General features: G+C 53.4%; 45 protein-coding genes, 15 tRNA genes, 2 pseudogenes and 1 riboswitch (2 of these 63 running past the window's edge). Of the genes and pseudogenes, 39 read left to right on the top strand and 23 right to left on the bottom strand.

Annotated features, from left to right (window positions below; all coding sequences use genetic code 11):
* The 15 genes from LOS79_RS29310 to LOS79_RS29380 form a co-directional block, all read left to right on the top strand.
* Positions 1-8: transfer RNA gene (locus tag LOS79_RS29310), tRNA-Ser, on the top strand (it extends 82 nt beyond the left edge of the window).
* 28 nt (positions 9-36) lie between these two features.
* Positions 37-111: transfer RNA gene (locus LOS79_RS29315), tRNA-Glu, on the top strand.
* Positions 112-134: 23 nt separating this feature from the next.
* Positions 135-210, top strand: a tRNA-Val gene (locus LOS79_RS29320).
* A gap of 86 nt (positions 211-296) precedes the next feature.
* Positions 297-370: transfer RNA gene (locus LOS79_RS29325), tRNA-Met, on the top strand.
* A gap of 30 nt (positions 371-400) precedes the next feature.
* Positions 401-478: transfer RNA gene (locus LOS79_RS29330), tRNA-Asp, on the top strand.
* 139 nt (positions 479-617) lie between these two features.
* A tRNA-Phe gene (locus LOS79_RS29335) sits at positions 618-693 on the top strand.
* A 20-nt stretch (positions 694-713) separates the two neighbouring features.
* A tRNA-Thr gene (locus tag LOS79_RS29340) sits at positions 714-789 on the top strand.
* Between the two features lie 5 nt (positions 790-794).
* Positions 795-880, top strand: a tRNA-Tyr gene (locus LOS79_RS29345).
* A gap of 5 nt (positions 881-885) precedes the next feature.
* Positions 886-959, top strand: a tRNA-Trp gene (locus LOS79_RS29350).
* Positions 960-986: 27 nt separating this feature from the next.
* Positions 987-1,062 (top strand) — tRNA-His (locus LOS79_RS29355).
* A 48-nt stretch (positions 1,063-1,110) separates the two neighbouring features.
* Positions 1,111-1,186: transfer RNA gene (locus tag LOS79_RS29360), tRNA-His, on the top strand.
* A 21-nt stretch (positions 1,187-1,207) separates the two neighbouring features.
* Positions 1,208-1,282 (top strand) — tRNA-Gln (locus tag LOS79_RS29365).
* A gap of 7 nt (positions 1,283-1,289) precedes the next feature.
* Positions 1,290-1,364, top strand: a tRNA-Gly gene (locus tag LOS79_RS29370).
* Positions 1,365-1,372: 8 nt separating this feature from the next.
* Positions 1,373-1,446, top strand: a tRNA-Cys gene (locus LOS79_RS29375).
* Positions 1,447-1,475: 29 nt separating this feature from the next.
* A tRNA-Leu gene (locus LOS79_RS29380) sits at positions 1,476-1,554 on the top strand.
* Positions 1,555-1,684: 130 nt separating this feature from the next.
* Here the strand turns inward: LOS79_RS29380 and LOS79_RS29385 are convergent.
* The 3 genes from LOS79_RS29385 to LOS79_RS29395 form a co-directional block, all read right to left on the bottom strand.
* Positions 1,685-2,365, bottom strand: a complete 681-nt coding sequence (locus tag LOS79_RS29385; protein WP_315414362.1) for an amino acid ABC transporter permease — start codon at positions 2,363-2,365, stop codon at positions 1,685-1,687.
* Positions 2,365-3,201, bottom strand: a complete 837-nt coding sequence (locus LOS79_RS29390) for a transporter substrate-binding domain-containing protein (RefSeq protein ID WP_315414364.1) — start codon at positions 3,199-3,201, stop codon at positions 2,365-2,367. Before LOS79_RS29390 ends, LOS79_RS29385 begins: the two co-directional genes overlap by 1 nt.
* Positions 3,202-3,508: 307 nt before the next feature.
* Positions 3,509-4,429, bottom strand: a complete 921-nt coding sequence (locus LOS79_RS29395; RefSeq protein WP_315414365.1) for an aldo/keto reductase — start codon at positions 4,427-4,429, stop codon at positions 3,509-3,511.
* A gap of 161 nt (positions 4,430-4,590) precedes the next feature.
* On the opposite strand from LOS79_RS29395, the gene LOS79_RS29400 reads away from it, so the two are divergent.
* The 4 genes from LOS79_RS29400 (at position 4,591) to LOS79_RS29415 (ending at position 11,105) form a co-directional block, all read left to right on the top strand.
* Positions 4,591-4,974 (top strand): MerR family transcriptional regulator, encoded by a 384-nt coding sequence (locus tag LOS79_RS29400; RefSeq protein ID WP_315414367.1) that lies wholly within the window; start codon positions 4,591-4,593, stop codon positions 4,972-4,974.
* 427 nt (positions 4,975-5,401) lie between these two features.
* Positions 5,402-5,505: riboswitch (purine riboswitch) on the top strand.
* Positions 5,506-5,674: 169 nt separating this feature from the next.
* Complete coding sequence (gene allB / locus LOS79_RS29405) at positions 5,675-7,087, top strand: allantoinase AllB (RefSeq protein WP_315414368.1); 1,413 nt, start codon at positions 5,675-5,677, stop codon at positions 7,085-7,087.
* Positions 7,088-7,102: 15 nt separating this feature from the next.
* The gene (locus LOS79_RS29410) at positions 7,103-7,663 is read left to right on the top strand and encodes a cysteine hydrolase family protein (protein ID WP_315414370.1); all 561 of its coding nucleotides are present in this window, start codon (positions 7,103-7,105) and stop codon (positions 7,661-7,663) included.
* Positions 7,664-8,036: 373 nt separating this feature from the next.
* The gene (locus LOS79_RS29415) at positions 8,037-11,105 is read left to right on the top strand and encodes a beta-galactosidase, LacZ type (RefSeq protein ID WP_315414372.1); all 3,069 of its coding nucleotides are present in this window, start codon (positions 8,037-8,039) and stop codon (positions 11,103-11,105) included.
* Positions 11,106-11,719: 614 nt separating this feature from the next.
* On the opposite strand, the gene LOS79_RS29420 is transcribed toward LOS79_RS29415, so the two are convergent.
* Positions 11,720-12,601 carry a helix-turn-helix transcriptional regulator gene (locus LOS79_RS29420; protein WP_315414374.1) on the bottom strand — a complete coding sequence of 294 codons (882 nt, stop codon included), beginning with the start codon at positions 12,599-12,601 and terminating at the stop codon, positions 11,720-11,722.
* A 171-nt stretch (positions 12,602-12,772) separates the two neighbouring features.
* Here LOS79_RS29420 and LOS79_RS29425 point away from each other — a divergent pair, with 171 nt between their 5' ends.
* The 4 genes from LOS79_RS29425 (at position 12,773) to LOS79_RS29440 (ending at position 18,130) form a co-directional block, all read left to right on the top strand.
* Positions 12,773-14,161 (top strand): MATE family efflux transporter, encoded by a 1,389-nt coding sequence (locus LOS79_RS29425; RefSeq protein WP_315422502.1) that lies wholly within the window; start codon positions 12,773-12,775, stop codon positions 14,159-14,161.
* Positions 14,162-14,581: 420 nt separating this feature from the next.
* Complete coding sequence (locus LOS79_RS29430) at positions 14,582-15,448, top strand: ABC transporter permease (protein WP_397386819.1); 867 nt, start codon at positions 14,582-14,584, stop codon at positions 15,446-15,448.
* A gap of 15 nt (positions 15,449-15,463) precedes the next feature.
* Positions 15,464-16,357 (top strand): carbohydrate ABC transporter permease, encoded by an 894-nt coding sequence (locus LOS79_RS29435; protein WP_315414375.1) that lies wholly within the window; start codon positions 15,464-15,466, stop codon positions 16,355-16,357.
* 177 nt (positions 16,358-16,534) lie between these two features.
* Complete coding sequence (locus LOS79_RS29440; protein ID WP_315414377.1) at positions 16,535-18,130, top strand: extracellular solute-binding protein; 1,596 nt, start codon at positions 16,535-16,537, stop codon at positions 18,128-18,130.
* A gap of 479 nt (positions 18,131-18,609) precedes the next feature.
* Here LOS79_RS29440 and LOS79_RS29445 read toward each other — a convergent pair whose 3' ends face one another.
* The 12 genes and pseudogenes from LOS79_RS29445 to LOS79_RS29500 all read right to left on the bottom strand — a co-directional run bounded on the left by LOS79_RS29445 (position 18,610) and on the right by LOS79_RS29500 (position 31,225).
* Positions 18,610-20,847: a helix-turn-helix domain-containing protein gene (locus LOS79_RS29445; protein WP_315414378.1), complete on the bottom strand. Its 2,238-nt coding sequence runs from the start codon at positions 20,845-20,847 to the stop codon at positions 18,610-18,612.
* Between the two features lie 211 nt (positions 20,848-21,058).
* The gene (locus tag LOS79_RS29450) at positions 21,059-21,685 is read right to left on the bottom strand and encodes an urea carboxylase-associated family protein (RefSeq protein WP_315414380.1); all 627 of its coding nucleotides are present in this window, start codon (positions 21,683-21,685) and stop codon (positions 21,059-21,061) included.
* 25 nt (positions 21,686-21,710) lie between these two features.
* A complete protein-coding gene (locus LOS79_RS29455; RefSeq protein ID WP_315414382.1) occupies positions 21,711-22,394 on the bottom strand; it encodes a cyclase family protein in 684 nt (227 codons plus the stop codon).
* 40 nt (positions 22,395-22,434) lie between these two features.
* Positions 22,435-24,249, bottom strand: coding sequence for an adenine deaminase (locus LOS79_RS29460; RefSeq protein ID WP_315414383.1), 1,815 nt, complete (start codon positions 24,247-24,249; stop codon positions 22,435-22,437).
* Positions 24,250-24,252: 3 nt separating this feature from the next.
* Positions 24,253-24,534 (bottom strand): EutN/CcmL family microcompartment protein, encoded by a 282-nt coding sequence (locus tag LOS79_RS29465; protein ID WP_315414384.1) that lies wholly within the window; start codon positions 24,532-24,534, stop codon positions 24,253-24,255.
* A gap of 16 nt (positions 24,535-24,550) precedes the next feature.
* Entirely contained in the window at positions 24,551-25,309 is a 759-nt protein-coding gene (locus tag LOS79_RS29470) for a hypothetical protein (protein WP_315414385.1), read from the bottom strand.
* An 8-nt stretch (positions 25,310-25,317) separates the two neighbouring features.
* Positions 25,318-25,599, bottom strand: coding sequence for a BMC domain-containing protein (locus LOS79_RS29475; RefSeq protein ID WP_019908484.1), 282 nt, complete (start codon positions 25,597-25,599; stop codon positions 25,318-25,320).
* Between the two features lie 323 nt (positions 25,600-25,922).
* Positions 25,923-26,195 (bottom strand): annotated as a pseudogene (locus LOS79_RS33130) (BMC domain-containing protein); the annotation flags it as partial.
* Between the two features lie 179 nt (positions 26,196-26,374).
* The gene (locus LOS79_RS29485; RefSeq protein WP_315414391.1) at positions 26,375-27,433 is read right to left on the bottom strand and encodes a hypothetical protein; all 1,059 of its coding nucleotides are present in this window, start codon (positions 27,431-27,433) and stop codon (positions 26,375-26,377) included.
* Between the two features lie 980 nt (positions 27,434-28,413).
* A complete protein-coding gene (locus LOS79_RS29490) occupies positions 28,414-28,680 on the bottom strand; it encodes a BMC domain-containing protein (protein WP_315414392.1) in 267 nt (88 codons plus the stop codon).
* A 150-nt stretch (positions 28,681-28,830) separates the two neighbouring features.
* A complete protein-coding gene (locus LOS79_RS29495; RefSeq protein WP_315414393.1) occupies positions 28,831-30,174 on the bottom strand; it encodes a UbiD family decarboxylase in 1,344 nt (447 codons plus the stop codon).
* A 295-nt stretch (positions 30,175-30,469) separates the two neighbouring features.
* Entirely contained in the window at positions 30,470-31,225 is a 756-nt protein-coding gene (locus LOS79_RS29500) for an AraC family transcriptional regulator (RefSeq protein WP_315414394.1), read from the bottom strand.
* A 326-nt stretch (positions 31,226-31,551) separates the two neighbouring features.
* Between LOS79_RS29500 and LOS79_RS29505 the strand changes: the two genes are divergently transcribed.
* From LOS79_RS29505 to LOS79_RS29530, 6 genes are all read left to right on the top strand, one after another.
* The gene (locus LOS79_RS29505) at positions 31,552-32,688 is read left to right on the top strand and encodes a BMP family ABC transporter substrate-binding protein (RefSeq protein WP_315414396.1); all 1,137 of its coding nucleotides are present in this window, start codon (positions 31,552-31,554) and stop codon (positions 32,686-32,688) included.
* Positions 32,689-32,818: 130 nt separating this feature from the next.
* Entirely contained in the window at positions 32,819-34,381 is a 1,563-nt protein-coding gene (locus LOS79_RS29510) for an ABC transporter ATP-binding protein (protein ID WP_315414397.1), read from the top strand.
* Positions 34,374-35,420 carry an ABC transporter permease gene (locus LOS79_RS29515; RefSeq protein WP_315414399.1) on the top strand — a complete coding sequence of 349 codons (1,047 nt, stop codon included), beginning with the start codon at positions 34,374-34,376 and terminating at the stop codon, positions 35,418-35,420. Before LOS79_RS29510 ends, LOS79_RS29515 begins: the two co-directional genes overlap by 8 nt.
* Positions 35,417-36,352: an ABC transporter permease gene (locus LOS79_RS29520; RefSeq protein WP_315414400.1), complete on the top strand. Its 936-nt coding sequence runs from the start codon at positions 35,417-35,419 to the stop codon at positions 36,350-36,352. The genes LOS79_RS29515 and LOS79_RS29520 overlap by 4 nt, the downstream gene beginning before the upstream one ends.
* Positions 36,353-36,397: 45 nt before the next feature.
* Positions 36,398-37,354 carry a nucleoside hydrolase gene (locus tag LOS79_RS29525; protein WP_315414401.1) on the top strand — a complete coding sequence of 319 codons (957 nt, stop codon included), beginning with the start codon at positions 36,398-36,400 and terminating at the stop codon, positions 37,352-37,354.
* Between the two features lie 2 nt (positions 37,355-37,356).
* Positions 37,357-38,757: an ADP-ribosylglycohydrolase family protein gene (locus LOS79_RS29530; RefSeq protein ID WP_315414402.1), complete on the top strand. Its 1,401-nt coding sequence runs from the start codon at positions 37,357-37,359 to the stop codon at positions 38,755-38,757.
* A gap of 860 nt (positions 38,758-39,617) precedes the next feature.
* Here LOS79_RS29530 and LOS79_RS29535 read toward each other — a convergent pair.
* Entirely contained in the window at positions 39,618-40,172 is a 555-nt protein-coding gene (locus tag LOS79_RS29535; RefSeq protein WP_315414404.1) for a UbiX family flavin prenyltransferase, read from the bottom strand.
* Between the two features lie 192 nt (positions 40,173-40,364).
* The gene (locus LOS79_RS29540) at positions 40,365-40,715 is read right to left on the bottom strand and encodes a DUF2294 domain-containing protein (protein ID WP_315414406.1); all 351 of its coding nucleotides are present in this window, start codon (positions 40,713-40,715) and stop codon (positions 40,365-40,367) included.
* A 210-nt stretch (positions 40,716-40,925) separates the two neighbouring features.
* On the opposite strand from LOS79_RS29540, the gene LOS79_RS29545 reads away from it, so the two are divergent.
* The 10 genes from LOS79_RS29545 to LOS79_RS29590 all read left to right on the top strand — a co-directional run bounded on the left by LOS79_RS29545 (position 40,926) and on the right by LOS79_RS29590 (position 53,482).
* The gene (locus LOS79_RS29545) at positions 40,926-42,467 is read left to right on the top strand and encodes a response regulator transcription factor (RefSeq protein ID WP_315414407.1); all 1,542 of its coding nucleotides are present in this window, start codon (positions 40,926-40,928) and stop codon (positions 42,465-42,467) included.
* A 104-nt stretch (positions 42,468-42,571) separates the two neighbouring features.
* Positions 42,572-44,389, top strand: coding sequence for a cache domain-containing sensor histidine kinase (locus LOS79_RS29550; protein WP_315414409.1), 1,818 nt, complete (start codon positions 42,572-42,574; stop codon positions 44,387-44,389).
* A gap of 3 nt (positions 44,390-44,392) precedes the next feature.
* A complete protein-coding gene (locus LOS79_RS29555) occupies positions 44,393-45,937 on the top strand; it encodes a response regulator (protein ID WP_315414411.1) in 1,545 nt (514 codons plus the stop codon).
* A gap of 114 nt (positions 45,938-46,051) precedes the next feature.
* Positions 46,052-47,761 carry a type 2 periplasmic-binding domain-containing protein gene (locus LOS79_RS29560; RefSeq protein ID WP_315414413.1) on the top strand — a complete coding sequence of 570 codons (1,710 nt, stop codon included), beginning with the start codon at positions 46,052-46,054 and terminating at the stop codon, positions 47,759-47,761.
* Positions 47,762-47,866: 105 nt separating this feature from the next.
* Entirely contained in the window at positions 47,867-48,835 is a 969-nt protein-coding gene (locus tag LOS79_RS29565) for an ABC transporter permease (protein WP_315414415.1), read from the top strand.
* 1 nt (position 48,836) lies between these two features.
* Positions 48,837-49,796: a carbohydrate ABC transporter permease gene (locus LOS79_RS29570; protein ID WP_315414417.1), complete on the top strand. Its 960-nt coding sequence runs from the start codon at positions 48,837-48,839 to the stop codon at positions 49,794-49,796.
* A gap of 33 nt (positions 49,797-49,829) precedes the next feature.
* Positions 49,830-50,843, top strand: coding sequence for an endo-1,4-beta-xylanase (locus LOS79_RS29575; protein ID WP_315414418.1), 1,014 nt, complete (start codon positions 49,830-49,832; stop codon positions 50,841-50,843).
* 338 nt (positions 50,844-51,181) lie between these two features.
* Positions 51,182-51,943 (top strand): methionine ABC transporter ATP-binding protein, encoded by a 762-nt coding sequence (locus LOS79_RS29580; protein ID WP_315422505.1) that lies wholly within the window; start codon positions 51,182-51,184, stop codon positions 51,941-51,943.
* Complete coding sequence (locus LOS79_RS29585) at positions 51,936-52,598, top strand: methionine ABC transporter permease (protein WP_315414419.1); 663 nt, start codon at positions 51,936-51,938, stop codon at positions 52,596-52,598. The genes LOS79_RS29580 and LOS79_RS29585 overlap by 8 nt, the downstream gene beginning before the upstream one ends.
* Positions 52,599-52,639: 41 nt before the next feature.
* Positions 52,640-53,482: a MetQ/NlpA family ABC transporter substrate-binding protein gene (locus LOS79_RS29590; RefSeq protein WP_315414421.1), complete on the top strand. Its 843-nt coding sequence runs from the start codon at positions 52,640-52,642 to the stop codon at positions 53,480-53,482.
* Positions 53,483-53,604: 122 nt separating this feature from the next.
* Here the strand turns inward: LOS79_RS29590 and LOS79_RS33135 are convergent, their stop codons facing one another.
* The 5 genes and pseudogenes from LOS79_RS33135 to LOS79_RS29610 all read right to left on the bottom strand — a co-directional run.
* Entirely contained in the window at positions 53,605-54,552 is a 948-nt protein-coding gene (locus tag LOS79_RS33135) for a metallophosphoesterase family protein (RefSeq protein WP_397386820.1), read from the bottom strand.
* A 69-nt stretch (positions 54,553-54,621) separates the two neighbouring features.
* Positions 54,622-55,320, bottom strand: a pseudogene (locus tag LOS79_RS33140) (HAD family hydrolase); the annotation flags it as partial.
* Between the two features lie 41 nt (positions 55,321-55,361).
* On the bottom strand, positions 55,362-56,708 hold the full coding sequence (locus LOS79_RS29600; protein WP_315422507.1) for an ABC transporter substrate-binding protein: 1,347 nt from the start codon (positions 56,706-56,708) through the stop codon (positions 55,362-55,364).
* A gap of 34 nt (positions 56,709-56,742) precedes the next feature.
* Positions 56,743-57,585, bottom strand: a complete 843-nt coding sequence (locus LOS79_RS29605) for a carbohydrate ABC transporter permease (protein ID WP_315414425.1) — start codon at positions 57,583-57,585, stop codon at positions 56,743-56,745.
* 60 nt (positions 57,586-57,645) lie between these two features.
* Positions 57,646-57,671, bottom strand: partial view of a carbohydrate ABC transporter permease gene (locus LOS79_RS29610; RefSeq protein ID WP_315422509.1) — the 3' portion only. 880 nt of this gene lie beyond the right edge of the window; 26 of the gene's 906 nt are visible here — the last part of the coding sequence; the start codon falls outside the window, past its right edge; its stop codon occupies positions 57,646-57,648.

The raw sequence follows: 57,671 nt of genomic DNA on the forward strand, positions 1-57,671 counted from the left end.
TCTCTCCGTAGCGTTACTTTTAGAAATAAACAGCATGGCTCGTTGGTCAAGGGGTTAAGACACCTCCCTTTCACGGAGGTAACATGGGTTCGAATCCCATACGAGTCACCAATTATTTTCATGAGATATCTCATGGAGGCTTAGCTCAGCTGGGAGAGCATCTGCCTTACAAGCAGAGGGTCGGGGGTTCGAACCCCTCAGCCTCCACCATACACATTCCCCACAAAGTGAAGCAAAGGCTTCGCAGAGGATTCCGGGTACTTTCCGGGGACCCCAAGGGACAATATTTTTAATGACGCGGGGTGGAGCAGCCCGGTAGCTCGTCGGGCTCATAACCCGAAGGCCGCAGGTTCAAATCCTGCCCCCGCAATTAATCTCAAACAAGAGATTTACTTATCCTGGAACCGTGGTGTAGTTGGCCTAACATGCCTGCCTGTCACGCAGGAGATCGCGGGTTCGAATCCCGTCGGTTCCGCCATCTTTATCTGCTTCAGGGATGAGAATCCATATAAGGGTTCGTTGAAGCATAAACTTCGTGAGCATTACATCGCAATCTCGTAACGAAGTGAAGAGTATCCCGTCGGTTCCGCCATCTTTATGGTTAACAAAAATTATATGGCTCGGTAGCTCAGTCGGTAGAGCAAAGGACTGAAAATCCTTGTGTCGGGGGTTCGATTCCCTCCCGCGCCACCATTTATACCATAACTTAATATGCCGGTGTAGCTCAATTGGTAGAGCAACTGACTTGTAATCAGTAGGTTGGGGGTTCAAGTCCTCTCGCCGGCACCATCCTCGGAGGCTTAGCGAAGTGGCCAAACGCATCAGACTGTAAATCTGCTCACGTACGTGTTCGGTGGTTCGAATCCATCAGCCTCCACCATTTTTAGGGGCATAGTTTAAAGGTAGAACAACGGTCTCCAAAACCGTTGGTGTGGGTTCAATTCCTGCTGCCCCTGCCAAGTAATTTCATATAAAAGTTTAATATGGCGGCCGTGGCGAAGGGGTTAACGCACCGGATTGTGGTTCCGGCATTCGTGGGTTCGAGACCCATCGGCCGCCCCATTTCTTTTATAAGAATTATGAGGTAATATTTTAACCGAATTTAATATGGCGACTGTGGCGAAGGGGTTAACGCACCGGATTGTGGTTCCGGCATTCGTGGGTTCGAGACCCATCAGTCGCCCCATTTTTTTTGAAAATTAAATGTTGGGGATTAGCCAAGCGGTAAGGCAACGGACTTTGACTCCGTCATGCATAGGTTCAAATCCTATATCCCCAGCCATTGAAATGCGGACGTGGCTCAGCGGTAGAGCATCGCCTTGCCAAGGCGAGGGTCGCGGGTTCGATTCCCGTCGTCCGCTCCATTTTATTTGGTGCCATAGCCAAGTGGTAAGGCAAAGCTCTGCAAAAGCTTTATCCCCAGTTCAAATCTGGGTGGCACCTCCATCATTATTCTAGAACTAATCAATGCATATGCCGGCGTGGCGGAATGGCAGACGCGCTCGACTCAAAATCGAGTGGGAAACCGTGGAGGTTCGAGTCCTCTCGCCGGTATCAGATAAAAGAGTTCATTAGAGATAATCTCTAGTGGACTTTTTTTATTTATCTTTATAAACCCATTAATAGGAAAGTCCTGAATCGCTTCATCTTTCCAGCGGCTCAGGACTTTGCGTTACCCAATGCTTTACTGCGCTTTGTTGTGATTTACTTCAAAGCGGCGGGCAATCCGGCGTTCAAGGTATTTTTGTATCGCCTCGATACCCATGCACAGCAGCCAATAGATGATGGCTACTAAGACGTACATCGACATGTAATCAAATGTCCGGCCGCCGACAATCTTGGCCTTTTGAAAGACATCAGGGACTGTGATCATTGCTGCCAGTGATGTTCCTTTAAGCAGATCCATAGCCACATTACTTAATGCCGGTATAGAGATGCGAAAGGCTTGCGGCAAAATAATCAAGCGCAGCACCTGGGGGAAATTAAAGCCCAGTGCGTATGCTGCATCCCATTGCCCCCGGTCTACACCGGCAATGGACCCCCGATAGATTTCTCCTATAAAAGCACTGCTTGTCAGTGTAAAACAAATGATTGCGGCTGCCAATGCCGGAAGTTGGTAAGGCAAACCGAAGTACAGTAAGAATAGCAGAACTAATGCGGGTACTCCCCGCAAAAAGGACAGATAACCGCGAACGAATACTTTCATCCATCGGTTAGGCAGCATCCCCAAATACGTCAGCAAGATTCCTAATACATTTCCTGCTAAAAAAGAAATAATCGTAATTCCTAATGTATAAGGTAGTCCTAAGAGCAAAAATGGCAAGGAACTCCATATTAAGTTGAAATCAAGCGTTGGGATATACATCAGTTCTTTGTTTCAGCTTTGGGAATTTCCTGATCCGATTTCACAGACACATCCGTTTGAAAATACTTTTCGGAAATCTCTGTTAAAGTGCCATCTGTCCGCATATCCGCGAGCATTTGATTGATTTTTTCCCGAAGCTCATTGTGTTCTTTAACGAACAAAAATCCGGTTTCATTAGGGTTGAAATACACATTTTCTAAGATTTTAACAGGGATATCGGGAAGGGCTCCGATTGACATTTTTTGCAGATAATAATCATTGAGAATAACATCAGTACGGCCATTTGCAACATCCGTCAAATACTGATCGTTTGTCGCATTGTCATAGATCACAAGCTTTGCACCATATTCCTCAGCTAATCTCATATAACTTGTATTCGGCTCGCCTGCTGCCTTTTTGCCTGCCAGATCTTCCAAGGAAGCTATTCCGGAATTGTCACTCTGCCGTACAATCATACTGTCAAAGGAATGTTTAATTGGCTCGGATAAACTAAATTTCTTCTCACGTTCTGCAGTAAGACCAAAATCATTTGCGGCCAAATCAGCCTCACCCTTTGTCAAAGAAGCAATTTGCCCGTCCACATTGTATTCTTTAAATTGAATCTCCACACCTAAACGAGCAGCTACTTCTTTGGCTATATCTACGTCGTAGCCTACTAATTCGTTTTGATCATTGTAATAAGAAGAAGGATAGAGGGTACCTGAAGTTGCTACGGTTAAAACCTTGTCTTGTTCTACTTTTGTTAAACTTTGGTCGGAGCTGGCATTACTGCCACAGCCGCTAAGTAAGGCAGCACCTAACACTCCGGTTGCAATTAGCATTGTCCACTTTTTCATTAGTTTCACCTTTCTCATTCTTATTATTTGTGATCGTCAAGCAACTGAAGCAATTGCGAACTTCTGGAAAACTGTTATATAAAAATTATAAATCTATTTCACTACAAACAACTGTAGTAAAAGAAAGATTTTTTTGTAATATGAGTATAACAGTTTTTGATAAAATATAAACTGTATCATACAAAAAAATTAAAATTTTATAGTTTGGCGGACATAGAATGGGTAAATAAAACCCGCAATAAGCTTGAGATATCCCAGGCTTATTGCGGGTTTCTGGTTGGCGTATGGTGTTAGGCTTAATGCCTTCTTAAGGCAGCACATTCCCGGCCGCACGGTAAATCTCGTACCATTCCTGGCGGCTGAGGGTGATATCCGAAGCCTTGGCGATATCCAGCAAGCGCTTAGTGTTAGTGGTGCCGACGATCGGCTGCATTTTGGCCGGATGGCGCAGGAGCCAGGCAATGGCGATGGCGGTATCCGCTACCCCTTTTTCTGCGGCAAGACGGTTAATGGTTTCATTCAGCTCAGGGAACTTCTCGTTGCCGAGGAAGACTCCTTCGAAGAAGCCGTATTGGAACGGCGACCAAGGCTGGATGGTCATGTCATGCAGGCGGCTGTACTCCAGAATGCCTCCATCATGTACAACGGAGCCGGAGTTCGTCATATTAACGTTGAAGCCGGCATCAATCATGCCTGTAACCATAATGCTCAGCTGAAGCTGGTTGAACAGGAGGGGCTGCTTGACGTTTTTCTTCAGCAGTTCAATCTGCAGCGGGTTCAGGTTGCTTACCCCGAAGTGTTTGACCAGTCCTCTGCTCTCCAGTTGATCGAAGGCTTCAGCGACTTCCTCCGGCTCCATCAGGGTGTCCGGGCGGTGCAGGAGAAGCACATCGACATAATCCGTCTTCAGGCGTTTCAGGCTGTTCTCAACGGAGCTGACAATATGCTCTTTGGAGAAATCAAAGAAGCCTTGGCGGATGCCGCATTTGGTCTGAATCATCAGCTGGTCGCGAAGCCCCGGGCTTGCAGCCAGAACATCGCCGAATACCTCTTCAGCTTTGCCGCCCGCATAAATGTCCGCATGATCGAAAAAGTCTATGCCAGCCTCAAGGGCGCTGTGGATATGTACATCCGCCTCTTGGGGGGACAAGTCAGCAAGCCGCATACAGCCTAGAGAAATTTCTGCTACCTCAAGTGCACCGCCGGCAGCGTTAATTCTTTTTACCATTAATTATTCACTCCTTAAATGAAGGTACAGGGTTAAGCTTAGACCTTAGAGTTAGGTGTAAGTCAACAGATTTGTTAGCGCTCTTTTAATAGATTCGGATTGGTGGTACCTTAGAGATAGATCAACTTGCCGCAGCTACAGCGGCGGAATGGGGCTGACAGATGGGATACAGCATCAAAACCATAGCACAAAAAAGCGGATTAAGCCAATATACCCTGCGCTATTATGAACGGGAAGGCGTGCTGCCTGTTGTGGCCCGGGATGAGCACGGTAACCGGTGTTTTCATGATGAGGATCTGGAGCTGATTTCACTAATCTGCTGTCTGAAGGATACCGGAATGCCGATCGCCGAGATTAAGCAGTTCATTGCGTTATCCCAGGAAGGGACAGCAGCGCTGCCGGAACAGCGTAAGCTGCTTCAGGCGCATAAGCTGGAGATTGAGGAGAAGATTAAGTTCTTTCAGAGCTTTGCGCAAAAGATAGAGCATAAGATCGCTTATTTCTCTTCGTTGGAGAAGGCAGCGGAGACCGCGAATAAAGTGTGAGCATCCGGCTTAATTACAGCAAACCGCAGGTATGATTATTGTCGCTGCAGCGCAGACAGGAAAATGCTGTAAGAAGCGGGTGCATGACAGGCAGGAACCGGTCCGGAAGTGCAGGGGAATATAATTAAATTCCAGTCTGTCCCAACAATAATACCTTACGGGGACTAGGCTTAGGACATACTGCGAAGCGGCTAATACAATAAATTAGCAGGGTAGTGCTGACACAGTGAAGCTGTGGGAAGCAAAGTAATAGCTAAATTTATGTTATGATATATAACATTATTTATGGCCTTTTCTTGACGAGTCGCTATGTTATCTTGACGAAATGCTCAGGAATGATATGATTAAGGCACTTGAAGAAGCTGTTATTGGAAATCGAGTCAAGTAATATGACATGTTATCGCCGATAGCTGGTTTCTTATCTGAATGGACGAATAGAATAAGCTCTTGTATAAGCTCATTAATCCGGTTTGAGCGTCTCGACCAGGCGACCGTAAATTGCCCCAGGCTACAGGAGGTATACGACAGGAATTGCTTTTCACTATGCGGATGTATGTATTCGTGTGGTGTGGCGGTATCTGCCTGATACCTTTTGTATCCTGGGTTATTTGTCGTGCGCAGAAACCGGAGAAAAGCAGGAGCTGTCCGCCCCAGTCAGAGTGTTGTTTCATACAAATCCTAAAAGAAGAGGTGTGTATTCATGGGTTATGAACTGATCATTAAGAATGCGAATATTCCGCAGGGCGACAGACAGGTGCTGACTGACATTCTGGTGGACAAAGGTGTTATTGTCGGGTTTGCCAAGGATATCGCGGCGGAAGCGGAGACGGTGATTGATGCAGAGGGCAAACTGGTGCTGCCGGGGGTCATTGATTCGCATACCCACTTTAATGATCCGGGGTTCACACACCGTGAAGACTTTGTTACCGGAACCAGCAGTGCTGCGGCAGGCGGGGTTACGATGATTGTCGATATGCCATGCTGCAGCGTGCCTTCGGTACGCTCGGTGGAGAATCTGCATAACAAGCTGAATGCCCTTGAAGGCAAGGGTGTTGTCGACTATGCAATGTGGGGCGGGATTACTGGTGAGGATGTGCGCAACGATGTGCTGGATATTGTGAAGGAGCAGGCGGCAGAGGGTGTGGTAGCTTTTAAAGTATATATGACCCCGTCTGTGCCTTCCTACCCGCGGGTTACCGATCCTGAGATGCTCGAAGCCTTCTATGCTGTAGCGGAAACCGGGATGCCGATCGGGATTCATGCCGAGAATTATGCTATCTGCGATTACTACACCCAGAAGCTGAAAAAAGAAGGGCGGATGGATTATCCCGCCTGGGCGGAAGCGCGTAAGATTTTGGCGGAAAAAGCGGCAATCCAGCTGGGCATCAGCTTCTCTGAGGAAACGGGAGCAAGGCTGCATATCGTGCATATGAGTACGGCGGCCGGTAATCAGCTGATTAAGGAAGCGAAGCTTAAGGGCTTGAAGGTAACTGCGGAATCCTGTCCGCACTACCTGACGCTGAATGCGGTGGACGCGATGACGGAGTTCGGGACTTTTGCCAAAATTGCCCCGCCGCTGCGCCGTGCAGAAGATAATGAAGCGCTGTGGCAGGGGCTGGCGGACGGAACGATCGACTTCATGGCAACCGACCACGCCCCTTATGAGATTGCTACGGAAAAAGACGCGCCGGGCATGGATGTCTGGACCTCCTTCCCGGGGATTCCGGGGGTGGAAACACTCGTGCCGATCATGATCAGTGAAGGCTACAACAAAGGCAGACTGAGCCTGTCCCGGATGGTTGAGCTGCTCTGCACGAATCCGGCCATCCACTATGGCCTGTATCCAAAGAAAGGCGCGCTGGAGATCGGAACGGACGCCGACTTCACGATTGTGGATCTGGAAAAGGAATGGACGCTCGACAAAGATAAAATGCACTGCAAGCCGAAATATACGCCGTTCCACGGGATGAAGCTGAAGGGCAAGGTGGATAAAACCATTGTCAGAGGCACTCTGGTCTATGATGACGAGCTTGGTGTAGTCGGTAAACCGGGTTATGGTGAATTTGTGAAACGGCAGACTATCAGCGAGCTTCCGCGGCTGCTGAAATATTAAGAAGGAGTGAGCATAGTGGCCAAACACGCGATAGTGATTATAGATATGCTGAATGATTTCATTCATCCGGACGGGGCTTTGACTTGTCCGAACGGTGCGGGGATTGTGCCCGCCATTCAGGAGCTGGTGGAATTCAGCCATGAGAATGACATTCAGGTGATCTTCGTACAGGAGGCGCACCGGCAGAATGATGCCGATTTCCGGGTCAGACCGGTTCATGCCATTAAGGGCACCTGGGGATCGGATTTCATTGCGGAGCTGGCCCCGCAGCCGGACAAGGGCGATTATATTGTGCAGAAAAGACGGCATAGCGCCTTCAGCTATACGGATATGGATCTGTTCCTCCGTGAGGAGGGGATTGATACGGTGGTCGTCACCGGGGTATGGACCAATGTCTGCGTCCGCTCAACGGCCTCCGATGCCATGTACCACACCTACAAGGTCAAGTGTATCAGCGACTGCTGTGCCTCCAAGGACGAGGAGATGCACCTCTCGGGTCTGCGGGATATCGGAATCTTCGGCGAGGTGCTGACTCTGGCGGAGTATAAAGAGGTTAATGCTGTGGTCAAAGGTTAACAGGCTGAATAAACCGGACGATTCTTCAAAAGCTCCCGGCGCACGGCGGATGCCGCTGCGCCGGGGCTTTTTTTAGCTGAAATTGGGGGAGATTGGTGTAGAGGAGAAGGATAGTCTGTCTGCCAAAATGAGCTAAATAATATAGTAAAAACGATAAATTTGCTATTCAAATTAAGGACGGCCAAGGCTTATGATGCTCTAAGGGAGCAGATACTGCGGAAATGTCAGTTATGTGCAGCTTAGTTGTGATTGTGCACTTTGCACCCGTGAACGTCTTGGGTAAGATGAAGCTGGAGAGATTCTGCATGGGGAAGGAAGTAAAGAGGGAGAACGGCAGCAATTATGCTGAAAGCATATGAAGGAGGAACATATAATGTCTGGTAAAGAGCCAAGTCTGAGCTGGTTAAGTGATGTCGCGGTATTTAAGGTGAACCGTTTGGAAGCGCATTCGGATCACCGGTATTATCATAGCATGGAGGAAGCGGAAAGACAGGGGCCGATGGATATGCGCCATTCCCTGAACGGGGACTGGAAATTCAGCTATGCGGTGAACGCGGCCAGCCGGGTTCAGGACTTCTATAAGAAGGACTATGACACAAGAGGCTGGGGAAACATTACGGTACCCGGTCATATTCAGCTTCAGGGATACGGCAGGCCGCAATATGCCAACACGATGTATCCCTGGGACGGGCTGGATGCGGTGCGGCCCCCGGCAATTCCTGAGGCCAGTAATACGGCGGGCAGCTATGTGAAGGAGTTCGAGGTGCCGGCGAATATGAAGGAGCGGCCTGTTTTTATATCTTTTCAGGGAGTAGAGGCGGCTTGTTATGTGTGGCTTAACGGGCAGTTCGTCGGCTATAGCGAGGACAGCTTCACTCCGGCGGAATTCGAGTTGACCCCATATCTGCAGGACGGGGCGAACAAGCTCGCGGTTGAGGTCTATCAGCGCTGCAGCGGCAGCTGGCTGGAGGATCAGGATTTCTGGCGGTTCTCGGGGATTTTCCGCGAGGTGTATTTGTATACGGTACCGGAGCTGCATGTGCAGAATCTGCGGATTGAGGCCGGACTGGATGCAGCCTACAAGGAAGGGACGCTCACGGCTGAGCTTAGCATGGCGGCAGAAGCGGACGCTTTGATCAGTATAGAGCTGAAGGATGCCGCCGGGGCCCTTGTGGCGGAAGCTGAAGGGCAGGCTGTGGCCGGACGGGCCGTTATCAAGCTGGAGGCGGGTACGGTCTCTCTGTGGAGTGCAGAGAATCCTTACCTGTATAGTGTCTGTATCTCTGTCCAGAACAGCAGCGGGGAGCTGGTGGAGGCAATTGTGCAGCGGGCCGGCTTCCGCATGTTCGAGCTGAAGGACAAGCTGATGCTGCTGAACGGGAAACGGATTATCTTTAAAGGGGTCAACCGCCACGAGTTCAACGCCCGCAGGGGCCGGAACATTACCAGGGAGGATATGCTTAAGGATATCGTTATTCTCAAGCAGAATAATATCAACGCTGTGCGGACGTCGCATTATCCGAATCAGACGCTGTGGTATGAGCTGTGTGATGAATACGGCGTGTACGTCATTGATGAGATGAATCTGGAATCCCACGGCTCATGGCAAAAGATGGGCGCAGTTGAGCCGTCCTGGAATATCCCCGGCGATAAGCCGGAGTGGCAGGACATTGTGACGGACCGGGCGGTGTCGATGCTGGAGCGCGACAAGAATCACCCGTCGATCCTGATCTGGTCCTGCGGCAACGAGTCGTACGCCGGTCAGGTGATTCTGAACGTGGCGGATTATTTCCGCAAGGCAGACCCGGGACGGCTGGTGCATTATGAAGGGGTATTCCATAACAGGGAATTTAATGACACCAGCGATATGGAGAGCCGGATGTATGCGAAGCCGGCCGATATTGCCGAATATCTGGAGGGTCAGCCGGATAAGCCGTACATCAGCTGCGAGTATATGCATGCGATGGGCAATTCTGTCGGGGGGCTCCATAAATATATTGAGCTGGAGAGCCGGTATCCGCTGTATCAGGGCGGGTTCATCTGGGATTATATCGATCAGGCGCTAATCACTAAGAACAGATACGGTGAGGAGTATCTGGCGTACGGCGGGGATTTCGATGACCGGCCGACTGACTACAGCTTCTGCGGCAACGGGATCGTCTTCGCTGACCGGACGGTGACGCCGAAGATGCAGGAGGTGAAGTTCCTCTACCAGAACATCCGGCTCGTGCCGGAGCAGAATGCTGTAACAGTTATCAACGGCAATCTGTTCGAAGGCACGGAGCGGCTGCGGCTGGAATACCGGCTGTACCGGGAAGGCCGGGAGATCTTCAAGGGGCAGCAGGAGCTGGCGGTTGGGCCGCAGGAAGAGGCGCGTATTGCGCTTGCGCTGCCGGATGTGCAGGGAGCTCCGGGAGAGTATACGCTGGCGGCAAGCCTGGTGCTGAAGGAAGCGGAGCTGTGGGCTGAAGCGGGGTTCGAGACGGCCTATGGTGAGCTTGTCTTCCGGATTGAAGATGAGGCGGCTGCAGCGGAGCGCGGACAGGGCCTATTGCCTGAAGCCGGAGAGTTCAGCGTGATCGAAGGCGATGTGAATATCGGCGTAACCGGACGGGGATTCTCAGCCCTGTTCTCGAAGCAGGCCGGAACACTTGTGTCGCTCTGTTACGGAGGGCGGGAGATAATTGCCACGCCGCCTGCTCCGCTCTTCTGGCGGGCCACCACCGATAATGATAAAGGGACTTCGCTTGCCTATCATGCAGGAAGCTGGTTCGCGGCCAGCCTTGACCGCAGCTGCACAGCGGTAAGGCTTGAGGCCGGAGCAGACCGGGCGACAGTTAGCTTCGATTATGAATTCAGCATCAGCAGGGAGCTGAAGACCCGTGTTGATTACACGGTCTGCGCCGACGGCCGGATATGGGTGCGTATGCTCCACAGCGGGGCGGCAGGACTGCCGGATGTGCCGCTTGTGGCTTTGTCCTTCCGGATGTCCGCCGATTATGGAGAGTCGGACTGGTATGCCCGCGGGCCGGAAGAGAACTACAGTGACCGCGCCTGCGGGGCACGGCTGGGCCGCTTCCGGCGCAAGGTGACGGAGCTGCCGTCACCTTATCTGGTGCCGCAGGAGTCCGGTAACCGGACTGGCGTACGCCAGGTCAAGATTACGGACGAGCGCGGCTGCGGGCTGCAGATTGAGGCGGCTGCGGGAGAGCCGCTGGAATGTACGCTGTCGCCATACACAGCGTTCGAGCTGGAACAGGCGGCCCATCACTACGAGCTGCCCAAAGTACACTACACCGTAGTGACTGTGGCTGCGGGGCAGATGGGAGTCGGCGGTGATGACAGCTGGGGAGCGCCGGTGCATCCGGAGTACCGGATCCCTGGCGGTGAGCAGGTGGAGTTCGGGTTCTGGCTGAGCGCGGCGGCGCCGGAGGCGGAGTAAGCGGGTATTGACCATAGGCCATCAGCGGAGTAAACTGCTGATGGCCTGTTTCTTGTTGTAAAAGGAAATTATGTAAATTAAAAATTGTGGATACCGGTGAAAAGTGGCTTGAGCGGCGTGGAACGGTATTTACGCGAGCCAGCAGACCGGCAGTAAAACAATAGATGGATAAAGTACACTTGCTGCAAGAGCGAAGAAAGCAAGGTTAAACAGCAAGTGGAAAAAGAGCACTTATTACTAGGGAAACAGGCCAAAGTAAGTGAAATGGACGCAGCTACTAAACAGAAGAATCTTCGCCGGGAAAAGAGTAACGACTAAGCTAATACCCAGCGCTGTACAGCGCATTTTCTGTAGTAGCGGGCACCTAGCGGAAGCCGTCCCATTTGTGGCAGCAGGTTTGGACAAAGTAATAGAGCAGCAACCGGACCGTCATTTTGGTTCTTGAGAAGTATTTATGGGTTTCGGGGCCCCCGCAAAGTACCTGAATGGCATCAATGAGAAACTTCACTTTGTGGGGATAGGTTTCGGGGCCCCCGCAAAGTACCTGGCTTGGCATCGATGAGAAACTTCACTTTGCGGGGATGGGTTTGCGGGGATAGGGTTGTGGGCTTGATTCATGTGAAGCGCTGGCGGTACTCGCGCGGTGACAGCCCCTCGAGCTTCATGAAGCTCGAGCTGAAATAAGGCGCCTGGTTGAAGCCGACCTCCTCGGCGATCCGGGCGATGGGGAAGCCGGTCTGCATCAGCAGCAGTTTGCTCTGCTCAATCCGGTAGCGGAGCAAATATTCCATCGGTGAACAGCCGTACTCCTTATTCATGCAGCGGGCGATGTAGACGGGATGAAAGTTAAGGCTGTCTCCGAGCTTGGCGGTGGTGATCTCTTCGCGGTAATGGGCGCGGAGATAAGAGGCGGCCTGCTCGGCGCATACGGTAGACTGGGAGCCGCGCTGTCCCGGCTTCACCGAGGCGGCGAGCAGCTGCAGAACTTCCTGAAAGAGAACCTGCTGCCGGAAGCGGACCGCTTCCAGATGAGCGGTAGCCTGCAGCTGCCCCAGCTGGGCCAACAGCTCTTCCGCCTTGGCCGGCTGGAGCAGCGTGACGAATTGCGGCAGCGCAAGATTAAATGCGCTCATATTGAAGAATGAAGCGGGCAAGCCCCCCACCGGTTCAGTGGAGCTGCCGGAATCCAGACCGGAACCGGGTAATGGAGGCCACTCATGCGCGGTTTGGAAATGCAGCCAGTAATAGGCGGTATCCTCCCGGCAGCCTTCTGTTCCGAAATGATGGCAGTCCGGCCGCAGAATCAGGGCATCACCTGCATTAACCATGAACCGCCGCTCTTCTTCACCGATGTACAGGCAGCCCTGCAGGACGACGAGCAGATCAAATACTTTGATGTGCTGGCGGTTCGGATGATGATAGCCGGGCGGGTAGCGGTTAAAGCCGCTTGCAATGTAATGCGGCAGGGGCGGGATACGGAAAAGAAGCGGATTCATTATATGGCCTCCTGAGGGTGGTTTGGATATTGAAAGTTTAGGTTTGAGATCTGGTACATTTCCCAGAGTATATCATCTATAATTTATCTCGGGCAAGTTTGAATTGTCAGGCAACATGACGGAAATACAGCAGCCGGGTACCGGCAGGGGAGGGTTTGTACTGTGAAAACTATGGGCGGGAAGAGCGGACTGTGGATGCTGGCCTGGCCTATATTTATTGAGATATTTCTGCAAACATTGCTTGGAACCGTGGATACCCTCATGGTCAGCCGGATCTCAGATGATGCAGTGGCGGTCGTAGGGATCTCCAACCAGCTGTTCGGTGCCTTGATTACACTGTTTACCACCTTCGCCGGAGGTGCAGGTATATTGATTGCCCAGCGCCTCGGCTCCGGCCGGAATGATGAGGCCCGTACCATTGCGATCATGGGGGTAAGCGTCAGCACGCTCCTGGGATTTGCCGTCAGCATCGTTCTGCTGCTGTATGCTGATCCGGTTGCACGGATGCTCCATATTACCGGCGGTCTGCTTCCGCTGTCACATGTTTACCTTACCTATGTAGGCGGCGGGCTCTTCCTGGTCGGCATGACAGCTTCGCTCGGCTCGGCCATCCGTAATACAGGCAACACTAAGGGGCCGATGTACACAGGGGTCGCTGTGAATGTAATCCATATTGTACTGAATTACATCCTGATCTTCGGTATGTTCGGCTTGCCGGAGATGGGCCTTGGCGGCATTGCCGTCTCGACGATGATCAGCAGACTGCTCGGCGTGGCTGCCCTGCTGTATATGTTCAGCAGCGCCTTCGAACGCCGGATCCGGCTGCCGGACTTCCGGATCTTCCACCGTAGATTATTTACGGAGATTCTCAGAATTAGCTGGCCGCTCGGACTGAACTCCTCTTCCTGGGTGCTGTCGCAGCTGGTGATCTATTCTTTTCTCGCCATGCTGGGCGCTAAAGAGCTGGCTGCGCGGACATACTTGAATACGCTCGAATCCTTCTGCTTCACCTTGGGTTATGCTATCGCTATGGCCGGACAGATTCAAATCGCCCATCTGTTCGGGGCAAAGCAGACGCAGGAAGCATACCGCAGTGCCTTTCGGACGCTGTTCATCGGCCTGGCTATTGTCAGTGCCAATGTGGTGCTGCTGTACCTCTTCGGCCGCAGGCTGCTTGGATTCTTCACAGCTGATCCGGAGATTGTAGCCATCGGTGTCTCGCTGCTTGCGCTGAACCTCCTGCTGCAGCCTGCCAAAATGCTGAATATGGCGATGGGGAATTCGCTCAATGCCATCGGCGACACGCGTTATACGATGGTAGTCTCCATGATCTCGATGTCGCTGATCGGCGTGGGCGGCTCCTACTGGCTCGGTATCTCATCGGGCTGGGGGCTGCTTGGCATCTATTGCTGCATGATAGCTGATGAAGCGGCAAGAGGCGGGCTGGTCCTGCTGCGCTGGCGGAAGCGGAAGGTGCTCAGGCAGGCGGAAATGCAGTTTAACGGCCATTCGCAGGGCATACGGGAGACGCCTTGCAAGGCTTTTACAGTTGAGATGTAGGCCAGAACTCTTAATATAAGCCAACGCCCCACTTTGTGGGGTTTTTTGGCGTTCAATTCTGCTGTTCGTGCACCAAAGTAGGAAAAGTACACCCGACGCTTGGCAATAAAATACAGGAATAGCCGGAAGCTTCACTGTTCAGCTGCAGAGGGTGTCTTCTATACTCAGGTCATACATTGGACGAAGTCATACGGGCCTTCAGAGTGGAGGCTCCGGAAGCCAGTGCTGCTGCAACTTATATAGAGGTATAGGAGAGTGAAGGCTTTGAGACACCGTAAGCGCAAGGCAGGCATGCTGCTTGCCACCCAGCTTCCCTTGCAGGACAGCGGCAGGCTGTCACCGCAAATTGATTCCGGCCCCCGGATAAGAAGGAAGAAAAGCTTTCTGCATGAGCTGATCCACAACCGGGTTCTTTTTCTGATGCTGCTGCCGACCTTGCTGTTCTTCCTGGTTAATTCGTACTTTCCGATGGTTGGTGTGTATTATGCGTTCACCCAGTTTGATTTCAATTCCGGGCTGTTCGATGCCCCGTTCATCGGGATGAAGAACTTTGAGTTCCTCTGGAAATCGGGCACACTGGTGAAGCTGACGCTCAATACGATCGGCTATAATCTGGCTTTCATCCTGCTGGGCAACGTGCTGGCCATTGTCTGTGCGATTCTGCTGAGCGAGCTGCGCCACAAATGGTTCAAGAAGCTGACCCAGTCCATCATGTTCCTGCCGTATTTCGTTTCCTTCGTTATTCTGAGTGTTATCGTCTACAACGTGTTCAATTATGATAACGGTTTCTTGAATACGCTGCTTGCCCGGTTCGGAGCCGGACCTGTTGATGTCTACAATAAGCCGGTGGTCTGGATCTTCCTGATTGTCCTATTCTATCTCTGGAAGAACCTCGGCTACAGCATGGTCATCTATCTGGCAGCTATTACAGGGATCAGCGATGAATATTATGAAGCGGCCAAAATTGACGGAGCGCATATTTTCCAGCGGATCTGGTACATCACGGTGCCGATGCTGAAGTCCACCTTTGTCGTGCTGCTGCTGTTCTCGCTCGGAAGCATTATGAAGGGGCAGTTTGATCTCTTTTACCAGCTGATCGGCAATAACGGGGTGCTGTACAATACGACAGATATTCTGGATACGTACGTGTTCCGTTCACTCAAGGTGACCTTTGATATCGGAATGGCTACGGCGGCCGGCCTGTACCAATCGCTGTTCGGCTTCATTCTGATCATGACGGTGAACTACATTATCCGCAAAATAAACGATGATTACGCGCTGTTCTAGGAGGAGAGAAAGAGCATGCATATCAAAGACGATCACTATACGAGGCTGCTGCAGGGGCTGGCGTATACGGTCATTATACTGGGCTCCCTGGCCTGTCTGATCCCGTTCCTGCTGATTATCTCGGCCTCGCTGACCTCCAATGACTCAATTATCCGGGACGGCTATCATCTGATTCCGGCAGAGTTCTCCCTGGAAGGGTACAAGACGGTATTCACATTCCCGGATGAGGTGCTGCGGGCATATGGGGTAACCCTGTTTACCACGGTGACGGGTACGGCGCTGGGATTGTTCTTCATGACGATGGCCGGGTATGTGCTGGCCCGCAAGGATTTCAAATACCGCAATACCTTCTCGTTCTACATCTATTTCACTACGCTGTTCGGCGGGGGACTGGTGCCCTGGTACATTATGATGACCAAATATCTGAACCTGACGGACTCGTATGGGGCCTTGATTTTTCCGGGGCTGATGACACCGTTTCTGATCATTCTGATGAAGAATTTCATCAGGTCCGCTGTGCCCGAGGAGCTGTTCGAATCCGCCAAGATTGACGGGGCCGGTGATTTCAAGATATATTGGCGGATTGTGCTGCAGCTGTCGATGCCCGGCATCGCTACGGTCGGCCTGTTTCTTGCCCTGGCTTACTGGAATGACTGGTTCTCATCCTCGCTGTTCATCAATGATACCCATAAGTATCAGCTGCAGTTCCATCTGTACAATGTGATTAACTCCGCTCAGTTCATTGCCAATATGGGTGCGGGGACCGGCGTGAGCCTTGGGGGGGATCTGCCTACAGAGTCGACGAAAATGGCGATGGCCATCGTTGTCACCGGGCCTATTCTGTTCCTGTACCCGTTCATCCAGCGTTATTTCGTTAAAGGCCTGACAATCGGCGCGGTCAAAGGTTAGAACTGAACGGCAGGATTGTGCTGTCACAAGGGTCTGCCGTTCAGCTAACATAGAGTTACGGTATTGCGGAATGGATGCAAGGAGCTATGCTAACAAAACTTAGCGTATGCTTCCGAAGCGAGTTTTGTACGAAGTCATGAAGAAAGCTATGCAAACAAAACTTTTAGGAGGGTTCAAATGAAAAAGAATGCACGGAAAAAACCGCTGGCGGTCCTTACGGCCATGCTGGCGGTCTCGCTTCTCGCTGCAGGATGCGGCGGCAATAACAGCAACCAAGAGGCTTCAGGCACTGCAGACAGCGGCAAAAATAACACGGCGGCAGCCACGGAAGGTACCGCAGCTACAGCAGAACCCGGCATAGACACTTCGAAGAAAGTGGAGCTGCAGTTCTATATGCTCGGTGATGCGCCTAAGGATCTTCCGGCGATTGAGGCGGAAGTCAACAAGATGGCTCTGGAGGAGCTCAACACTACCGTTAAATTCAACTACACCAGCTGGACGGACTGGGATCAGAAATATAAGCTGCTGCTCTCCTCCGGCCAGGCGATTGATCTGATCTTCACGGCGGACTGGACGCAATATGCTTCATATGCCAAACGCGGCGCATTCCTGGCCCTGGATGATCTGCTGCCTAAGGCTGCACCGGAGCTGCAGAAATTCGTCCCTGAGTCGATGTGGGAGGATGTTAAGGTTGACGGCAAAATCTACACTGTACCTGCAACTTATAAGGAGTATGTGACCAATGGCTTCGTGTGGCGTGAGGATCTGCGCAAGAAATACAATCTGCCGAAGCCTACCGATCTGGCCAGCTATGAGGCCTACATGGACGGAATCAAGCAGAACGAGCCGGATCTGATGCCGGCTTCCCTGAACAGTGACGTCGGCAATAATCTCCATTACATTTATACTGAGCTCAACAAGATGGTCGGCGCGCTGCCTTACGGCATGGGCGTGAAATATGAGACTCCTACTGAAGTCTATTCTTACTGGGGCTCCGATGAGCAAAAAGAAGAGCTGAAGACGATGAAGCGCTGGCAGGAGAAGGGCTTCATTCCGAAGAACGTGCTGAACATTAAGGATACGATGCAGGATCCGATTACTTCGGGCAAAGCAGCAAGCATGTTCGGGGATAACCCTACCCGCTTCAACGATATGGTCATGAAGATCAGCACGACCCATCCTGAATGGGAGCTGGGCTATTCGCCATTCGGATTAACGACGGGGTATGCTACACCGGTGCACCCGGTCCACAACGGCTTCGCCATTCCGAAGAGCAGCAAAAATCCGGAACGGGCGCTCGCCTTCTATGAAAAGCTGGTGCTGGACAAACGCTACAACCAGCTGACGGAATACGGGATTGAAGGCAAGAACTATACTGTCGAAGACGGCTACTATAAGCTGCTCGGCACCAGCCAGACCAACGGCTTCACACGTGAGGGCATGAACGGCTGGGCCTGGAGAAATCCGGAGTACATGCTGTTCGACAAGGGCTTTGACGGAGTGAAGGCCATCTTCGATGAGCTCGATAAAATCCAGAAGCCGGACCTGTTCCTCGGCTTCGCTGAAGATTATTCCTCCTATCAGGCGGAGAAAGCGGCGCTGGAGCAAGTGGAGAAGCAGTACCTGTTCCCGCTCCAGGCCGGGCTGGTAGATGATATCGACAAGGGTCTTGACACCTTCCTGCAGAAGGCCAAGCAGGCCGGACTTGAGAAGATTCAGGCGGAATGGACGAAGCAGTGGAATGCTTATGTTGCGGAGAAGGGAATCAAGTAGAGGGGAGCCCCGGAAGCCTTATGGCTTTTGGGGCTTTTTGTGTCGGGTGCAGGTGCTCAAGTGCAGGCATGACGTAGTAGGGAATCTGAGTGCGTTGGGTGCGTTAGGTGCGTTGGGTGCGTTGGGTGCGTTGGGTGCGTTGGGTGGACGCTCCGAGAACGGAATGATGTTCCAATCGCTGTTGTGTCCGGATTTTTTTGATTCTACCTTGTCGGTGAAAATCCGGACACAAAGGCGACCGCTTCGCTTCTCCACATTCATTCCGTCCTCTCCGCTGTTTAAGCGGTATCCGGACCGGACGTGCCAAGGCTGCCAGTAAGCGTGGGCGCCGGCTTCTGTGGCAGGGGGAGGAAGCAGAAGAGCCAGTCTCCGTGTACATGGAGACTGGCTGAAGCAGAGCGGGCTTGGTGTTCCACCGAAGCGGGGGAGCGCGGAGCGGGCTTGGTGTTCCACCAAAGCGGGGGAGGGCGGAGATAGCGCTACGTGCTTACATGCTTCGAGCGGCGGTAATCGGTAGGTGTCGTGCCGAAGCTGCGCTTGAACATCCGGTGCAGATAGGAGCTGCTGGTGAAGCCGCAGCGCTCGGCGATGGTGGTTACCGGCAGGTCGGTGTTCTCCAGCAGGGAGCATACCTCGCGCAGCCGTACCTCCAGGATGACATCGACGATGCTGTTCATGGTCTGCTGCTTGTAGAGGCGGCTGATATAGATCGGCGACATATCAAGCTCATCGGCGAGCTGGTTGAGGCTTAGATTGGGCTTCATGTACGATTCGCTGATTTTCTGGTTAATCAGGCAGATCAGGTCATGCTGCTTGGTATTTTTTTTGTCAGCCAGCTGGTCGCGTATATTGTTGAAGAGGGCGGAGAAGGCCTCCTCCAGCTCGGTTACGGTCTCGATTGAATCCAGGCAAGGCAGGCCGGTAAATCCGTCATTTTGTAAACGGTTACGTTTCTGTACAGCTGCAACGATCTCCCGTACGGTCACGCTCAGTCTGGATACAGCCAGCTGTACCGTCTGGAAGGGATACCCCTCCGTCTCCCGGATAATGCTGCTGAACTGTTCGGCGGCATCCTCCAGTTTCCCGCTCAGCAGTGCGTCGGCCAGCTTCTTCTCCCTGTCGGTAGGATAATGGTAATTGCCGGACTCCCGGATGCAGACATCCCGGGCGTTAATTATACAGCCATGTCCATAGAACAGGCGGTGCTCCGAAGCTTCCCTGACCTGCTTGTAGAGCTGGTGCAGCTGGTCTGCGTTGCGGTCGATGTGGCTGTAGGTGAGGGTGAGGCTGATTTTCAAATAATCGGAACAGGCCTGCTGGATCTGCCGGAGCAGCGCCTCGATCAGTCCCGTATCTGTGTACTCTACAGGATCAATTATGTTCAGCAGCACCAGGATGCCGTCATCGTTCATGTCTACAGTCTCCACGCGGTAGGTCTGGCCGCATATCTCCGAGGCGATATTCATAATGGCGAACTTGGAGGCCAGCAGATAGGAGGAACGGGCTTCCCTGAATTCTTTGTAATGATCTATTCTGAGCAGAATCAGGCGGTAATCATCATTGAAGGTGAAATGAATCCCGAGCTGGCGCAGCTTATCCATCTGCTGGATGGATTGCAGGGGCTTCAGGCCGAGAATCAGATCGCGCAGTGTATTTTGCCGGATCATGAACATGCTGTCGCGCTTCTCGGTTTCGAGAATATTCATCTCACTGACAATCCGGTCGATCGGCAGATAGAGGCTTCTGGACATGAGCCAGGAGAGGGCAATACCGCCCACCAGAATAAGCGCGGCAATCAGCAGGGTGGCATTCCGGATGTTATTGGTCTGCTCCATGATGGTGTTATAAGGCGTAATCCGCACATACTGCCAGTCTAAGTCATCCGGCGCCGTATAGGAGATCAGCGAATTCACGCCGCCGAAGGAGTCGATGAAATACCCCGCATCGCGGCCCTTGATCCGCTGCTGAATCCAGCCGGATTCCTCCCGGGACAGCTCCTGCTGCTCCAGGCTGTTGCCGGAGAGGAAGGCGCCCTGATCCGCAAGAATAAATGTAGCACTCTTAGAATCTACCGAACTGGTAATTTCCTTGTTGATCCAGGGTGCAGAAATATTCACGATGACGGCAGAATTGATGGTCCGGTCCCAGCCGATAGCATCCAGGCACAAAAAAGTATAAGCCCGAACCTGGTCATTCTCCCTCGCGCCATTAGAGTAGACTCTGGGGATCGGCGTGAAAGCCTTATAGTCCTGGTAATGACCCAGTATATCCAGAATGGGCTTATCCACCAGCTCCTGCTCGGTAAACACACCGTTCTGGCCATGGGAGGAGGCGATGTAAATCTGCCCGCTTTTGGGATTATACACATAGATGGATTCAATATAAGGCATAGAGCTTAAGTAATTGCCCAGCTCGGACATGGCAGCCGTGACATCATAAATATCGGGCTTATCGTAGAAAACAATTTTGGAAATCGTGCTGTTGCGGTAGATTTGAAAAGAAAGTGACTGTGCAGCATCGGTCATATTGACGACTTCCCTGCTAGTCTGTGTGAGGTTGCTGAGGTCGGAGCGGAACGCCTGCTTTTTTTCCACCCCGATGTAGTAGTTGTAATAAATGATGGTGGAGACCAGAAAAGTTAAGGAAACGCAAAGCGTAATACTGATCAATAATCTGCTGTACAGCGCTCTCTGATTGCCGATCTTGTTCCGTCTCATAAGCAGCCCCCTGATTCACTGTGTACTCTGGCGTTACCGGCCTGATCTATATTGTTCATAGTACGATTATAAGCTTCAGGCCATGAACAGGACAGTAGAGCAAGGTTACAACAGTGAACAGGATGAAGAATCCGGCAGTGAACAAATACAATATCTGTGTACAAAAGCTACATGCAGCGCTGAAGATTAACGGTAAGGAGTATCACGGTCATTACAGGGCAACGCCTGAGTCCGGTTCAGTGATCTGCATCAGCAGCGGGGTGACCTTGTAGCCGTTGACCGGGGCCAGATCCTGCGAGCAGGAGGAGAGGGCGGCGATTACATCTGTCAAAGCCAGTAGGGCGACATAATCACCGGGCCGGGAGAGCGGCTCTTCAATTACGTAGTCGAGATTCTCGTCCAGTGCATTGTTCATGAACCAGTTGATGGGGTCCGGCAGCTCCTTATGGCCCAGCTGATATTTGTGAAGCGCCTTCTGCAGGTTATCATGGCAGTTCGGATGCTCCTCCAGCCCGAAGTCAACTTTATACCGGTAATAGTCGCAGGCCGGAAAAAAGAAATCATGTCTGCCCACCGTATCCATCGTCAGCTGCATCAGCGGCCGGCGGCGGTTGCTGTAGAGGCCGTCGCCGGGCTTCAGCCGGATGCTGCTGAGCGAGGCCCGCATATGTACGGGAGAGACATGCTCGTCAGGGTCAGCGGCATTGTAGCAGACGAAATCGCCGACCTGCTTGCCTTCGGTATCGATGATGTAGAGCGTCTGGCCTTTACGCACAAGTGCACTTCTGCCTTCGTAGGCGGGAACGAAAATTTCTTCGACTATTCTTCCTTTGGTCATGATCCAGTCACCTGCCTTCTATAGTTTATTCGATGAATACCGCGACAGCGCGGACTGGAGAGCCGGTGCCCCGGCGGATCCGGAGCGGCAGCCCGAAATACAGGAACCGCTTCTGGGCGATCAGATGCAGGTTGCAGAGGTTCTCGGTGTTGGTCATCCGGTATTCCCGGCAGATCAGATGTCCGGAGAACAACGGGTCGAGCGGATTGTCGATGGAGGGTGCATCAATGCCGATATTAATAATTCCCTGCTTCGCCAGCCATCCGGCAGCCTCGTAATCCAGCCCGGCATACCGGGTCAGCCATTCTTCGCTGCCGTAAGCGCGGTTATAATGACCGGTATAGAGCAGTACAATATCGCCTTTATCCAGATGGAGATGATCCTTGTGCAGCGCCTGTTCCAGGTCATAGCGGGTAATATAGGCATCCGGTGAGATGTGGGACAGGTCCAGGCAGACAGCCGGTCCGTAAAAATACTCCAGCGGCATCTCATCAATCGTCGGCCCGAGCGGATCGTATTCGTATATGGCATCGCTGTGGGTGGGACCGTGTTCGTTAATCAGCAGATTATTGGTGGCGAACTCGAAGCCGAGCCTGCTCTTGCTCTCGGCATGGCTCATATTGGGAAAGATCATCGTCTTCTGATGGGGCGGGAATACCGGCATGCCCTGATAGATTTCCTGGGACAGATCTATGACTTGAATACCCATGGGATGGCTCCTTTCTAATTCAGAAAAAGGGTAAACGGTACTAGGCGAGCGGCGGCAGTACGGTGAAGGCATCGGCGTCGATCAGGCCGATATCGGTGATTTTCCAGGCCGGGCTGGTGACGAGTGAGAGGAAGGAGAGATGCATGAACGGCACATGCAGGGTGCAGCCCAGCTCCTCACGGGCCAGCCGGTGCAGCTCGCTGATTCTTGCGCTCATCTCTTTGCCGGTCAGCTCATCGGTCATCAGCCCGCCGATCCGCAGCGGCAGATCACCGACGACCTTGCCGCCTTCAATCATGGCAATGCCGCCGTCCATGGCGATGACCCGGTTGACGGCTGTTACCATATCGGCATAATTGGTGCCGGTGACGATGATGTTATGCGTGTCGTGGGCCACGCTTTCGGCAATGGCGCCTGCCTTAAGCTGCATGCCGCGGACGAAGGTTTTGCCGATCTTACCGCTGCGGCCATGCCGCTCTACCACAAGCAGGGGCAAGAGATCCTCCTGAACGGAAGGCTGCACAACACCATCCTGCACGGTAGCGGTATAAATGCCGGAACCGGTCAGGTTCTGGTCCGGAATGACCTCGATGGCGCGGATACGGACTGTTCCGCTGGCACCTTCCGCAGAGAGCTGCAGGTCAGCGAGCTTAACCGGTTTCCGCTTGACCGACTTTTTCACGGATTCGGGATAGATATAGGAGGGAATCTCGCGTGTCAGCTCACCTTCGCTGGCAACCTTGACTCCGCTGATGTACACCCCGGCAATGGTCATTTGCACCAGGTCGCTGATTACGGCAATGTCGGCTTTTTTGCCCGGAGCGAGTACTCCGATATCCTGAAAGCCGAAATGAGCGGCCGGATTGATAGTTGCCATCTGAATGGCTTCAACCGGATCGATACCGGCGGCGATGGTCCGGCGGATGATATCGTTCATGTGGCCGTTCTTCAGCAGATCCTCCGGCACCATGTCATCCGAGACCAGAATAGCCCGCCGGGAATCCATGCCCTCCTCGGTGATTACCCGGATGCATTCCGCCATATTGCGCTGGGAGGAGCCTTCGCGCATGAATACACTGACCCCGTAACGCAGCTTCTCCATCATTTCTTCCTTGGTTGTAGTCTCATGGCAGGAGACATGACCGCCGCCGCAGATGATATGGGCAGCCAGCTCGGGGCCCGACAGGCCGGGGGCGTTGCCCTCGATGCTTTTGCCGATAGATTTGGCATAAGAGACGGAAGCGAGCAGATCATCGATCAGGTATGGGGCATTCCGGTAGACCGGATGGACGTTGCTGAAGCCCTGCAGCTCACCAATGCCTTGAACAAGGCCGTCTGCCAGCAGCTCCGCCATATCCTTAGAAGTGATGTCTGCACCCGCCGTCTCAAGGCCGGGCACATCAGGTGTGAGGCAAGGCACCGTAAACAGCACGCGGTTTGGCAGGGTCTTGGCTTCATCAATCATTGCTTTCATTCCGGGAACCCCGAGTACATTGCCGATCTCATGCGGATCGGCCACCAGGGTGGTCGTTCCGGTGGGAATAGACAGCTTGGAGAATTCGGTAACGGTCAGCATTGCACTCTCGAAATGCATATGGGAGTCGATAAAGCCGGGACTGATGAATTTGCCGCGCATGTCCTCGACCACCGTAGACGGGCCGATCAGCTTGTCGGCCTTACCGACAAGGAGAATCCGGTCGCCTGCTACGGCAACATCTCCTTCGTAGATTTCACGGGTTATTACGTTAATGATGTAGCCGCCTTTCAGAACAAGGTCGGCCGGATGCCGGCCGGAGAGCAGGACATCAATCATACGCCGCCGCTGGATGGCATCTTTGATCTCTGTTGTAAGCATAGGCTATAAGCCTCCTCCTCTGGGACAATCTACACTATCTACAATTCCGACAATGGCCGCATCGACTGGAGCATTCGGATGCTGCGTGGCTCTTGAAGCTACGCTGCCAACCGCGTATAGGATGGTCTCCCCGATGCCCGCGCCTACGGTGTCAACTGCAATAACCGGCTGACCCGCAGACGTATGATCAGGAAGGATGGGCTGCACAATCAGCAGCTTGGCACCAACGAGATTCTCGTCTTTACGCGTAGCCACGACGTGTCCTGTAATGATTCCCAGCTTCATGTGATAGTCACCTCGATTATTCGAATCCTGCATGGATAATTTCAATTCCGTAATGCCGGGCAGTGTCTCTGGCCAGCGGAGTAATTATGGATGGCCCGTTCAGGCGGATGGCGGTCCTGCCCAGCCCGGCAGCCCCGCGGATATCCTCTGCAGTCAGCACCTGCTTCCCGGGCGGTGCAGCACCTGCGGACACCCAGCTGCTAATGCCGGAGGGGGTAAGCAGCTTGATTCCGTAACCGGCTATAGTGGATACCATACCTTCTATTCCCGCTTTCAACAGGGGACTGGCCTGTGATAGACCCCGCTCCCCCCAGAGGTAATGGTCCGGCTGGGCTCCTAGAGTCAGAGCACCTACAGGCTTGCCGGCACATAAGGCCTCGATAATCAGCCTTACGAAGGGATGCCCGGTATCCAGCTGGACAAGCCGGGAGAGGAGGGAGAGCGAAAGTACAGGGATGAACAAGGCTTCCGCATCGGCTGATGTTGGCAGTACAGACTGCCCGGGGCGGATGAAATCATCCACTCCGGTGCAGGCGGCGAACTGTCTGGTGCTGCCCGTATCAAGCAGCGGATCATCAACCCATAAGCGCAAGCGCAGCCGGGGCTGGCCTGCACTTAAGCTGCGTACAGCGGCATACCCTTCCTCCATGCCGATAAAATGCCCGGCCAGCAGCACCAGCACCCGGGGATGATCCTCGTTTAATTGTGCCGCTCTGGAGCGGTAAGACAACCCCAGCAGGGCATTCTCAGCAAGCGTGCTATGCCGGCTGTCCATAGGAGCGCTTATTCAATGCCTTTGGACAGTAAGGCGCGTTCCACTTCACTGTGCGGGCGCGGAATGACATGGACAGACACCAGCTCCCCAACCCGCTTGGCGGCTGCGGCTCCCGCATCGGTAGCGGCTTTTACCGCGCCGACATCCCCGCGGACCATAACGGTAACGAGACCGAAGCCGATCTTCTCGTAGCCACAGATCTCCACGTTGGCAGCCTTCACCATGGCGTCGGCTGCTTCGATTGCACCAACAAGCCCTTTAGTTTCAATGAGTCCAAGTGATTCTCCCATAATAAAAAACCTCCATAAGTTTAGTTGTATTCAGAAGCAGCCTGCTGTAAATTGACTGCACGGCGAGGGGACAAGGCGACGGTATATTGGCGTGGGAATTACTGCTCAGGTTCTTGATCAGCGGGGCCTGGGTCAGGATTAGAGCTGGTGCCGGAGCTGGAATCAGAGCGAGAGTCTGCGCCAGGGCTGAGATTGGGATCAGGGCTAGATTCGGGATTAGAGGCTGGGTTAGAGCCAGGATTAGAATGAGAGCCAGATCTTTGAGGCACGGCATAGCGCGAATTTGGATCCGCAACTGCTGGTTGTACAGGCTGGAAGCGGGACAGTATTTTGCTGTTCACATCTTCATGTGCCTTAGCGATAACACGGGCGGACACGACGGTGCCGATCCGCATGGCTGCCACTTTACCCGCATCCACTGCAGCACCGACTGCGGCGACATCACCGCTGAAATGAATGGTGACGCCAAGTGAACCGCCAACGCCGATGATCCTCTCAACGGCAATCAGCTGTACATCCGCCGCTTTCAGCGCTGCATCTGCTGCGGAGACGGCGGTAGTGTATCCGAGAGTTTCAATCAATCCGAGAGCCAGCATGTTCAGCTCCTCCTTTGTAAATTCTCCTTCGCAGTACGCGTTAAGGCAAAGTGATACGGACAGCCCGCCCAAGGTTAAAGTCAATCCGTTCAAAGTCAATCAATTCAAAGTCATCAGCTCAAAGAAATTCGGCTCAAAGTTATTCTGTGAATTCAGCTTGCCGGGTATAGAGCTTATTATTATTTATCTGTGAGCTCTGTTAAGGCGGGTAAAACAGCAGCCAGCTCTGCGTCAGACCCGCTGAGTATGCAGTAGCTGCGCTCTGCACGAAGACTCAGGCTTGTGCCCGGGCAGCTGACGAGCAGCCGCTCTGCGCAGCCGAGGCTATTCCAGCGTGAAGCGGCATCGATGACGGCGATGGCATCCTGCTGGCCGGCAGCCAGATGCCGCCGCAGCAGAGGGCCCGGCTGCAGACTGGAGTAACCCCGGATCTGCCGGATGGAATCGCGCTGCAGAGCTCCGGCCAGTTCTGTCAGCAGGCGGGCCAGCAAGCCGGCATCGTTGCTGAGCAGCAGCAACTCGAACCCGCCGCTGCTGCCGCCCCACTGGACATCTGCTTCCAGTGCGGGATTCGCGGCCAGCAGCGCCTCTACGGCGAACAGCTGGCCCGGATGGCTGGCTGGAGCGCTCAGCACACCGGCTGAGCTATAGCCGCGGCCCGCAGTGCCCAGCACCGGGCGGAGCCTGCTGCTGATTACAGGGAACAGCCAGGCATCCAGTGTTTCATCCCGGAGCAGTGGGAGCGGGCTGTCCGGTGAAGTGTTGCCCTGGCCGTATACTGCGACCGGCGGAACCGGAATCCCTCTGAAGTGGCTGGCCTCCGGGCAGCTGTCTTGCCGGCAGAGGCGATCTCCTGCCGGATGCCCGGGGCTGTGCACCTGCGCAAGACCGCCCGCACAAGTTGCAGGCGGGCAGGAAGCGTCGCCGGAAGCGGCAGGCTGCGCAAGCCCGTCAGGCAGTGAGCGCAAGAGCAGTGGGGACAGACAGCGCTCGGCGAAGCTCTGTGTATTCCCGGAAGCCGGCCCGGCCGGGGCAGGCAGGGTTGCTGCGTCTCCTGAGGGCCGCTCAGGTGAGCGGCTCCCGGTTTGCAGCTGTGCAGCATCCAGCGAATGGGTGTCGTACGACGAGCCGGGCAAACCGGGCCAGCCGAGCGGGGCCAGCCGCTTCGAGGCCTGCTCCTTCTGGTAGTTGATCCGCTTGATTCCGCCGTTAGGCTTGAGGCAATCCCCAGGCTTCACGCATGTGCTTAGGCAGTCCGCTTTGCTGTCCGGCGAATAGAGATGGCCGACTGGAGAGAGTGCAGGAGCGTGAGCTGAATCGGAACTGGCGGCTGGTGCGTGAACGGGAGCATGTGCTGAAGCAGAAATTCCAGCTGGAACGTGAGCCGTAGCCGGACTTGCAGCGGCGGAAGGAGTAGTGCGATTCCGCTCCAGAACCTCAGTAACTATGCTCTTCATGAAATCAGACAGGGGTAATCACCTCCTATAGGTAATGCGTACAGTGTGAGTGGCTTCCCGGGCAGCCGTGAAATTTGGGGTAACTTGTACAGAGACGGCGGCCAAGTTAGGGAGAGCACTACCTGATGTCTTTAACTGCACTTTGTACAACTAAATCGTCTGATGTTCTGCCTCTCACCTGTTTAGTTGTATTTCGTACAATTAAATCACCAAGAATGAGTGGTTTTGCTTATTTAGAGAATATTTAGTTGTACGAACTGCAGTTATAAGCTGCGAGCGTAGCTGTACGTTGCTTTTAATTGTATAGAATACAACTATCGTATCTGTGAGTTCCCCATAGAATGTATATGGACAATGGATTCTATGGATAGCTGTGAAAGTCCGGCGTGCGTTAGTATGTTACTGGAATGGACGTGGCTTGCCGGAGTGCGAATGTTGTATTTACCACGATATCAGCTCTGGTGCTCTATTAGTTATTAAGAAATCACTGTGTCTGATAGATCTGGTAGAGGTCAGAGTAAATACTGCTATTCCTCGTGATCCATGCGGAGCGTACAGCCCTTATGTCCCCGAAAATAGAACGTTTAGCACTGCTAACGGAGCGTAGTCCGCTTATTGCTTCTTCAAGAGGCAGATTTGAGGCAAATGCCTCCGCATTAAGTACGCTGGTGTCCGTTAGGCAGCAGGATGAAGGCTTCCAACGGAAATAAGGGCCAATGTATCCGTAGGATGTAAGTGAATTCTCTCTCCGGAAGCCCTGGCTACAACAGCATCCGCGCCAGATCAGAGTGCGGGCGCGGGATAACATTTGAAGCAATGAGCTCTCCTCCAGTACGCGGGTAAGCAGCAATACCCGCGTCAACGGCAGCCTGGACTGCGGCGACATCACCTTCGACGATTACTGTAATAAGCCCCGATCCTACCCGCTTGAAGCCGGTCAGCTTCACGTTTGCCGCCTTGCACATCGCATCCAGCGCTTCCAGTGCCGGAGTAAGTCCCCGGGTCTCGATCAATCCGATAGCTTGCATAATACACCTCCCGATAAGCTTTGGCTGTTGAGCAAATTAAACTGAAGTATTGAGAGCCGCGTTGCTGATGAACCCTGGTTAAGGTGCCAAGTCTGCAGCTGCAGCAGGCAGTTGCAGCAGGCAGTTGCAGCAAGCGTCCTGCTCTGCGCTCTACAAATATTCCGCCAGCTCGATCTCCTCCTGGCCGGGGATGGAGGTCCGCTTGTAATGCTCAGCTTCGGCCAGCGGATAGGTAGCATCGATGCCCATTTTGGCCGAGACGCCCCGCAGGTTATGCGACGGCTCAAGCGGCGAGCCTTTGGCCCCGCTGACGATGAAGATGTCGAGGTCGGCCTGGACGCGGGTGGCGATCGCCCACTCGACATCGAGCGGGTCCAGCAGATCGACGTCCTCATCGATGACGACAGCATGCTTCAGATCCTTATCGCCTGCGAAGGCGGCGAGCAGGGCGGTTTTGCCGTCGCCCTCCTGAACCTTCCTGATCCGGATGACCGCATGGTAACGGCCGACACCGCCCATGGTGATGTGGACATCCTTAACGCCGGGGACAACCTGGCGTACTGAGCCCAGCAGGGCGATTTCACGGGCAATCGCCATCGGCAGCTTCTCCTCATAGCTGGCGGGGAGAATGGTCTGCCAGACCGGGTTGTTCCGGTAGGTAACGGCGGAGAATTCTACAACCGGCTGCTCCGTGCGCGGGCCGTAGTATCCGCCGAGTTCCCCGAACGGGCCTTCCGGCTCGCGGACCCGCGGGAGAATCCGGCCCTCGAACACCACCTCGGCTTCAGCCAGCACCTCAAGGCCGATTGTCTTGCAGCGGACGACCTCAAGCGGCTGGCCGAGCAGGGCAGAGGCCACCTCCAGCTTGTCGGCATGGAACAGATGGGTGCTGATCTGGGAAGCCAGCACGACTGCCGGAACAATCCCGAACATGAAAGCCGCCTCCATCGGCTCGCCGCGTTCCTCTAGCTCTCTGAACTGCTGGAACAGCTCAGGCGAAGAGATCAGTATGCTGGTCCGGTTGCCGTCCAGCAGCTGCATCCGCCGGATGGAGGTGTAACGCTTCTGTCCGTCAGCGCCTCTAACAACCATGACACCGGAGACATAGTAGGCTCCGCTGTCCAGAGCATTATAGGTGCACACGGGGAACAGCTCCTCCAGCCGGATGCCGGAGGTAAGCACATTCTCGTGCACCGGAGCCTGAGCGCTGCGCTTCGTAGGCAGCGGACGGACTATGGCCTCGATTAGCCGGGGCAGCAGCTCCGCAGGCTGCATCCCCATGCTCTCGGCCAGCAGCTCCTTGGAGCCGCCAAGCCCGGCAGCCATCGGCATCCTATACCCCTTCACCCTCTGGAAGAGCATAGGCTGCATGCCCTTCACGGCCTTAATCACTGCCCCAAGCTCAAACCGCGGGTCCACCTCCTTGCGGATCTTCAGCAGCCGGCTGCTGTGCTCCCAATGCTCCAGCAGCTCACGAACATTAATAAAAGCCATAGGAACTGGCACCTCCCAGCAATAAGTAATTTTTGTAATGCATACAGCACAGCTCCGGTGTGCATCCCCTGCTCCTATTGGGAAACTGAAAACAAAAAAAGGAAGCCGCAGATATAGAGAAACAAGATTCTCTACATCGCGGCTTCCTTCATTCTGTGAACAGAAATGGGGCAAACCTTTATGCTCTAGCGGCTGACCAGGATACAATCGAGATACAGCCGTTATAAGTGATATTCGCGTAAGCTTAAATCCCATTATAGCGGTATAACGCAAAAAGTAAATGATTAATGTTACATTACATAACCTTGCTGCTGGTGCGGAAGGTACGCGGGGAGAGCCCGATCTCTCTTTTGAACATATTGCAGAATTGGGCATCATTGACGAAGCCGGCAGCAGCAGAGACCTCAGAGATATGCATCTGGGTGTGCAGCAGCAGGGACTTGGCATAATCCAGGCGTTTCAGTAAAAGATAACGGTGCGGGGACTCGCCAAATCTTTCCTTGAACAGATGACGGAAACGGTCATAGCTGTAACCGGACATTTCAGCAAGCGTAGCTACCGAGAGCTTGTGCCGGTAATGCTCATTCATATAATTTAGCACATACTGCATCTGGTCCTCTGCCGGAGAATGGAAATCTGAGGCGCTGAGCAGCCGCTGGAGATACACCGTGATTTCGCTCATCTGCAGATTCAGCAGCTCGGCGAACCCGTCGCGCTTGCGCTTGAATTCCTCATTCATCCGCTGCAGCGTCTGCAGGACCGTATGCTCCTTATCATCATCAAAAACACCGGACAGCGAATTGATAATCGGATTGCCGCAATGAAAGCCGACGAACAGCACCTCCGGGCTGGGCTGATGATTCTCGTCATGCTTGAAGTTAGGCGGAATCAGGCCGAAGCTGTTGGGGCGGAAATGATAGCTGCGCGGTCCGATACTGCAGGTGCCCTGGCCGTGGATATAGTACACAAGCTCGAAGCATTCATGCTGATGCGGAGGGATATAAGTATTCGCCTCATGCTCTGCATTTACAATATATAGGACACGATCCATGGTGAGCCTCCGTTTATGATCATTTAGCCGAATCGTACAAAAAGTTGACCGAAAATATATAAATATTTATCTGTTCTTTTGTTATGATCTTATCAATAAAACCGAAGATTCTCAACTGGACTGGCCATCTTGTTCGGGTTTTGCTCGGTTTTATTGCTAAATGTAACATGAAATGTTTGTTTTCATAGTAAAATGCTTATTTTCAGAAACTCGCCAGTTATTTGTTTGAGTCATCCAATACTAGTGGTTTAACAAATCGTGTAATTGGAATTTTATGCTTTTTCATCAGTGTTGATCAAATACAAACAGGGGTGTGAGCTTAGATAATGAAAAAGAATATGCTCGTTATATTGTTGCTGGCGGTAATGGTGCTGGTCGCTGCATGCGGAAACAACAAGTCCGGTAATGGTAATTCCGCCAATACGGGAAGTAATGCCGGGGGCGGGGAAGCGGCTGCTGGGGACAAGCTGAAAGTCGTGCTGCTGATCCCGGGGACGCTGGGTGACAAGTCGTTTTTTGATGCGGCGAACAGCGGTCTGCAGAAGGTAAAGGACGAGCTTGGTGCAGAGACTAAGGTTGTAGAGATGGGTGCGGACAAAACGAAATGGGAACCGACCTTTAATGATATCGCAGCTGAGGATTGGGATGTAGTGATCTCAGGCGGCTCGGAAATTACGGAAATGTTCAATGCGACAGCAGAGGCCAATCCGGATAAAAAATTCATCAACTATGACACCGACATCGAAGAAGCTCCGGAAAATATGTACAACATGTCTTATTCGACCAATGAAGTCTCTTTTCTGGCCGGAGCGGTAGCAGCGCTTGCTACGCAGTCCGACATGCCAAATGCCAACCCGGAGAACGTGATCGGTTTCGTGGGCGGGATGGATATTCCCGGAATTAACGCGTTTCTTGTAGGTTACATCCAGGGTGCACAGTATGTTGATCCGGATGTAAAGGTTGCGGTATCCTATGCCGGCGATTTCGTGAACCCTGCCAAGGGTAAGGAATTGTCGCTGATCCAGTACAACTCGGGTGTGGATGTTATTTTCAACGTAGCGGGCGGTACAGGACTTGGGATCTTTGATGCGGCCAAAGAGAAGACGAAATATGCGATCGGTGTTGACTCTGACCAGGCCATGCTGCTGAAGGATACAGACAGTGATAAGGCTAACCTGATCGTCACATCGGCGATTAAAAAAATCGATATGGCCATCCTCGGCGCAGTGAAGAAGCTGCAGGACGGCACGCTTGAGATGGGTAAACGCGATGTACTGGGCTTCGTAGAAGACGGTGTGGGCATTGCTGAGAATGACATCTACACAAGCGTATTCCCGGCAGAGCTGCAGGCCAAGGCGGAAGAAGTGAAGCAGAAGCTGATCAACAAGGAAATTACGGTTGACAATGCTATGGGTATGGAGACCTCTGAGGTTGAGGCCATCCGTAATGCCGTTAAACCTTAAGTTCATTAAGAACAAATATGCTTAAATAAAAAAGTTTACAAAGCTCTGCAGTTGGCGGCTCTTCGTTTGGGAAGAGCTCCAGCTGCCTATTTTTTGCAGGGCCACTTAAGTTGAAAGGCGTTGATGACCCATGGCGAACGCTCTGCTGGAAATGCGGGGAATCACCAAAGTATATCCGAACGGTGTTGTAGCCAACAAAGACGTTGAATTCTCCTTGCGTGAGGGTGAAATCCATGCGATTGCCGGGGAGAACGGAGCCGGTAAATCGACTCTGATGAAGATCATGTTCGGGCTGGAGGAGCCGAGTGAAGGCGCGGTCTATATCCGCGGAGAACAGGTGAAGCTGCAGTCCCCGCAGGATGCGATCGACCGGGGCATCGGCATGGTTCATCAGCATTTCATGCTCGTGCCTTCTTTTACTGTGGCTGAGAACATGGTGCTGGGCATGGAGCCGCGCAAAGGCGTGGGCTTCAATTATGCGGAAGCCGTGCGTCTGACCGAGGAAACGGCACGTAAATATAACCTCTCTGTAAATGCCAAGGCGAAGGTGGAGGATCTGAGCGTCGGCATGAAGCAGAAGGTGGAAATTCTGAAGGCCCTGGTGCGCGGGGCCAAGATCCTGATCCTGGATGAACCGACCGCTGTGCTGACTCCGCAGGAGACAGAAGAGCTGTTCCATGAGCTGCAGCAACTGAAGGAACAGGGACATACCATCGTCTTTATCTCGCACAAGCTGAAGGAAGTCAAAGCGATCTGTGACCGGATTACGATTATGCGCGGCGGCAGAAGTGAAGGGGTCCTCCAGATCAGTGAAGTCACGGAGCAGGAGATTTCACGGCTGATGGTCGGCCGGGATGTTGTGCTGAAGTACGATAAGGACAGTATCCCGGATGGTAAGCCTGTGCTTACCGTGAATCAGCTTAGCGCGCTGGACAGCCAGGGCAAAGCTCTGCTGTCAGAGATCAGCTTCTCGGTCCGGGAAGGCCAGATTGTCGGCATCGCGGGTGTTGAAGGCAACGGGCAAAGCCAGCTGATTGAGGCGCTGACCGGCGGTCTGCGCGGCGTGTCCGGCAGCGGCTCGGTCAAGGTGAGGGGGACGGATATCCGTGAGCTCGACATCTTAGGCATCCGCAGCCTCGGCGTGTCTTATATCCCGGAGGACCGGATGCGCCAGGGTGCGGCGGGAGAGGCCAGCATTGCGGACAACCTGATCTCCACCCGGTACCGGGCGAAGGATATGAATAAGGGACCTTTCCTTAACGGTTCCAGGATTGCGGCTCTGGCGGTATCGCTCGTAGAAGAATTCAAAGTACGCTGCTCCGGCCCGCAGCAGCAGATCGGTATGCTGTCCGGCGGCAATATGCAGAAGGTCGTTGTCGCGAGGGAATGCTCCACCAATCCGCAGCTGCTGATCGCCGAGCAGCCGACCCGGGGCGTCGATATCGGGGCTGCGCAGTTCATCCATCAGAAGCTGCTGGAGCTGCGCTCGGCTAATTGCGCCACCTTGCTCGTATCGGCCGATCTGAATGAGATTCTGGAGCTGAGCGACAGTCTGCTCGTCATGTATGAGGGCCAGATCGTTGCGTACTTCGAAGATCCTTCCGCCGTAAGTGAGGAAGAGCTGGGACTCTATATGCTGGGGATTAACCGGCAGGACAAAGAGCAGACCGGGAGGGCTGTAAACCATGTTTAAAGTAAAATATTTCGAGGCGATCCGTACAGCGGCAGTCATTGTCATTGCGCTCTTTATTGCCTTTCTGATTATCTCGCTGGTCAGTGACCAGCCGGTGAAGACGATCGGCATCTTCCTGCTGGAGCCGTTCTCTACTAAAGGGCATATCGGTAATGTCATAGAGATGGCTATTCCGCTGATGTTCACCGGTCTTGCCGTCTCGCTCCTGTTCCGGGCCAATATGTTCAACCTGGGGGCGGAAGGGATCTTCTATTTCTCCGGTGTGGTTGCTACTACATTAGCCATCCACCTCAGCCTGAACAGCTGGCTGCATCCGCTTGTAGCGATACTCGCAGGCGCGATTGTCGGGGCACTGCTGTCGGCTATTCCCGGAATTCTCAAAGCGAAGTGGAATGCCAATGAGCTGGTGACTTCGCTCATGTTTAACAATATCCTGTTCGGGGTCGGACTGTACCTGCTGAACTACCATCTGCGGGATGCCAAGGCCTTCGCCAACGTTTCTTTTAAATTCGAGAAAACTGCGCAGCTGAGCAAGCTTTTTGCCGGCACACGCATTCATACCGGGCTCATTATTGTGCTGGTGCTGATCGTGCTGGCCCATCTGTTCCTCTACCGGACCAAGTGGGGCTATGAGCTGCGGATGACCGGCGTGAACCGGGATTTCGCCCGTTATTCGGGCATGAAGACTGCCAAAGTAATCATTCTGGTTCACCTGATTGCCGGGTTCATTGCCGGGATGGGCGGCTCGGTGGAGGTGCTCGGGATGTACAGCCGGTTCCAGTGGACTTCACTGCCTGGTTACGGCCTGGATGGTGCGCTGGTGGCCATGCTGGCCAAGAACAATCCGCTTTCCGTCATCGTCTCCGCGCTCTTCCTGGCCTATATCCGTATTGGAGCCGACTTGATGGCGCGTCTGTCCGATGTGCCGTCCGAGATGATCTCGATCATTCAGGCGGTTATTATTCTTCTCATCTCGGCTGAGCAGTTCCTCAAGTTCTGGAAGAACCGGATGCTGCTGAAGGAGGCGAAGGAAGCATGAATAGTCTGCTGAATGTTATTCTGACGACGGATTTCGCCTTCTCGGTGCTGCGTGTAACGACGCCAATCCTGTTCGCTGCGCTGGGTGCACTGATCTCAAACCGTGCCGGTATCATCAACATTGGGATGGAAGGGATTATGCTCGTCTCGGCTTTGGCCGGGGTCATTGTGAGTGCTTATACGCAAAGCGCCTGGGTCGGACTGCTTGGTGCCGTTGTTTCGGGGACGCTGATCGCCGGAATTCTGGCCTTTTTCACCCTGAAGTTCAAGACCCATATCATTCTCGGCGGTGTGGCGATTAACATGTTCGCTTCGGGCGGTACGGTATTCATTCTGTATCTGCTCAGCGGAGATAAAGGTTCTTCCACTTCCTTAGCAAGCAAAGTGCTGCCAAGTGTGCAGATCCCGCTGCTGAAGGAGATCCCGGTGCTGGGTCCGATTCTGTCGGGACATCACATACTGACTTATTTCTCGATTCTGTCCGTGCTTGTTGTCTACTATCTGCTGAACCGCACGCCGCTGGGGCTGCGTATCCGTTCGGTGGGCGAGAATCCGCATGCGGCCCAGTCGGTTGGCGTCAGTGTGGTTAAGATTCAATATACTGCGCTGCTGCTCAGCGGCTTCTTCGCCAGTCTGGGCGGCGCCTACATGTCGATGGGCTATCTGTCCCTGTTCACGCGGGATATGGTGGCCGGCCGGGGCTGGATTGCGATTGCCGCTGAATCGATGGGCCGGAGCACAACGGTCGGGACCGCATTAACCTCTCTGTTATTCGGCGCAGCCGATGCGCTCTCCAACGCTCTGCAGGTGCTGAAGATTCCGGCGGAGCTGATCGCTACGCTGCCTTATGTGGCAACGGTGATCGGTCTGATCATCTACGCGGTCTCGGAGACCCGGAAGAAGAACAAGAAGCTTAAGACGACTGTGAAATAGATGACTGTGTGAATTGAACTATAAACCAACAAGGGAGCGACACTAATGCCAACACCTATTATCATTGACTGTGATCCGGGGCATGATGACGCGATTGCCATTCTGCTTGCGCTGGCTCATCCGGAGCAGCTGGACATCCGGGGGATTACAACGGTCGGAGGCAACCAGATTCTTGATAAAATCACCGACAATGCGCTGAAGATCCTCAGCTTCGTGAATGCTGATATTCCTGTAGCCAAGGGAGCGGCCGCGCCGCTGCTCGGCAAGCTCGTTACCGGAGAAGAAGCGCATGGCGAATCCGGTATGGACGGCCCGGCGCTTCCGGCCAGCAAATTCAAGCCCGTAGAGCAAGGCGCTGTGGAGTTTATGCTGGACATTATCCGTTCCTCCGAGGAGAAGATTACCCTGGTGCCGACGGCCCCGCTGACGAATATTGCCCTCTTGATTACAGCTTATCCGGAAGTGAAGGAGAGAATCGAGAAGATTTCGCTGATGGGCGGCGGGCTGGCTTACGGCAATGTGACCCGGACAGCGGAATTCAATATTTATGTGGATCCGGAGGCGGCGAAAATTGTATTCGAATCGGGGATTCCGATTGTAATGAGCGGGCTGGATGTAACGGATAAGGCGGCTATTTTTGAAGAGGAGATTGAAGAGCTTAAGACCCGCGGCCCCGTATCTGTTATGGTCGGTGAGCTGCTGGATTTCTACTCAATCTATGGCAAAAAAATGGGCTTCGTCGGCAATGCGCTGCATGACCCGTGCGCCATTGCCTGGCTATTGCACCCGGAGCTGTTCGAGTCGGAGCATCTGCATGTTACGGTGGAGACCGAGGGCAAGCTGACCCGGGGGATGACTGTGGCCGACCGGCGCAAAAAGCCGGAGCATCCGGCCAATACAGAGGTGCTGCTCGGCGTAGACCGTGAAGCGTTCATCAAGCTGCTCTATGATTCACTGGACCGGTTAGACCGCGGGCTCGGGTCCGCGGCAGGAGCAAACTAACGATGGCAGGCTGGGAACGTCTGCAGGAGACGGTGCGGCTGGAGCTGCAGCAGCGCATCGAGGAAGGATGCCGGACCGGCAGCCTGGCAGAGAAGCTGGCTGCTGCCGGCAGTGATGAGCAGCAGCTGATGGAGGTCTACCGTGAGCTGATGGAGCTGGGCGTGGCGGCAGACTTCCCGTATCAGGAGCCGTCCGATCTGGCGGGAATCCGGGAGCTGCGGCCGGAGGGTCCGCGCCGGCTGGCGGTGGAGTGGACGCCGGAAGAGTGGCGCGACAGGTTCTACGGAGCCTGGCTGGGCCGGAGTGTCGGCTGTGCACTGGGCAAGCCGCTGGAGTACTGGGACTACCTGTACGGGAAAGACGGGCGAACCGGCTGGGAGAATATTGAGCTGTGGTTCCGGGGCGCGGATGCCTGGCCGATCAAGGGATATACACCGGAGCATTCGACAGCGCGGGAGGAATACGGCCTGGGCTTAAGCGACTGGTCGTTCACCAGTACCCGGGAGAAGATCAGCTACATGGAGAGTGACGATGATATCCGTTATACCGTCCTTGGACTGATGCTGCTGGAGCAGAAGGGGCTGGACTGGGATTCGTGGGACATCGGCAAGCTGTGGCATAAGCATCTGACCTACAGCCAGGTCTGCACGGCGGAAACGCAGTCTTATATGAATTTTGCTGCGGAGACCTCCCATCTGCACGGTGACAAGCCGGAGGATTGGCCGCTGCGGCAGGAACGGGTACGGATGCATCTGAATCCTTACCGGGAATGGATCGGTGCAGCTATCCGTGCAGACGGCCTCGCCTACGGAGCGGCGGGTCATCCTGAGCTGGCTGCGGAGCTGGGCTGGCGGGATGCTTCCTTCTCGCATGTGAAGAACGGAATCTATGGCGAAATGTTCAATGCGGCGATGATCTCCGCTGCGTTCGCGGGCCTGGATAACGAGCGGATTGTGGAAATTGGGCTGAGCGAAATCCCGAAGACGAGCAGATTGGCTAAGGATGTGCTGCGTGGAGTAGCTATTGCCCGGCAGGCGCGCAGTGAACGGGAGCTGGTCAGCACGCTGTGGGAGGAGTTCAGCCATTATGATCCGGTGCATACCAATAACAACGCGGCGATTGTCGCAGCCTCGCTGGTGTACGGCGGCAATGACTTCGAGAAAGCTGTAGTTACCTCAGTAAGCGCCGGAATGGATACAGATTGCAACGGTGCGACTGTAGGCTCCATTATGGGCGCGAAGCTGGGTGCAGCCCGGCTTCCGGCTAATTGGACGGCTCCGCTGAATGACCTGCTGTACGCAGATCTGCCGGGCTTCCACCCGATTCCGATTTCGGAGGTGGCCGAGCGGAGCTATCAGGTGTTCCTGAAGATCCGGACAAGTCCTCAAACTTCCCCAAACTAAATAATAACGTAAAGCAGCGATTCTTCTGTCACTTGGAGAATCGCTGCTTTACGTTTGTTGGTCAATAGCGGACTAAGTACGCCGAAGTATGGCTCTAGAGTGGACTATAGAGGAGGAAACACTAACTGCCCGATTCAAATACGAACACCTGCCGCCGGAAGCTTCGGACAAATCGGGTACTTCGGACACTTTGGGTACTTTGTGTCCTACGGACACCACGGACCTTATTGGTTGATTTTCAGCCTGTTTAGCGTATTTACGGACACCACGGCCCTTATCCGCCACTTTTCTTCTGATATCTCCGCTTTTCTGGCGAAATAACGGCGCTGATGTCCGTAAGGCCAGCATTCAGGCGCTTTTCCGCATTTTAACGTCTCTCCTGTCCGTAACGCTCCGGATGAGGAAAATAGGTGCACAAATGCCCCTAAATCCTCCAGAAGTAGCCCGGATGAGGAAAATAGGGGCACAAGTGCCCCTGAATCCTCCCAAAAGCAGCCCGAATGAGGAAAATAGGTGCACAAATGCCCCTCAATCCTCCCAAAAGTAGCCCGAATGAGGTAAATAGGGGCATTAATGCCCCTGAATCCTCCCAAAAGTAGCCCGAATGGGGAAAATAGGGGCACAAGTGCCCCTAAATTCTCCAAAAGTAGCCCAGACAGAAGCCTATTGGCTGCTTCCGGGCTGGCCCCTTCGGCCGCAGGCCGTTACAGCCCTGCCTAAGTCTCTCTCAGCGCTGCATCAGCTGCTTTCGGGCTGGCCCCTTCGGCCGCAGGCCGTTACAGCCTTGCCTAAGTCTCCCCCAGCGCTGCATCAGCTGCTTCCGGGCTGGCCTCCTCGTCCCGCAGGCCGGCACAGCCCCGCTAACCTTCCCCCCAGCGCTTCATCAACTGGTTATCAATGCCCAGCGCATCAAGCACGCGGGCATTCATGAAGTTTACCAGCTCCCAGATCTCTGTGGGGTGATTGTAGAAGCCCGGCGAAGCCGGCATGATATCCGCCCCGGCCCGGGCAATCCGCAGCATATTCTCCAGATGGATCAGATGGAGCGGGGTTTCGCGCGGCACAATAATGAGCCGCCGCTTCTCCTTAAGCACTACGCTGGCCGCCCGGCTGAGCAGGGTATCGCCCATGCCGTTCGCGATGGCGCCCAGCGTATTCATGGAGCAGGGGATAATCACCATCCCGTCTGTCTTGAAGGAGCCGCTGGCTACAGGAGCGAACAGATCATTATTGGACAGCACAGTGGAATATCTGGCTAGCTCCTGCATTTCTGTACCGCACTCATACTTCAGCACGTTCTCACCGGCGCCGGTGGCGATAACATAAGTTTCGATCCCGAGCTGATGCAGGCTGCGGACCAGCGAGTAAGCGTAGATGGAGCCGCTTGCTCCGGTAATGCCGACAATGATTTTCATGGCGTAAGCTCCTTTGGAATACAGTAGTTGTTTTGCAGGTAAAGGCGGGATGCAACAAAAAAAGAAGCCGCAGACATAGAGAAGAGACTCTCTATCTCGCGGCTTCCTTCAGTCTGTAAACAGAAATCAGGCCAACCTTAGGCAGATTCAGCACACCCAGAGTACAATCCGGGCAGACCGGTATTCACTGATCTATTCTGTGATAATAATTGTGCTGGCCCAGCCGGTACCCGGATCATAATCCCGGAGTACACCAGTGACAGGCAAATTCAGTTCATCCGTCAGCCTGTGCCGGATCTTCCGCTTGAACTCCTGATGGAGCGCGGCGTCAACCGCCTGCTTCAGCTCAGGGTAGTTCTCCTCCAGTGCCCGCAGGGCAGTGACCCGCTGATGCTTCACCAGAAAAAGGAGCATAGACTCGCCGGCGGCATCTATTCTCAGCTGTGTAACCCCGACTCCGTACAATTCCTTGTGGACTTCATTGTAGCAGCGGGAGAGGCGCTTCTTGAACTCATTGGAAGAAAGAAGAGCGGTGACTGTCAAGAATATCACTTCCCTGTGTGAATTATTACCGGATGATCCAAGAAATTAACCTAATTATAGTGGAAAATCTCAGAAAGTAAATGATCAATGTTACTTTATCTCACTCGAAATATTTGCTTAACTTGTAATTCACATCATAGACCTTGTATGTTAGCATTGTTTGTAATTAATTGGCTAACAAATATGGAGTTGAAGATTGGAGCGGGGTTCATGCTGAAAGTCATGATTGTTGACGATGAGCCGTGGGTGCTTGAAGGGCTCAGAACGATGGTCGACTGGGAGAAATCCGGTTTTGAAGTCTGTGCCGAAGCGCTTAGTGCCGGGGATGCCCTGCGGCTGATTCAGGAGCATAAGCCGGATCTGCTGCTTACAGACATCAATCTTCCGGTGATGAGCGGGCTTGAACTGATTGCTGCGGTGAAGGAAGTGATGGACCAGCCGCCAAGGTTCGTTATTCTGAGCGGATATGATGATTTTGGTTATGCCCGTACTGCCCTTCGTCAGAAGGTGGATGGTTATTTGCTGAAGCCGGTTGATGAGGAGGAAATCGGGGGGCTGCTGTTAAAGATCAGAGGCATTATTCAAAATGAAATCGCTTCCAGGGAAGAGGAGCGTAAAAAGCAAAATCTCCTGGTCAATAATCTGATCAGCCGGTTCTTCCAGGGAGAATGGAATGAGGAGCTGGAAAATATGGCAAACAGCCTGATGGGGCTTCAGCCGGATACGGAGCTGCAGTGCATGCTTGCGGCAGCCATCTCAGGCCTGATTAACCCGGATGAAGGAGCTGCTGAAGGCTTCCCGGGTGAGCTTGGTTACGTCTTCCAGGACCCTGCGGGCAGAGCGGGACTCCTTGTCCGTTCTGCAGGAATGTCCCCCGAAATCCTTGAGACGGCCGCCGTTCAGGTCCAGAAGGCGCAGTCGGAGAGGCTTGGTGTCCCTGTGGCGGTAATGATCAGCGGCAGAAGAGCGGGAATACGCTCCCTTCAGGAATTGTATGCACAGACCCTTGAGGTCTGGGGCTCTAAATACCGGTGTGAGAAGGGCGGGATTTTCTATTACAACGATCTGGGAGCAGCGGGCCAAGTTCTGGAATTAGCTGAAGGGCATTTTAACCGGGTGCTTGAAAAGGTTAAGGCAGGTGAGTCTGGGCAGATTCAGAGCTGTGTCCGGGAAGCCTTCGCAGCCATTACGGGCAAGCCGCTGAAGATCGATGCTGCCCAGGCCGAAGTAGCCCATCTGGAGATGACCTTATGCCGCAATATTGCGGAAATGCAGGGGGACCCGGACAGAATCATGAGTGTGATGCGGACCGAATATGGCAATCTGGGCGGACTTGGGGATTATTACAGGCTGAGCCTGTATGTGGACAGACTATGCCTGCTGGCTGCGGCTTATCTGGCTGAACTGCGGGCGGACAATGAAGGAAACACGATCTATAATGTTATCCAGTATGTGGATCTTGAGTTCCGCAGCAAGCTGCAGCTTCAGGATATTGCCAGGCAGTTTCACATGAATTCGGCTTATCTGGGTCAGCTGTTCCGTAAAGAGACGGGCCGCAGCTTCAGTGATTATCTGAATGAGAAACGGATTGAAGCAGCCAAGGGCCTGCTTAAGCGCACTCAGCTCAAAATATCGGATATCGCGCTGCAGGTGGGTTTCTCGAATACGGATTATTTTATCGATAAGTTCAAGGGAAGGGTAGGCTCTTCACCTTCGGTCTACAAGAATGCCCACAGGAATAAGCAGCCTTAAACCCCCGCAAAGTGGGGCATTGGCTTCGATGACTGCTCAGGTACTTTGCGGGGATCCCGAATCTTATAAATTCTATAATGATAAGAAGGCTTGGTGCATAAGGCATGTGGAAAAAAAGATTCAAATTCACAACCATCGTCAACGATATTCCGCTTAATTATAAGTTTTACCTTATCTACATTGTCGGGGTGCTCCTGCCTATAATGGTGCTTAATCTCGTATTCTTAGACCGGATTACGGATCTCATCAAATCCAGAGAGCAGCAGAATCTGGAGATATCCCTGGAGCGGGCGCGCAGGGATATTCGTGATTTTATCGAAGGCGGAGTCTCTGTTGGTTATACCCTGTCTACGGATAAGAACCTCTATGAGATGCTGGACCGGACTTATGCGGACTCCATAGAGTTCTATAATATGTTCGACGAGCAGCTCAGGGACCGGCTGAACAGTTATATGCCCGTGAACAACCAGCTTGAGCGGATCAGTATCTATACGGACAACCGCACCATTGTATCCGGCGGCAACTATCAGGTGATGAACGATAAAGTATGGGCGAGCGACTGGTACAGGCAGGCTAAGAATGCGGATACCCAGGTTTTTGTTACCGCTTACCGGACAAGTGAGAACAAGAATCTGGCTTCGTCCACACCTACGTTAAGTGTCATTGAATGGATGAACAGCTACAACAATTTGAACAAGTACGAGAAAGTGCTGCGGATTGATCTGGATTTGAGTGAGATTTACGACATTATTGTGCGGGAAAAAGATTACTTGAGCCTCTATCTGATCAACGAGCAGAACAAAATTGTGATGTCGGCGGACAGCGGCTACCAGCGGATCACTGAAGAGCCTTACCCTGTATTTGATCAACTGGGGGACGATCAGCGGGAGGATGTCCACGTAGTTGCCGTAGGTACGGCTAACTATCTCAAGGGCTGGCGGATTGTCGGAATCACGCAGGGGGAACGGATTACCAAGGCCATTCTGGATATTCGCCTGTATGCAGCCGGGCTGGCAACAACACTCACGCTGCTGACCAGCGGATTTATCTATATCATGCTGCGCTCCTACAACTACCGGGTGAAACGCCTGTCCCGCCATATGCAGAAGGTGAGCAATGAGAAGTTTGAGCTGATTGCCATCGATGAAGGCCGGGATGAGATTGGCGGCCTGATCCATAATTTCAACCGGATGACTTCAAGAATCCATTCGCTGATCAATGATGTGTATAAGCTCGAGATCCGGAGCAAGAACCTGGAGATGGAACGTGTCAGGGCGGAGCTGAACTTCCTGCAGAGCCAGATGAACCCCCATTTCCTGTTCAACACGCTGAATGCGATTCTGGTCGTGTGCACCAAGAACCAGTATAACGATGTTACGGATATTGTGAAAAGCCTGTCGAAGCTGCTGCGCAGACTGCTCAGCTGGAAGGAAGATCTGGTGTCAGTGCAGGAAGAGATTACCTTTATTGAAATGTATCTCAAAATCGAGAAGTTCAGGTTCAGGGATAAATTCGACTACGTGTTTGAGATTGATGAGCAATCGCTGAACTACAAGATTCCGAAGCTGAGCATGCAGCCGCTGGTGGAGAATTCCTGCAAGCATGGCCTGCAGACGATTGAAGGGCTCGGGGTTATCCGGGTGAGAACGGCCGTGCTGGATAACCGGCTGCAGATTACGGTATCGGATAACGGCAAGGGCATCCAGCCGGATAAGCTGAAGGAGCTGCTGTTTGCCATCCGCAATGAGGATTCCTCCGGGTCAAATATCGGAATCCGCAACGTATACCGCAGGCTTGAGCTGTATTATGCAGATCAGGTACGCTTCGAGATCACCAGCACACCGGAGCTGGGAACCGTAGTAACCTTTGGAATTCCCCTCAGGCTGCTTGAGGTGAATCATCCCCCGGAAGGCGAGGTGTAGCCCGTGAAATACAAAGTGTTATTGATTGATGATGAACCGAGTGCCCTTGAAGGCATGCAGCTGTGGATCAACTGGGAGGAGCTCGGCTTCGAGCTGTGCGGTACCTGCGGCAACGGCCGGGAGGGGCTGCAGCTGATGAAGCAGCTGCAGCCGGACCTGGTCATTACAGATGTGAATATGCCGCTGATGAATGGTCTGGAGATGATCGAGGCCTGGCAGCAGCAGAATACCGGCAGACCCAAGTTTGTGATACTGAGCGGCTACAGTGAGTTTGAGTATGCCCGCACGGCAATCAGCTACGGAATCAGCCACTATCTGCTGAAGCCGGTCTTTCCGGAGGAGGCTGCCGAGGAGCTGCGGGAGATCCATCAGGAGCTGGAGCAGGAAGAAAGCCGCAGAATGATTCATGAGATTGCCTCTGAGGAAGAGGCGGCGGCCTTGATCAGAGGCCTGTTGTACGGGAAGAAGGGAGACCAGGCACTGCAGAATCAGCTGGATGCCCTGCCCGGCTTCCGGGAAGCCGGTGCCTGGAACCTGTGCCTGCTGCAGACTGTCCCGGAGCTGTATGCTGAACTGCGGGGAAGAACGGCGTCCCTGCTGGCCGCCTATCCGGCTATTGTGATGATCGATCTGGAGGCGGGGCTGCTTGGGATCGTCTACGGGATGCCGGCAGACAGCCGGGAAGTCAGCAGGGCAGAGGAGGCACTCAGTGTGCTACTGCAGGAGTACAGCGGAAGCATGCTCTATATAGCGGCTGGAGCACCTGTGACTTCTTTGCTTTGTATAGAAGACAGCTACTGCAGCGCCAAAGAGACTTTGCTGCATTTCTTTTACGCCCCCGATGCTGCCGGGGTTCTGACTTACCGTGAGATAGAGGGGAATGCCTTCAGCTACAGCTATGACCATATCCGGCTGATGGATGCCCTGCTGGACTCCGTCAATCTGCTGGATCTGGACGGTTACCGCCAGGCGCTGGAGGAGGCGGAGCAGAGCTTCCGGGCACAGCAAGTAGCACCGGAGGTGGTGAAGAAATTTGTGATTCATCTCATGTACCGGATATTTGAGCTTGTGCCCGGAGCGGAGAATTCAGGCGGGGAGCAGGGGCCGGCAGGGCTTGAAATCCCGGAGATCCAGCAGGCCATGTACTCGCTTAGCAGCTTGCTCGGCCGTTTATTATCCTGCGGTGAAAGGGCAATACACCTCCTGGTGCGTGAGCAGAATCATAAGTCGCATGGAATCGTACAGGAGATCAACCGGTATATCGGGGAGCATTATCATGAAAGCCTGAGCATTCAGAAGCTGGCCGAGGTGTTCTTTCTCCATCCCGTATATCTGGGTCAATTATTGATCAAGAAGAATGGGATGACCTTCAATGAGCAGCTGCATCAGCTGCGGATTCAGGCAGCGGCGCACCTCCTGCGCGGGAGTAAGCTGAAGCTCTCCGAGATTGCCGAGCGGGTAGGCTATGCCAATTACGGGCAGTTTCTGAAACGCTTTGAGAAGGAAATGCATATGGGACCCAGCGAGTACCGCCAGGGAAAGTTCTAAACTTTTCCGGGGGTACACCTTTAGTTCGGTCGTATTTTAGCGGGCAGATCCCCTCTATAATTCATTTATGTAAGTGCTTACAAATTAAAGACCAACACATTATGGAGGTGCTTTATGGGGGGCAAGAAGAAAGCGGTGTATAAGCTATCCCTGATTGTTCTGTTATCCTTAAGCTTTACCCTATCCGGCTGCGGAGGCAACAATAGCGGCAACGGCAACAAAGCAGGCACTGCAGCCGATAACGGAGGAGCAACTGCGACACAGACGGCAGCGGCAGACACGGATGGCAAGATCGAGCCGTTTGAGATCAGCTTCTTCATCGGTGAAGCCGGCCAGCAGCCGACGCCGGACAACAAGATTTTCAAGAAAATCAAGGAAGAAACAGGCGCCAGCTTTAACTTCGAGTATCTGGCAGGAGACATTAACCAGAAGCTCGGTGTTATGATCGCCGGGCAGGATTATCCGGATGTGATGACCGGGAATACCAAGCTAACAGCGGCGGGCGCTTACCAGCCGCTGGAAGACTTAATCGAACAATACGCACCTAATTTGAAAGCGCATTATGCAGACTACTGGAACATGATGAAGGACCCGAATGACGGGCATATCTATATCCTGCCGAACTACGGGGTGTATAACGGGGAAGTGAACAGCGCCTGGTATTCCGGTCCGGCGTTCTGGATTCAAAAAGCGGTGCTGAAGGAATTCGGCTATCCAAAAGTCAAAACTCTGGATGAATACTTCGACCTGATTGCCAAATATAAAGAGAAATATCCGAAAATTGACGGAAGTCCGACGATCGGCTTTGAAATCCTGAACTCGGACTGGAGAAACTGGGGATTGTTCAACGCACCGCAGCATTTGATCGGGCATCCGAACGACGGCGGCGTTGTGGTCAATGATGGCGTAGCGGAGATTTTTGCGGACAAGGATTATGCCAAGAAATACTACCAGAAGCTGAATGAGATGAATCAGCTCGGCCTGATTGATAAAGAAACCTTCGTGCAGAACTACGACCAGTATATGGCGAAGCTGTCCAGCGGTACAGTTCTCGGCATGTTCGACCAGCACTGGAACTTCAGCGCAGCGGAAGACTCCTTAACGACTCAAGGGAAGATTGAGCGGACCTATGTAGGGCTTCCTCTCGTGTATGATACAGCTACTACAGACTACTACCGCGATCTTGCGGTACTGAACCTGAACAACGGCTTCGGGATCAGCATCAATGCCAAAGATCCGGTCAAGATTATTAAACTGCTCGATACGCTGATCAGCGAAGACTGGCAGAAGACCCTGGCCTGGGGAATTGAAGGCGAGGATTACATTGTCGAGAACGGAAGATTCATGAAGACGCAGGAGCAGCGTGACAATGCTGCTGATCCGACCTGGCAAATGGCGAATAAAGCGAAGACCCTCTTCGGCTATCTGCCAAAAATCGAGGGCAGCTACAGTGACGGCAACTCTACAGATGCATCAGCCCAGCCTGAAGAATATGCAGCCAGCGTGAAGCCGTACGACAGGGAAGTGCTGGATGCCTACGGGTTTAACAGCTATGTTGATTTCTTCAGCAAACCGCCGGCCAACCCTGTCTACTATCCGGCCTGGTCGATTGACCTCGTGGAAGGCTCGGATGCCAAAATTGCCAATACCAAGCTGAATGAGCTGTCCACCAAGTACCTGCCGAAGGCTATTCTGGCTGATCCTGCAGATTTCGATTCCGTCTGGGGCGATTATACCGGAGATATTCAGAAGGCCAATGTGAAGGCATATGAAGACAAGATCAACGAGCAGATCAAGTGGAGAATTGAGAAGTGGAGTAAATAAGCCGCTGGAATACATTCGTTCATACTTTTGATCAACAGGGGGTGCGGGGCCGTCAGGACGGCCCTTCACCTCCTGAATTTAAAATGATTGTGTGGGGAGATCAACATGGATGAGACCTTAGGGAAAGAAAGTGCCGCCTTGCATCCAAAGAAAAAAAAGAAGCAGCCCATTACCTGGTCGCTCATCAAAAACCAGAAACAGCTGATTTGGATGTCTGTTCCCTTGTTGCTGTATATAATTCTTTTTGCTTATGTCCCGGTCTGGGGCTGGACCATGGCTTTCCAGAATTACCGCCCGGCGCGTGCCTTCAGTGAACAGGAGTGGGTCGGCTTCAAGCAGTTCCGGTTTCTGTTTACAGATGATAATTTCCTCCGTGTCCTGCGCAATACGCTGGCGATGGGGATTATCAACCTGGTTCTCGGGTTTGTCACTGCGATTGTTCTTGCCCTGCTGCTGAATGAAATCCGTAAGGTGTTCTGGAAAAGGCTGGTGCAGACGGTCTCTTATCTGCCGCATTTCCTGTCCTGGATTATCGTTACCGGGATTGTGGCAACATCGCTCTCCATCAATGACGGTATTGTCAATATTGTCCTGATGAAGCTGCATATTATCAGCGAGCCGATCCTGTGGCTCAGCCAGGGCAAGTACTTCTGGGGCATTGTCGGCGCTTCCCATGTGTGGAAGGAAGTCGGCTGGAATACCATAATCTATCTGGCTGCGATTGCCTCCATTGACCCGGCGTTATATGAAGCTGCTGAGATTGACGGTGCGAGCCGGTACAAAAAAATGAGATTTGTAACGCTTCCCGGAATTAAAGCGACGATTGTTATCCTGCTGATTATGTCTGTCGGACATGTGCTTGAAGCAGGCTTTGAAGTACAATATCTGCTCGGCAACGGGCTTGTGGTGGACTGGTCGGAGACCATTGATATCTTCGTCCTTAAATACGGGCTGGCGCAAGGCAACTATTCACTGGCAACCGCAGGCGGGATCTTCAAGACGGTCGTCAGCGTCACCTTGCTGCTGATGGCGAACTGGACCGCGAAACGGCTCGGGGAAGAGAGGTTGTTATAGCATGGCCAACCAGCAAGTGAGCCCTGGCATGAAGTCAGGCATATCTGCGAAAAAAAGCCTGAGACCCAGCGGACTGGAGCCGGTGCTCTTCCATAGCTTCAATACCGTCTTCATGATCTGTCTGGTGCTCGTTACTTTATATCCGTTCCTGAATACCATTGCCGTGTCCTTCAATGCAGGGAATGATACCATCCGCGGCGGCATTTATCTGTGGCCTAGGGACTGGACCCTGCAGAATTACAAGGCAATCTTTGCCTCAGGCACCATTTTTGATGCCTTCTGGATTTCGGTAGCCCGCACGGTGATCTCAACGCTCCTAAATATCTTCCTGACCACCATGCTCGCGTATACCTTAAGCCGCAAGGAGTATGTGTTCCGCAAGCCGATTACGGTGATCTTCGTACTGACGATGTATTTCAGCGCCGGTCTGATTCCGAACTATTTCCTGATTAAGGACCTCAATCTGCTGAACAGCTTCTGGGTCTACATTTTCCCGTCCATGATCAGTGCCTTTAATATGATTGTAATCCGTACCTACATCGGTACGATACCGGAAAGTCTGCTGGAATCGGCCAGAATTGACGGTGCGGGTGATTTCAGAATTTTCATGCGTGTCGTATTCCCGTTATGCAAGCCGGTGCTGGCAACTATCGCTCTCTTTGTGGCCGTAGGGGCCTGGAACTCCTGGTTTGATGCCTTCATCTATACTTCCTCCAAGCAGCATTTAAGCACCCTGCAGTATGAGCTGATGAAGCTGCTGTCTTCAACCATGAACTCGAACAGTAATCCGAACGTAGCCGCAGGGGTAGGGATGAATCAGGATTCCGCCAAAGCGATGGTAACTCCGCTGTCGATCCGGGCCGCGATTACTATTGTAGCTTCCGTGCCTATTCTCCTGGTCTATCCGTTCATGCAGAAATACTTTGTTGTCGGACTGAATGTCGGCAGTGTGAAGGAGTAGCTGAAACGATAATGCGAGTAAGGAGTGTTAGCTGTGAGGGAAAGCCTGGATTTCAAGGAGCCGGCACTGAAGGCGGTATTTGCAGATGATTTCAAAATTGGTGCAGCGGTAAATCCGCGGATGATTGCTGCGCAGGAAAGTCTGCTGGCTTATCATTTCAACAGCATTACCGCTGAGAATGAAATGAAATTCGAAAGTCTGCATCCTGCAGAGGAAGTCTATCGTTTCGGGGCCGCAGATGAGCTGGCGGCCTTTGCCCGGAAGCATGGCATGGCACTGCGAGGACATACCCTCCTATGGCATAATCAGACATCCGATTGGCTGTTTAAGAACAAAACGGGAGAGGCCGTGGACAAGAATACGCTGCTGGCCCGGCTCAAAAGCCATATTGAGACCGTGGTCGGGCGCTACCGGGGAGAAATCTATGCCTGGGATGTGGTCAATGAGGCGGTCGCCGATGAAGGCGGGGAGCTGCTGCGCCCGTCCAAATGGCTGGAGATTGCCGGACCGGACTTCATCGCCGAAGCGTTCCGGTTCGCACATGAAGCCGACCCGCAGGCGCTGCTCTTCTACAATGATTATAATGAATCCCAGCCGCAGAAGCGGGATAAAATCTGCAAGTTATTGAAATCCCTGCTGGATCAGGAGGTGCCGGTGCACGGTGTCGGCCTCCAGGCCCACTGGAATCTGTACGATCCGGGCCTGGATGAAATCCGCACCGCGATTGAGAAATACGCGTCGCTCGGTCTTCAGCTGCAGCTTACGGAGCTGGATATGTCGCTGTTCCGCTTCGATGACAGGCGTACGGATCTTAAAGCTCCGCCTGCGGAGCTCCTGGAGTTACAGGCGGAGCGGTACGAAGCCGTGTTCCGGCTGCTTAAGGAATACCGCGGGGTCATCTCCTCGGTCACCTTCTGGGGTGCAGCCGATGATTATACCTGGCTGGATGATTTCCCGGTCCGGGGGCGGAAGAACTGGCCGTTCCTGTTCGATGAGCAGCATCAGCCGAAGCCGGCATACCAGCGGATTGTATCCGGGCTTTGCTGAGCCGTCTTTTTGCTAGATAAGAATGTAAATGTCCCGGGTTCCCCGCAAAATACCAGAGTCAACCTCGCAGCCCAAACCCCACTTTGTGGGGTTATTTTGCATTTCACTTGAACTGTAGAATAATCCCAATCGCTCCCGTACATCCTTATAAAGCTTCATTTTTTTCATATCCCGTACTAATTATTATCAAAAAAATGATGACACAGCGGATAAGATACCTTATTATTTAAAGAGATTTTTAATAAAACAGTTTTTAAATAATTATGATACAAGAAACGGTAAAAGAAATTCAAAGGCAGAGGGCTTTAGTCTAGGCAGTCTATTAAGGAGGGCTTCATATTCTATCGCTTAATCAGGTAAGCAAGAGCTTCGATCTGAAGAACGGCAGATATCCGGCTGTGGATGAAGTATCCCTTGAAGTGAAGGCCGGGGCGGTCCACGGCATTATCGGGGCGAGCGGAGCCGGCAAATCCACCCTGCTGCGGCTGATTAACCTGCTAGAGCGGCCCGATAAAGGAACGGTAAGGGTAGACGGCAGGCTGCTTACTGAGCTGCCGGATCAGGAGCTGCGGCGGGAACGGCAAAGAATCGGCATGATTTTTCAGCAGTTTAATCTGGTGGGCAATGCGACTGTCAGCCGGAATGTGGCCATCCCGCTGGAGCTTGCCGGGGTGCCGCGGGCCGGGAGGATGAAGCGGGTGGAGGAATGCCTGCAGTTTGTCGGGCTTGCTGACCGGGCGGATGAGTACCCGGCCCGGCTGAGCGGCGGCCAGCGCCAGCGGGTGGCCATTGCCAGGGCACTGGCGAACCATCCGAAGCTGTTGCTGTGCGATGAACCTACCTCCGCACTTGATCCGGGGACGACAGCTGATATTCTGGGTGTGCTCCGTCATATTAATGAGGTGCTGGATGTAACGATAGTAATTGTTACGCATGAGATGGATGTGATCAAGCAGATCTGCAGCGGGGTGTCTGTAATGGAGCGGGGGAGAATTGTAGACAGCTTCTCCCGTGCTGAGGGCGGCTTTCTGCCGCCGGCAGGCTCCTCCGGTTCCTACCGTGAGCGGATTACCGGAAGAGCGGGGGGGCCTTATGCTTGAGAGCATGCTGAAGTATCAGGAACAGATGTGGCATTCAATCGGGGAGACCTTTGTCATGGTCGGAATCTCAATAGGTGCTGCAGTACTGCTGGGGCTTCCGCTCGGGACCCTGCTGTATTTTTGCCGCAAAGGCCAGCTCTATGAGAACAGAAGCCTGTCGCTCATATTGAACAGCGTCGTCAATGTGGTCCGTTCATTTCCGTTCCTGCTTCTCGTTGTGGCCCTGATTCCGTTCACCCGCCTTGTCGTAGGTACAGCTATCGGTACGCTGGCCTCTACCGTTCCGCTGTCGATTGTCGCCATTGCCTACTATTCCAGGCTTGTGGAGCAATCTTTGCTGGAGGTTCCGCGGGGGACGATTGAAGCAGCCTTGTCGATGGGGGCATCAAAGCCGGGGGTGATCTTCAAGTTTCTGTATGTCGAGGCCCGTTCGGGGCTGGTGCTCGGACTGACGGCTTCCACGATCAGCTTCATTTCCTTTTCAACTGTAATGGGAGTCGTCGGCGGGGGGGGTGTAGGCGACTTCGCCATCCGCTACGGATATCAGCGGTTCGAGACAGAAGTGATGATCTACGCCATCCTGGTCATGATTGTGCTGGTGCAATTGATCCAGTTCACAGGAAGCACGGTAGCAAGACTGCTGGATAAACGCTGACAGACTGCAAGACTATATAATAATGGGGGTTAGATGAAACGATGAAGACGACGACGAAAGCTGCTTTTCTACTGACATTACTTGTATTGGTGCTTGCACTTGCGGGCTGCGGACAAGGAAATAATAAGGAGGCTGCCGGGACTCCGGCCGCCGGGAGCACTGAGCCTGTGAAGATTAAAGTGGCCTCGCTGATTCCGCCAATGACAGATATCCTTGATATTGTACAGCCGATTCTGAAGGAACAGGGCGTGGACATGGAAATTGTAATCCTGTCCGATAATGTGCAGCCGAACGAAGCACTGGCGAACAAGGAGGTGGATGCGAACTTCTTCCAGCATCTGCCTTACATGGAGCAGTTCAATGCGAGCAAAGGGGCTAACCTGGTTGGGGTACAGCCTGTGTACGATGCCATTTATGGCGGTTATTCCAAGCGCTATAAGGCTATTGCCGATCTGCCGGATGGAGCAACCCTCGTGATGGCGAATGACCCGTCGAATATCGGAAGGTCCCTGCAGATGTTCGCGGATGCCGGACTGATTACGCTGAAGGACGGCGTAGGCATCCAAGCGACCCAGGCCGACATTACTGCCAATCCCAAGAACTATAAGTTCGAGGAGGTCGACCTGCTGATGCTGGCCCGTATGCTGGATGATGCTGATCTTGTGGCGATGACTCCGGCGTATGCCAGCCCGCTCGGGCTGACTCCGAAGAAGGATGCGCTGATTACTGAAGGGGAAGATTCCGCGTTTACCATCACGCTTGTTGCTCGTGAAGACAATAAGGATGCTGATGCGATCCGGAAGCTGGCCAGAGCAATCAGTGGTCCGGAGGTGAAGAAATTCCTGGAAGATAACTATGCGGATATCGCGCTGCCTGCTTTTTGAGGCATAGCCCGGATGCATTAAGCTAAAATTCATTAGGCTAAAATCACACGGCCGTATGCACAAACAGCCTTCTCCCATTAACGGAGAAGGCTGTTTGTATAGCGTTTAGTCGATTAAGATAATTAACTATGCGCTTTAATAGTGTTAAAGACCGTAAATTGTACGGATTCTACCCAGGTTCCTGTGCTGAAATCCCTTCCACGGACAAGCACTCTGTCAGCATAGACTTCTACATAATAGCCCTGGCTGCCCGTCTTGCGTTCATCCGCATCCGTCCATAGATAGGCAACCGATGAGGCGTTGAACATTGTGGCGTTCTGCCCGTTACCGGGAGCCATCGTCTTATCGTTCTCAAGCTCCCAGTGGGTATGCCCGGTGAAGAGCAGGGTTTGCGGATGCTTCGCCAGGATGGCGCGCAGCTCCTCATCCTGCATAACACCGTACCATTCCTGAGCTTCCAGCGACCCGGCTACGGTATCCTTCAGCGGCTGGTGCAGGAAGAGGAAGACAGGCTGCTGCGGCAGCGGTGCTGTGCCTGATCCTGCGTTACCCCGCGCCGGGCCGCCGATTCCTCCTTCTCCTGCCCGTTCCCCCAGCTTACGGTCCAGCCACTCCAGCTGCTTATCTGACAGATTGCAGAATATAGGCAGATTCTCCTCAGTCCCGAGGAATATGAAATGATATCCGCCGATCCAGTGGTCATGATACGGCCCCGGCATGGCCATATGGGCGGTGAACATCGAAATGCGCGATTCCCAGTGGCCGAGTCCCACATCATGATTGCCCACGGTATACAGGATTTCCGGCAAGGCGTCTTGATGCAGCTGCAGGATGCGTCCGACCTCTGCATATTCTTCCGGGAGACCATGATCAGTGACATCCCCGATATGCATGATTCCGCTGCTGCCCTTGGCGTGGATGGCCAGATCCTGCAGCGCCTGTCCGAAATTCAGATTGTATTCATGCGCCGGATCGGCCGTGACATGAGTATCGGTAATAATCTGAAAAGTCAGCAGGGGTTCTGTTCCGCTATGTCCGGCTGTACTGACTTGGAGATGGCCCGCCTTAATACCCAGCTCTGCATAAGATTGCACAAGGCAATCAGCATCCGGCAAAAGCGTATGTCCAGCCTCCGCTAACGCTCTGCCGGTAATTCCGATGGCTACGGCAGCTCCGGCCGCCTTGGCCATCCGCATATCCCCGTTCGTATCGCCGATGACCGCGGCTTCTGCCGGATCTACCCCGAGCTGCCCGCAGGCAAGCAGTGCCATGTCGGGGAAGGGCTTGCCGCGCTCTACCTGATCCGTACCGATCACGGCGTTGAAGTACCCGCGCAGGCCAAGCCAGCGGAGATGGCTCTCGGCCGCTTCCGTCTCGTCGGCAGTGACTACAGCCAGCGGAATGCCCGCAGCTGCGCAGTCGTCAAGGAATTGCAGCAGGCCTGGGAGAGGGATTACAGGTTTGGTCTGCTCCATCAATTCATCGGCTTCCAGGCGGCAGAGGTCGACCAGTTCCATGGATTCAGCCCAGGACAAGCCAAGCAGATAGCCCTGCCAGGACAGAATGGCATACAGGTCACTCATGGTTCCCATGGCCAGCGGGCCATTGCGGTCGTATCCGGTAATGCTGCCGTCCGCATCGTGAATGGTTCCGAGCAGCGCAGACAGGTGCTGCGCCGGAAATTCAAGGCTGCGCTGCTGCAGCTGGCGGGAGAATGCTGCAAGGAAACATTCGCCCCAGCTGCCCCAGAGGGAGATGAACTCCAGAATAGTACCATCCTTGTCGAACAGAATGGCGGACACGGAATGCTCCCCGTGCGGGGTAATAAGCTTAGACATGCTGCTAACCTCCTGTTTGCGGTTATACCATCTGCTACAGATTATTTTAATTTATCCAGTGCCGCCTGTGCAGTCTCCTGTGCTTCCTTCAGCGCTTCCGCAGCAGGGATATTCTCGATCTGCACCTTATCTGCAGCAATCTTCAGGGCATCGTTAATTTTGCCGCCGGTCGGGTCCTGGAATGGAGCGGAGGCATGGGAAGCCTGCTGCAACGGGATTTTGATCTGCGGATTGGTCTCGCTGAAAGTAACGAAGGCCGGATCCTCAAGGGCAGATTGGCGGACAGCGATATATCCGGTATTAATCGACCAGAAGGCCGTATTCTCGGAGCTCGTGAAGTAAGTCAGCCATTTCATCGCGGCCTGCTTCTCGGCATCGCCGGCTTTCGCAGGAATTCCGGCCATGATAGCTTCTGCTACCGGCTTGCCTTCACCGGTGCCTTCCCAGCCCGGCTGTTCCATTGCGGCTACGATATTGAAATCGAGGTCGCCCTGGTCGCCGCTGGAGCCGGTGTATCCGGCCGCCTGGCCTTTCATTACATCGTCAATGGTCTTGTACCAGTACTCCCAGCCTTGTCCGCCGGAGTGGATACGCATGGTTCCATCCTCATGAATCGATTTGCGGAAGAAGTCCCAGGTCTCGGTCCATTCCGGTGAGTCAATCGTTACGGTCTTGCCGTCCTCGCTAAGAATGCTGCCGCCTTTGCTGAATACCGCATCAATCATATTGCCGGAGCCCCACATCGGCTCCCAGCCGTAGAAGCTGGTTTTGCCGCCTTCAGCAACCGTCATCGCCTTAGCGGCTGCGGCCAGATCTTCCCAGGTCTTAATCCGGCTGGCATCAATGCCGCTCTTCTCAAAAGCATCCTTACGGTAATACATTACCTGCGTTGTACCATACATAGGAAGGAAATACTGCTTCCCGTCAACCTTGCCCTGGTTCAGGAAGGTCTGGACGAAATCCTCCGGATTGAACTCAGGCTGGGCGGTGATCAGTTCATCCATTTCAGCGAAATAGCCTTTGCGGGCCCAGTCTACATTCGACGAGAGAACGGCTGCAGGAACTTGTCCGGTGGCAATTGCGGCCTGGAGCTTCTGCTGGGTTTCGGTGTAATCCGCCTGCACAATCCCTTTAACAATCACTTCCTGCTGGGAGGCGTTGAATTTCTGAATGAGCGATTCCATATTTTCACCGAGCTTGCCGCCGAGTCCATACCAGAATTCAATTGTTACCGGAGCGCTTGCGGCCGGAGCAGCTTCAGCGGCAGGCACTGTGCCTGCGCCGTTTGCTGAAGTGTTATTAGTGGATGCAGCATTATCGCCGCAAGCGGTCAGTACGGAAAGTCCGGCAATCATGGATACTGCGGTTAATCTTTTAAATGCGTTCATCATCATTCTCCTCTTGGTTTGAAAGTGTAATATATCAGCCTTTACTGGAACCTGCGGTCATGTTGACACTTTGCATAATCGTTTTTTGGGCCAGCAGGAACACAAGCAGCAGGGGGGCGATGGTGAAGGCGCTGGCGGCCATGATCAGCGGCCATTTCAATCCGTAAGCACCTCCTTCCACGAAAAAGCTGCGCAGTCCGGCCGAGACCAGCTGCAGGGCAGGGTCCTTGGTAATCAGCATCGGCCAGAAATAGTTGTTGTAATGATCTATGAAGGTAATCAGTGCCAGTACCGCGAAGGACGATCTGGTCACCGGCATCAGTATGGTCCAGAGAATCCGCATATGGGATGCCCCGTCGACCTCGCCGGCCTCAACCAGCTCATGCGACACCTGGAGGAACGCCTGGCGGATCAGAAAAATGGCGAAAACGCTGACGCAGTTGGACAGGATCAGGCCGCCGTAAGTATTAAGCAGATGCAGCTTGGACAGCACGAGATAGCTCGGCAGATAAACTGCAGTAGCAGGAACCATATAACCAAACAGGATGACTCCGGCAAAAATCCCCTTCAGGCGGAATTTCATATGGGTCAGCGCATACGCCATCATACCGGAGTTAATGGTCTGCAGAATAACAATACAGCTGGCGACGAAAATGCTGTTGCCCATATATCTTGCGAACGGCGCTTCATTCCACGCAGCCGCGAAATTGCCCCAGAGCGGTGTCTCCGGCCAAAGCGTCGGCGGGGAGCGCCAGATTTCATCATTGGTTTTCAGCGCGCTGGTTACCATCCAGTAGAACGGGAAGGCCATCAGCAGGGATAGTGCGGCGAAGAAGAGATGGCGGGCCGTTCCGCCCAGCCGTGGGAAGATACGCAAGCGGTGAGACCTCCTTTAGGAAAAATATAGAATACAGCCGGTGCCGCCAGTAAATACCGGCTATTGATAATGGGTGGTCCGCTTGC

The organism is Paenibacillus sp. MMS20-IR301 (assembly GCF_032302195.1).
Classification (GTDB): domain Bacteria; phylum Bacillota; class Bacilli; order Paenibacillales; family Paenibacillaceae; genus Paenibacillus_AQ.

Coding starts and splice junctions, on each gene's coding strand:
- LOS79_RS29530 (WP_315414402.1), top strand. CDS start 37,357: ATGGCAGGCTGGGAACGTCTGCAGGAGACGGTGCGGCTGGAGCTGCAG.
- LOS79_RS29435 (WP_315414375.1), top strand. CDS start 15,464: ATGCATATCAAAGACGATCACTATACGAGGCTGCTGCAGGGGCTGGCG.
- LOS79_RS29570 (WP_315414417.1), top strand. CDS start 48,837: ATGGCCAACCAGCAAGTGAGCCCTGGCATGAAGTCAGGCATATCTGCG.
- LOS79_RS29460 (WP_315414383.1), bottom strand. CDS start 24,249: ATGCTTACAACAGAGATCAAAGATGCCATCCAGCGGCGGCGTATGATT.
- LOS79_RS29550 (WP_315414409.1), top strand. CDS start 42,572: ATGTGGAAAAAAAGATTCAAATTCACAACCATCGTCAACGATATTCCG.
- LOS79_RS29465 (WP_315414384.1), bottom strand. CDS start 24,534: ATGAAGCTGGGAATCATTACAGGACACGTCGTGGCTACGCGTAAAGAC.
- LOS79_RS29505 (WP_315414396.1), top strand. CDS start 31,552: ATGAAAAAGAATATGCTCGTTATATTGTTGCTGGCGGTAATGGTGCTG.
- LOS79_RS29535 (WP_315414404.1), bottom strand. CDS start 40,172: ATGAAAATCATTGTCGGCATTACCGGAGCAAGCGGCTCCATCTACGCT.
- LOS79_RS29430 (WP_397386819.1), top strand. CDS start 14,582: ATGCTGCTGCCGACCTTGCTGTTCTTCCTGGTTAATTCGTACTTTCCG.
- LOS79_RS29475 (WP_019908484.1), bottom strand. CDS start 25,599: ATGGGAGAATCACTTGGACTCATTGAAACTAAAGGGCTTGTTGGTGCA.
- LOS79_RS29495 (WP_315414393.1), bottom strand. CDS start 30,174: ATGGCTTTTATTAATGTTCGTGAGCTGCTGGAGCATTGGGAGCACAGC.
- LOS79_RS29560 (WP_315414413.1), top strand. CDS start 46,052: ATGGGGGGCAAGAAGAAAGCGGTGTATAAGCTATCCCTGATTGTTCTG.
- LOS79_RS29590 (WP_315414421.1), top strand. CDS start 52,640: ATGAAGACGACGACGAAAGCTGCTTTTCTACTGACATTACTTGTATTG.
- LOS79_RS29400 (WP_315414367.1), top strand. CDS start 4,591: ATGGGATACAGCATCAAAACCATAGCACAAAAAAGCGGATTAAGCCAA.
- LOS79_RS29520 (WP_315414400.1), top strand. CDS start 35,417: ATGAATAGTCTGCTGAATGTTATTCTGACGACGGATTTCGCCTTCTCG.
- LOS79_RS29585 (WP_315414419.1), top strand. CDS start 51,936: ATGCTTGAGAGCATGCTGAAGTATCAGGAACAGATGTGGCATTCAATC.
- LOS79_RS29415 (WP_315414372.1), top strand. CDS start 8,037: ATGTCTGGTAAAGAGCCAAGTCTGAGCTGGTTAAGTGATGTCGCGGTA.
- LOS79_RS29455 (WP_315414382.1), bottom strand. CDS start 22,394: ATGGGTATTCAAGTCATAGATCTGTCCCAGGAAATCTATCAGGGCATG.
- LOS79_RS29425 (WP_315422502.1), top strand. CDS start 12,773: ATGGGCGGGAAGAGCGGACTGTGGATGCTGGCCTGGCCTATATTTATT.
- LOS79_RS29385 (WP_315414362.1), bottom strand. CDS start 2,365: ATGTATATCCCAACGCTTGATTTCAACTTAATATGGAGTTCCTTGCCA.
- LOS79_RS29470 (WP_315414385.1), bottom strand. CDS start 25,309: ATGGACAGCCGGCATAGCACGCTTGCTGAGAATGCCCTGCTGGGGTTG.
- LOS79_RS29450 (WP_315414380.1), bottom strand. CDS start 21,685: ATGACCAAAGGAAGAATAGTCGAAGAAATTTTCGTTCCCGCCTACGAA.
- LOS79_RS29500 (WP_315414394.1), bottom strand. CDS start 31,225: ATGGATCGTGTCCTATATATTGTAAATGCAGAGCATGAGGCGAATACT.
- LOS79_RS29525 (WP_315414401.1), top strand. CDS start 36,398: ATGCCAACACCTATTATCATTGACTGTGATCCGGGGCATGATGACGCG.
- LOS79_RS29420 (WP_315414374.1), bottom strand. CDS start 12,601: ATGAATCCGCTTCTTTTCCGTATCCCGCCCCTGCCGCATTACATTGCA.
- LOS79_RS29445 (WP_315414378.1), bottom strand. CDS start 20,847: ATGAGACGGAACAAGATCGGCAATCAGAGAGCGCTGTACAGCAGATTA.
- allB (WP_315414368.1), top strand. CDS start 5,675: ATGGGTTATGAACTGATCATTAAGAATGCGAATATTCCGCAGGGCGAC.
- LOS79_RS29545 (WP_315414407.1), top strand. CDS start 40,926: ATGCTGAAAGTCATGATTGTTGACGATGAGCCGTGGGTGCTTGAAGGG.
- LOS79_RS29515 (WP_315414399.1), top strand. CDS start 34,374: ATGTTTAAAGTAAAATATTTCGAGGCGATCCGTACAGCGGCAGTCATT.
- LOS79_RS29395 (WP_315414365.1), bottom strand. CDS start 4,429: ATGGTAAAAAGAATTAACGCTGCCGGCGGTGCACTTGAGGTAGCAGAA.
- LOS79_RS29510 (WP_315414397.1), top strand. CDS start 32,819: ATGGCGAACGCTCTGCTGGAAATGCGGGGAATCACCAAAGTATATCCG.
- LOS79_RS29390 (WP_315414364.1), bottom strand. CDS start 3,201: ATGAAAAAGTGGACAATGCTAATTGCAACCGGAGTGTTAGGTGCTGCC.
- LOS79_RS29440 (WP_315414377.1), top strand. CDS start 16,535: ATGAAAAAGAATGCACGGAAAAAACCGCTGGCGGTCCTTACGGCCATG.
- LOS79_RS29490 (WP_315414392.1), bottom strand. CDS start 28,680: ATGCAAGCTATCGGATTGATCGAGACCCGGGGACTTACTCCGGCACTG.
- LOS79_RS29600 (WP_315422507.1), bottom strand. CDS start 56,708: ATGAACGCATTTAAAAGATTAACCGCAGTATCCATGATTGCCGGACTT.
- LOS79_RS29565 (WP_315414415.1), top strand. CDS start 47,867: ATGGATGAGACCTTAGGGAAAGAAAGTGCCGCCTTGCATCCAAAGAAA.